The following is a 57671-nucleotide window of genomic DNA, read 5'->3' on the forward strand; positions in this document are numbered from 1 at the left end:
TCTTGTCCGGCAGCTCGACGACCAGCGCCTGCTTCCGCTTGGTGTTGTACTCGGCGACACCCAGCTTGTGCCAGCTCTTCGTCCCGGCCTTCGCCGTGTCGTAGTCGAGCCAGCCCAGCTGGAGCTTGTCCCAGGCGGTCATGTCGCCGGGCATGTCACCGATGCTGTCCTTGCCGGTGCCGAGCCAGGAGCCGGAGGACATCAGGGTCCAGAAGCCGGTGGAGTTGTCACCGCCGCCGGAGGTGTCGTAGTGGTCCGGCAGACCGAGGTCGTGGCCGTACTCGTGGGCGAAGACGCCGAGTCCGCCGTTCTCCGGCTGGATGGTGTAGTCGCCGACCCAGATGCCGGTGTCGCCGATCTGGGTGCCGCCGAGCCGGTTGCCCTCGGGGCCGGTGGCGCCGGCGTCGGTGCCGAAGGCGTACCAGCGGTGGGCCCAGATCGCGTCCTCGCCCTGGGCGCCGCCGCCCGCGGACTCGTCCTCGCCGGCGTGCACGATCTGGAAGTGGTCGATGTACCCGTCGGACTCGTTGAAGTCGCCGTCGCCGTCGTGGTCGTAGCGGTCCCAGACGTCGTACTCGGCGAGCTTGGCCTTGATCTCCGCGTCGGTCTTACCAGCTGCCTTCTGCTGGTCGGCCCACGCGGTGACGCCGTCCTGCACGGCGTACCAGGCGCAGTTGTCGGGTTCGCACTTGTTGGAGCCGTAACGGGCCTCGTTGTAGGGGACCTTGACCCAGTCCTGGACCTCGCCCGCCACCGAGTAGCGGCCCGAGGACTGCTTCTCGTAGTAGGTCTTCACCGACGCGACGCCGTCGCCGAAGTACAGGTCCTGGTAGTGCTCGCGGTCGTAGTCCGCCTGCCAGGCCGTGCTGTTGTCCTGGGTGCGGTCCGGCTTCTCTATCTCGTTGTGCAGCGGGCCGGGGGTGCCGCCGTAGCGGCTGTCGATCTTGTCGCCGAACTCGACGAGGATCGTGAAGATCTTGTCGGTCTTCTCGCGGCCCAGCTCGACGTACTTGCTGTCGCCCTTCTTGCTCTTCAGCTTGACGACGGAGGAGCCGCCGCGCTTCTTCACCTTGGCTTCGCCGGATATGACCTGGTTCAGCGCCTCTTCGCGCTGCGCCTCCACGGTCTTGCTCAGCGGGCCTTCGAAGTTGTGCTCGCGCTCGTGCTCGTTGTGCTCCGGCGCCGGGTCGTGCCGGTCGATGGCGGGGCTCTTGGCCGTGTCGTCGGCCTGGGCCACGGTGAACGTCGAGAACGTGGCGGTGGCCGCCGCGAAGGCGACAGCGGTCGCGGCCGCTCTGAACGTCCAGGGTCTGCTGGTCACTTGAGATCCTCCCCCGCGTCCGGGCGCGCGGAAAGGGGGTCCTGGTCTTGGAAGGTCCGCGCGCGCGTGATCGACGCGTGTAGTCAAGTGACGCAATTTGACTAGAGGTTTGGAAGAAAAGACAGACCTTGACTTGAGCAGGTCAAGTGCACTATGCGGAGTCGAGTTCCGCTTTACGGACACCGGGAGCCCACTCGACGGGCGCGCGACCCCGTCCACTTGGTGGACGCCATGACTCCGTGCGCCCCCCGTGCACCGGTACTGTTGGTTAGGTCACGCTTACCGTTCGTTCCGCTCGGGCATGCACGCGATTAGAGTCGATTGGCGGAACGCCCGGACGTCGGCGGAATGCCAGGCCGACACCCCCGTGTACCCCCGATTCCGAGGACACGATTGACATGCCTCGTCCGACCGCCGCACAGCTCGCCTACGGTTCGTGCACCGTGATCTTCTCGACTCTCGCCATGCTGCTGCTGTCACAGACGAGTTCGGGTGCCGTCATCGCCGTCATCGCGGTCGCAGCGCTCGCCCTCGGCCTCCTGGTCTCGCTGGCCGTACCGAGGCCCAAGGCCCGGGTGATCGCCCTGCGCAGGCCCGCCCCCACGGCCACCACCGCCCCCTCGGCAGCACAGACGCCCGTGCCGGCCCCGGCCGCCGTGGTGGCGTCCGAGCCCGTGCACGAGCGCGCGGCTTCCTGATCCCGAATCCCGACGACCCGCTGCCGCGGGTCGTCGGCGCGGGTCTTCAGCGGGTGCTGACCACCACCGTCTTGGCGGCCTTGTCGTGCAGGCCCTGCTTGTAGGGCTTGTCGAAGAAGCTCCAGCCGCCCGAGATCGCCGTCCAGATGCAGGCGCAGCAGAACGCGAACGGCACCCACAGCACCAGTGAGCGCACCAGCGCGGTCTGGACGGAGGGCGTGGAGCCGTTGTCGAGGTTGGCCACACGCATGCCCAGCCACTTCTTGGCCAGCGTCTGCCCGGTCTTGGCGATCATGAAGGTGTCGTAGGCGATGTAGAGCACGGCGGCCATCGCCGACTGCCCCACGGACTTGCCGTAGTCGACGTCATCGGCGTTCATGTCGTACTCGCTGACGCCGAAGGCCCACGTGAGCAGCCAGACGACGACACCGACGAGGATCATGTCGATGATCCGGGCCAGGGTGCGTCTGCCGCTGTCGGCGAGCGGGGGCATGCCGGCGAGCGGGTCGGCGGGGTAGCCGCCGGCGCCGCCGCCGTAGGGATCACCGCCGTGGGGGCCGCCCTGGTAGGGCGGTGGCTGGCCGCCGTAAGGGCTGCCGCCCTGGTAGGGGGGCGGCTGGCTGCCGTACGGTCCGCCCGAGTCCCCGGGCGGGGGCTGCTTCCTGAACGGGTCGTCTTCCGGTGGCTGCTGACCGGAGCCGGGGGGCGGTTCACTGCTCATGGCCCGAGTCGACCGCGAACCCCCCGGCTCCGCATCCGGCGAGCGGCCGTCCGGGGTACGGAATTACCCGGTCACTTCGCCGTACGCCGTCATCCCGCAACGAACGTACGCGCGGCCTTGTCGTGCCAGCACTGGCGCCACGGCTTGTCGAACAGGCACCACAGCACACCGACGACACCGACGAGGAGCAGACCGGGCACGCTGTAGACGAGCCAGCGGCGCAGCGCCCCGCCGAAGGACGGCGGCTCGTGCGCCTCGATGTCCCGCACCTCGAGGCCGAACAGCTTCTTGCCCAGGGTGCGGCCCCACTTGGCGGTGGGCACCGCCTCGTAGAGCACGCCGAAGAGCAGCAGGACGGCCAGCACGATGCCGAGATACGTCGAGGTCGTGCCGTCCAGCAGCCAGACCGTGACGGTCTCGCCGGAGAGCTTCGCCTCGTCGATCTTCGCGGTGACGTGGTCGACCGCCCGGGTGCCGAGCGGTACGGCGGCCCCGGCGGTCACGCCCACGACGACGACCGTGTCCAGCAGCCGTGCCGCCAACCGCTTGCCGAGGCCCGCGGGACGGGCGTTGGCCTGACGCCGGGCGGCCGCCTGGAACACGTCCTCCACGGGCGGCTTCCACGGCGCCACGGGCTGATCCTCGCCCGCCCCGGCCAGCCGGTGCACCTGCTGCGCCCACGACGACTGCCCGCCACCGACGCCGGAACTCACGGGGGCGGCGGAACCGCCCTGCGGGCCGGCCTGCTGAGGCACGGCCGGGGCCGCCGGTGCAGGCGCCTGGGGACCCGACAGGGCCGTGGGTACGGCGGCCTGGGGACCGACCGGAGCGCCCGCCGAGGATACGGCGGCCTGGGCACCCTGCGCCTGCGCGGCGGAGGCACGCTCGGCGGCCGCCTTCCCGGCACGGAAACCGGGCCCCTGCGGGGCGCTGCCACCCGCGACGGCCCCGGCCGGCCCACCGAAGCCACCGGCGCCGGCAGGACCGGCCCCCTGCCCGGCGGCCGCACCCGCGGCGCCTGCACCGGACGAACCGAAGCCACCGGCCGCCGCACCCGCGGCACCGGCACCGGACGCCCCGCCGAAACCACCCGCACCCGAACCGCCTGCGGCAGCCCCGGCCCCCGCACCCGACGGCCCGCCGAGGCCACCAGCCCCCGCCGAACCCGTTGCCGTACCACCGGCCCCCGGAGCCCCCCGGCCGCCCGCCGACGGTGTCGTGCGCCCCGGTTGCGCCGCGGGCGCCCCGTCCTGCTGACCCGTGCGCGGGGACACGGCGCGGAATGTCATGGTGCCGTCGTCGGCGGCGGGGCCGGCGGCGTTGCCCGCGGCCGGTCCCGGGGTCGGGCGGCGGAAGAGGAACGTGTTGCCGGACGGGGCATCCTGCTCGTCCGGCTCCGCAGGCGGAATCGTGGCCGTACCGTCCGTGCGCGGAGCCGTGCCCTCGGCCGGAGCCGCCGTACGCGGGTCGCGGGGGTCGGTGCCCTGGGGGGCGCCCCAGGAGACGCGACGGTCCTGGTCGCCGCCGAAGCCGGACTGGCGGGAGCGGTCGGCGCCCCAGGCGGAGGCCGGCTCGGGGCGGCTGCCGTGCTGGGCCTGCGCCGGGCCGGGCCCGTCGACCGGGTCCTCGTCGAAGAAGTGCGGTCCGGTCTCCTCCACCGCCGCGGACGCGGCACCGCCGCCGGACGGCGCGGCGAGGGGCTCGCCGTCCGGCGGGGCCGGACGGCTGGTGCCCGGTACCCAGGCGGCACCGTTCCAGTACCGGACATATCCAGGAATGGACGGGTCCGGGTAATACCCTTCGCGGGGCCTGTCGTCGCCGGGGGCCGGGGTTGGGGCGCTCATGTCCGTCGTCCCGTATCTGCTCGGGGGTCATTTGGGGGGCTCCACATCTATCAGACGCGGGCATCCCCCACTGCCGGTCCCGCCGTACCCACTCCTTTCCGGGCAACCTCGTGCACCGCCTTCACAGCCCCGGAAGAAGAGCGGCGCGGGGTCCGGAAAAAAGTTCCGCGAACCCGCGTAATGCTGCGCGCCGCACGCCCTCTCCACTCGTACGGGCCCACCGCAGGGCCCGCGGACACGTCACGAGAGGACATCGACGCCATGTATTCCACCGTGGTCGAACGGGAGCTGGAGCTGAAGCTCGTCCTGTCTCCCGAGCGCAGCATCCCGGTCCCGGCCCGGCTCAGCTACCGCAGCGACGACCCCTACGCCGTCCACATCGCCTTCCACATCGGCTCCGACCACCCCGTCCACTGGACCTTCGCCCGCGAGCTGCTGGTGGAGGGGGTGTTCCGGCCGTGCGGGCACGGGGACGTGCGGGTGTGGCCGACGAAGGTGGACGGCCGCAGCGTCGTGCTGATGGCGCTGAGTTCACCCGACGGGGACGCCCTGCTGGAGGCCCCGGCCGCACAGGTGTCGGCCTGGCTGGAGCGCACCCTGCGGGCGGTCCCCCCGGGCTCTGAGGCCGAGCAGCTCGGCATCGACGACGGCCTGGCCGAGCTGCTCGCCCCGACCCCGGCCGACGACCTGTACCTGTGCGACCCGTGGCCGTCGGACGAGTCCAAGGACGGGGAGTGAGCCGTAGCGCGAGGGGGACAGCCGCGAGAGGGACAGGCGCGAGGAGGTCAGAACAGCTTGCCCGGGTTGAGGATGCCGAGCGGGTCGAAGGCCTGCTTGACCGCCCGTTGCATCTCCACGCCCACCGGGCCGATCTCGCGCGCCAGCCACTCCTTCTTCAGGACGCCGACGCCGTGCTCGCCGGTGATGGTGCCGCCGAGTTCCAGGCCGAGCGCCATGATCTCGTCGAAGGACTCGCGGGCGCGCGCGGACTCGTCGGGGTCCCGCGCGTCGAAGCAGACGGTGGGGTGCGTGTTGCCGTCGCCGGCGTGGGCGACCACGCCGATCGTCAACCGGTGCTTGTCGGCGATCCGCTCGACGCCCTCGATCAGGTCGCCGAGCCGGGACCGCGGCACGCACACGTCGTCGATCATCGTCACACCGCGGACCGCCTCCAGCGCGGTCAGCGAGAGCCGCCGGGCCTGGAGGAGGAGTTCGGACTCGGCCGGGTCCTCGGCCGGTACGACCGCGGTGGCGCCGGCGGCCTCGCACAGCGCGCCGACCGCGGCGAGGTCGGGGGCCGGGTCCGGGGTGTCGAAGGCGGCGAGCAGGAGCGCCTCGGTGGTCTGCGGCAGGCCCATGCGGGCCAGGTCGTTGACGGCCCGCACCGTCGTACGGTCCATCAGTTCGAGGAGGGAGGGCACGTGCCCGCCGGCCATGATCCGGCACACGGCGTCGCAGGCCTCGGCCGCGGAGGCGAACTCGGCGGCGAGCACGAGTTGCCGCGGCGGCTTCGGCCTGAGCCCCAGGACGGCCCGTACGACGATGCCGAGCGAGCCCTCGGAGCCGACGAACAGGCGGGTCAGGTCGTACCCGGCGACGCCCTTGGCGGTCCGCCGGCCGGTGCTCATCAGGCGGCCGTCGGCGAGGACCACGTCCAGGCCGAGGACGTACTCGGCCGTCACCCCGTACTTCACGCAGCACAGGCCGCCCGAGGCGGTGCCGATGTTGCCGCCGATGGTGCACATCTCCCAGCTGGAGGGGTCGGGCGGGTAGGAGAGGCCGTGTTCGCCGACCGCGCGGGAGAGGGCGGCGTTGACGACGCCCGGTTCGACGACGGCGACCCGGTCGACCGGGTTGATCTCGATGATCCGGTCCATCCGGGTCAGGGAGAGCACGATGCAGCCGTCGGTGGCGTTGGCCCCGCCGGACAGGCCCGTGCGGGCGCCCTGCGGGACGACCGGGACGCGCAGGGCGGTGGCGGTGCGCATGACGTGCTGCACCTGCTCGGCCGTACGCGGAAGGACGACCACGGCCGGGGCTCCGGCCGGGCAGAAGCTGGCCATGTCGTGGGCGTAGGAGGCCGTGACGTCGGGGTCGGTCAGGACGGCCTCGGCGGGCAGGCCGGTCAGCAGACGGTCGACGAGACCGCCGGTCGTCGCTTCGTCGCGCGGCGCTTCGGTACGGCTCATGATCACAGCCTCGCACCGGGGGCCATCGGTGTGAACCCCGTCTGCGCCGACCGTCGTAAGCCGGGGTGTGGTCGTCGTATTGACGCACAGTGAGCGCCATGGAGAACCAACGAGGGCTGCGGGTGGTGGCCGCCTCCGTGGCGGGGTGTGCCGTGCTCGGCGGGGTGCTGATGCTGCTGCCGTGGGAGCGTCCGGCGGGCGGGCCGCCCGCGCCGGCCCCGGGGGCGCAGGCGCTGGCCGCGGTCACCACCGGGGTGCCCGCGGCGCTGCCCGACCTGGCGGTGCTGATCGGTGAGCGGGAGGCTCATCTGCGGGCGCATCCGAAGGACGCGGAGTCCTGGGCGGTGCTCGGGGCCGCCTACGTGGAGCGGGGGCGGCGGACCGGGCAGGCGGCGGACTATCCGCGGGCCGAGCGGGCGCTGCGCACCTCGTTGAAGGTACGGCCCGAGGGCAACGCGGAGGCGCTGGGCGCGCTGGCCTCGCTGGCGAACGCGCGCCGCGACTTCCCTGCCGCGCGCACCTGGGGCGAGGCGGCGCTGAAGGCGGCCCCGAAGCGGTGGACGACGTATCCGCCGCTGATCGACGCGTACACGGGCGTCGGTGACCACAAGGCGGCCAAGAAGGCCCTCGACCGGTTGCTGGAGCTGCGCTCCGGTCCGGCCGTGATGGCGCGGGCGGCGGCCGTCTACCGCGACCGGGGCTGGCGCGAGGACGCGGCGGCCCAGCTGTCCGACGCCGCGGCGGCCGCCGGGACACCCGCCGAGCAGGCCGCGTACCTGGAGCAGGGCGGGCGGCTCGCCTTCGAGCGCGGGGACCGCGAGGCCGCCCTGCGGCACTTCCGGGCGGCGCTGCGGCTGGACCCCGACCAGGGGGCCGCGCTGGCCGGGCAGGGGCGGGCGCTGGCGGCGCTGGGCCGCACGTCGGAGGCGCTGAGCGCCTACCGGGCGGCCCTGGCCCAGCAGCCGCTCCCCCAGTACGCCCTGGAACTGGGCGAGTTGTACGAGTCGCTGGGCCGGGAGCAGGCGGCCGAGGTCCAGTACGACGTGCTGCGCGAGCGGGTGCGCGGCGCCGCCGCGGGCGGGGCCGACGAGAACCTGGTGCTGGGGCAGTTCGAGGCCGACCACGGTGATCCGCGGGCGGCGGTACGGCGGTTGCGGGCCGAGTGGAAGCGGCAGCCCGGCATCCCGGTGGCCGACGCGCTGGGCTGGGCCCTGCACCGGTCCGGACAGCACGAGGAGGCCCTGCGCTTCGCCGGGATCGCCACGGACGGCACCCGGGGCGGCGGGGTGCGCAGCGCCCTGTACGCCTACCACCGGGGCATGATCGAGCGGGAGCTGGGGCGGTCCGGCCCCGCGCGGCGGCATCTGCAGGAGGCGCTGCGGATCAACCCGTACTTCTCCGTCCGTCACGCGCGGGAGGCCCGCCTGGCCCTCCGGGAACTGGGCGAGCCCTCGCTCGAAGGGCCTCATTAGCTCGAAGGACCTCATTGGGCAGCCTGGTCAGGTCTGGGTCAGGCAGCCTGGTCAGGTCTGGCAAAGTGCGTAATAGTTCGCTTGATCGCTGGGCAATGTGTGCGGCGGTACGTCCGCCTCGGCGGGCCTCCTGTACAGGATGATCAGGCGCCGGGAGGGCATTTCGTGACGATCGACCAGCTGGACGGGCGGATCATCGTGCTGCTGGCGCGCGAGCCGCGGATCGGGGTGCTGGAGATGTCCCGGCGGCTGGGTGTGGCGCGCGGGACCGTGCAGGCGCGCCTGGACCGGCTTCAGTCGAACGGAGTCATCCGCGGATTCGGTCCGCAGGTCGACCCGGCGGCGCTCGGCTATCCGGTCACGGCCTTCGCCACGCTGCAGATCCGGCAGGGCCAAGGGGCCGACGTACGGGCGCACTTGGCGACCGTTCCGGAGGTGCTGGAGCTGCACACGACCACCGGCAGCGGGGACATGCTGTGCCGGCTCGTGGCCCGCTCGAACGCCGATCTCCAGCGTGTGATCGACCTGGTCGTCGGTTTCGATGGGATCGTCCGGGCCTCCACCGCGATCGTGATGGAGAACCCCGTTCCGCTGCGGATCATCCCGCTGGTGGAGCAGGCGGCGGAGGACCGGGCGCGACCGTAGCCGACCTGGGGTGAGCGCTGTGAACTTCTGGGAGTACCTGGGCACCCGCCACCAGCAGTTGTTCACGGACGCCTACCAACACGCGAGCGCCGTCTTCCAGTGCATGGTCGTGGCGACCGTGCTGGGCGTGCTGATCGGCGTGGCCACCTACCGCAGCGAATGGGCCGGCAATCTCGCCACCACGACCACCTCAACCGTCCTGACCATTCCCTCGCTGGCCATGATCGGCCTGCTCGTTCCGGTCGTGGGGCTCGGCGTGCCGCCCACGGTGATCGCGCTGACGCTCTACGGGCTGCTGCCGATCGTGCGCAACGCGATCGTCGGCCTGCGCGGGGTCGACCCCGCCCTGGTGGACGCGGCCAAGGGCATCGGGATGTCCCGGCCGATGCGTCTGGCCCGGGTCGAGCTGCCGCTGGCCTGGCCGCCGATCCTGACCGGGATCCGGGTCTCGACGCAGATGCTGATGGGCATCGCGGCGATCGCCGCCTACGCCTCCGGGCCCGGCCTCGGCAACGAGATCTTCCGCGGGATCGCCTCGCTCGGCAGCAAGAACGCGCTCAACCAGGTACTCGCGGGCACGCTCGGGATCATCGTCCTGGCGCTGCTGTTCGACGCCGCGTACGTCCTGATCGGACGGCTGACCATTCCCAGGGGGATCCGTGCCTGAGTCCAGTACGTCCGGCGCCTCGGGTGCCTCCATCGAGCTGGAGAACCTGACCAAGCGGTACCCCGGCAATCCGCAGCCGTCGGTGGACAACGTGAACATGGAGATCAGGGCGGGCGAGCTGGTCGTCTTCGTCGGCCCCTCCGGGTGCGGGAAGTCCACCACGCTCAAGATGATCAACCGGCTGATCGAGCCGACCGGCGGCCGGATCCGCATCAACGGCGAGGACGTCACCGACATGGACCCGGTGAAGCTGCGCCGCAAGGTCGGCTACGCGATCCAGTCGGCGGGGCTGTTCCCGCACATGACGGTCGCGCAGAACATCGCGCTCGTGCCGAGGATGGTCGGCTGGCCGAAGGCGCGGACCAGGGACCGGGTGGAGGAGCTGCTCGACCTCGTCGGCCTGGACCCCGGCGAGTTCCACGGCCGCTATCCGCGTCAGCTGTCGGGCGGGCAGCAGCAGCGGGTGGGCGTGGCGCGGGCGCTGGCCGCCGATCCCCCGGTGCTGCTGATGGACGAGCCGTTCGGCGCGGTCGACCCGATCACCCGGGACCATCTCCAGGACGAGCTGATCAGGTTGCAGCACGAGCTGCACAAGACGATCGTCTTCGTCACCCACGACTTCGACGAGGCGATCAAGCTCGGTGACCGCATCGCCGTGCTGCGCGAACGCTCGCACATCGCCCAGTTCGACACCCCCGAGGCGATCCTGACCAACCCGGCCGACGACTTCGTGTCGGGGTTCGTCGGGGCCGGGGCGGCGCTGAAGCGGCTGAACCTGACCCGCGTACGGGACGTGGAGATCACCGACTATCCGACGGTCACCGTCGACGACCCGCTCCAGGAGATCTTCAACAAGCTCCGCTCCAGCGGCACCAACGAGATCCTGCTGCTCGACAAGCGCCGCCGCCCCTACAAATGGCTCCGACGCGGCGACCTGATGCGGGCCAAGGGCTCACTGGCCCGCGCGGGCACGCTGGTGCACGACACGGTCACCCGGGACGCCACCCTGCGCGACGCCCTGGAGGCCGTCCTCACCGACAACGCGGGGCGGGTCGCGGTCACCGGGCGGCGCGGGGAGTACGACGGCGTCGTCGACATGGAGACGCTGATGAACTCCGTGCACGAACTGCTGGAGGCGGACCGGCTGGAGGCGATGGAGCACCAGCACGAGCTGGAGGCGGCCCGCGCCCCGCAGACGCATGCCGAGCAGGAGGGCGACGGAGGGGAGAAGAAGGCGTGACGGTTCCTTCGAGGCCCCCAGGACACCGGCGTCCGCACGGCGAGCACGAGGTCGAGGGCCTCGCCTTCCGGGACGAGGGCGAGGGCGAGAACTTCGCGCTCCGGGACGAGGGCGAGGGCGAGGCCGGGCGGGGGACGCCCCCGCCGTCTGCGGCCCCGCCGCGCCGGGTGACCTGGCAGAAGCTGACGTTCCTGCCCGCGCTGCTGGTGGCGGTGCTGCTGGCGACCTGGCTGTGGTTCCAGCAGGCCGACCTGGACTCGATCTCCGAGAACGCGCTGTCGAACGGCCAGGTGTCGAAGGCCCTGTGGCAGCACGTGGAACTGACGGTGATCTCCACCTTCTTCGTGCTGATCATCGCGATCCCGCTGGGCGTGCTGCTCACCCGCAAGGCGTTCCGCAAGGCCACCCCGGTGGCGATGGCGGTCGCCAACACGGGTCAGGCGACCCCGGCGATCGGCCTGCTCGCCCTGCTGGTGATCTGGCTCGGCACCGGCATGAAGGCGGCCCTGATCGGCATCGTCATCTACGCCGTCCTGCCGGTGCTCTCCAACACAATGGCGGGCCTGAAGGCCAACGACCCGACCCTGCTGGAGGCGGCCCGCGGCATCGGCATGTCCCCGCTCGGCGTGCTGACCCGGGTGGAACTCCCCCTGGCCGTCCCGCTGATCCTGGCGGGCGTGCGCACGGCCCTCGTCCTGAACGTCGGTACGGCGACCCTGGCGACCTTCGGCGGGAGCGGCGGCCTGGGCGTACTGATCACCACCGGCATCACCAACCAGCGGATGCCGGTGCTGATGCTGGGGTCGATCCTCACGGTGGCGCTGGCGCTGCTGGTGGACTGGCTGGCCTCACTGGCCGAACTGCTGCTCCGGCCGCGGGGGTTGGAGGTGACGGCGTGAGACGCGCGTGCCTGGTGCTCGCGGGAGCGCTGACCGTGGTCTCCGGCTGCGGACTGACCAGCGGCTCTCCCATGGTCGACAACGTCGTCCCCGGCTCGATCGGCCGGGGCGAACCGCTCAAGGGCGCCGACCTGACGGTGACGTCCAAGGAGTTCACCGAGCAGCTGATCCTCGGCGCGATCATGGGCATCGCCTTCGAGGCGGCGGGCGCGGACGTCCTCGACCGCACCGGCATCCAGGGCTCCATCGGGGCCCGGGAGGCGGTCAGGTCCGGTGACGCGGACGCCATGTACGAGTACACGGGCACCGCCTGGATCACGTACCAGGGCAACAGCGAGCCGATCGACGACCCGCGGGCGCAGTGGGAGGCGGTCCGGGACGCCGACTTCAAGAACGGGCTGACCTGGCTGGAGCCCTCCGCCCTGAACAACACCTACGCCCTGGCGACGAACCGGGCCAACGCCCGGAAGTACGGCACGAAGACGCTCTCGGACGTGGCGGAGCTGGCCGAGTCCGACCCCGGTGCGGTGACGCTGTGCGTGGAGGGCGAGTTCGCCAACCGCGCGGACGGGCTGCCGGGCATGCAGAAGGCGTACGGGATGAGCGTCCCGGCGAAGAACATCACGCAGATGGACACCGGGATCATCTACACCCAGGCCGCGAAGGGCAGTTGCGCCTACGGCGAGGTCTTCACCACCGACGGCCGCATCAAGTCGATGAACCTCGCGGTGATGGAGGACGACCGGAAGTTCTTCCCGAACTACAACGCGGCGCCCGAGATCAACTCCAGGACCCTGAAGGAATGGCCGGCCATCGCGGAGATCCTGGCCCCGGTGACGGCCAGGCTGAACAACGCCGTGGCGCGGGAGCTGAACGCCAAGGTGGATGTCGACGGGGAGGACCCGCACAAGGTGGCGCTGGACTGGATGAAGGCGGAGGGGTTCGTCAAGGAGGGGTGAGCGGCCGGGGTGAGCGGAGGAGGCAATTCCGCGCATCAGGGATTCCTCCTGGCACATCATGATGTATCGCTCTTTGAGGCCCCCGCCACTGGGACATCTTCGAACGCCCGAGTCTCAAGGCGGGCGCTCGCGGCAGCCTCGTCCCGCACGCCCGCCTCGCCGCCCTCGCCACAGGGCACGGCGCCGCCTTCTACACGGCCGACGCGGTTTCGCCCGCTTCCCCGGCCTCCGCTGGCAACACCCCCTCGAAGAGGCCTGACTCAGCAGTTGGGGACGGACCCCCCGCCCTTCTCCAGGGCGACCAGGGCGTCGACCGCGCCCTTGAGGGTGGTCACCGGGATCAGGCGCAGCCCCTCGGGCAGCTCGGCCTTGGCGTCGGAGCACTCGGCCTCGGGGACGAGGAAGACGGTCGCCCCGTCCCTCCGCGCGGCCTGCGTCTTCAGGGCGACGCCGCCGACCGGGCCGACGGTGCCGTGCGCGTCGATGGTCCCCGTACCGGCGATGCTGCGGCCGCCGGTGAGATCGCCGCCGCTGCCGTCGCCGTCCAGCTTGTCGATGATGCCGAGGGAGAACAGCAGACCGGCGCTGGGGCCGCCGACGTCGGCGAGTTCCAGGGTGACCTTGATGTCCTTGCCGTCGAGGCCGAGGTGGTTCAGCGCGGCCTCGGTCGCGGTGTCCTGGGACTCCCGCATCTGCTCGGTGTTGTACTCCTCGATCTCCTTGGTGCTCTGCCCGCTCGGGTAGACCGCGTCCCGCGGCATGACCGCCCGGTCCGTACGGAACCAGGAGTCGAGCACATCGCCGAGCTGGACGGTCGCGTCGGGGCCGGTCGCCTCGATCGTGGTCATCCGCAGTTCCCCGCTGGTCTTCCGGGTCGGCGCACCGGAGATCGTGATCACCGGCTCGCCCCGGTCCGCGCCCAGCACGTCCGCCGTCATCCCGGGCTGCGTCAGCGCGAACGGCAGCGGCGCGAACAGCGCGGCGGCGAGCAGCCCCACGACAGGAGCGGCGCAGACGGCGAGGGCTTGGGGACGCGAGAGACGAGAGAGCACGGGGTCAATCTAACGCGGGGCCGGTTCGGCGCCGTCAGCGCAGCGCCTCCGCGACCTCCCGGGCCGCGTCCATGACCCGCGGCCCCACCCGCTCCGGCACCGCGTCCGCCAGCATCACGACCCCGACGCTGCCCTCGACGCCCGTGACCCCGAGCAGCGGCGCCGCGGCCCCGCTGGCCCCGGCCTCCAGCTCCCCGTGCGTCAGGGTGTACCCGGGGTCCTCCGGCGGCTGCCGCCGCGCCGCGAGGATCGCCCGGCCGGCCGCGCCCCGCTCCAGCGGGTGCCGGAACCCGGCCCGGTAGGCCACGTGGTAGTCCGTCCACGTCGGCTCGACCACGGCGACGGCCAGCGCCTCCGCCCCGTCCACCAGTGTGAGATGTGCCGTCGCCCCGATGTCCTCGGCCAGCGACCGCAGCGCGGGCAGCGCGGCCTCCCGTACCAGCGGATGCACCTGTCGGCCCAGGCGCAGCACCCCGAGCCCCACGCGGGCGCGTCCGCCCAGGTCACGACGGACGAGGGCGTGCTGCTCCAGCGTGGCGAGCAGCCGGTACACAACGGTCCGGTTCACGCCGAGTTTGGTGGAAAGCTCGGTGACGGTCAGCCCGTGGTCGGTGTCGGCCAGCAGTTTGAGGACGCGCAGTCCCCGGTCGAGCGTCTGGGAGGTCTCCGCGGTCACGACGCCCACTCCTTAGTGGTGAGGTCGGCAGCCCCCTCGCGGCGGATGCGTCACCGAGTCCCGTCAGTGACGCGCTTCAGAGGCCGCCGATCGGCTGGCGGCCCGGCCTGTCCGGACCGCGTCGCTTCACGGCTGCGCTCCGCGGCGGCGCTGCCACGGGGCGTGTGCGTAGCGGGACATTAGCGAAGGCGGTTCGCTGAGCGGAAGGCTCCGTCCAGAATCCGGGCATGGACCGGTACGGCCTGCTTGCGTTTGTCCTGTTACGTACGTCACCCGCCCGTCGGGCCGGGTCACCGCATCCGCGTGGCCCACTCCTGCACCTTGGCGATGCGCTGCCGCAACTGCCCCGCGGTCGCCTCCGCGCTCGGCGGGCCGCCGCACACCCGGCGCAGCTCGGTGTGGATGACACCGTGCGGCTTGCCGCTCTGGTGGACGTAGGCACTGACCATCGTGTTGAGCTGCTTGCGCAGCTCCATCATCTCCTTGTGCGAGACGACGGGTCGCCGCTCGGCGGGCAGCTCCAGCAGGTCGGCCTCGGCATCCGGCTTCTTGCGGCTGTGCGCGATCTGCCGGGCCTGCCGCTTCTGGAGCAGCAGCTGCACCTGGTCGGGTTCGAGGAGCCCGGGGATGCCGAGGTAGTCCTGCTCCTCCTCGCTCCCGGGATGGGCCTGCATGCCGAACTCGGCGCCGTCGTAGAGGACGCGGTCGAAGACGGCCTCGGACTCCAGCGCCTCGAAGGAGAACTGCTCCTGCTCGCCGGTGTCCTCGTCCTGCTCCTTGTTCGCCTCCTCCATCTCCTTCTCGGACTCGGCGTACGGGTCCTCCTCACCCTCCTTCTTCGGCTTGTCGAGGGCGTGGTCCCGCTCCACCTCCATCTCGTTGGCGAAGGTGAGCAGGTCGGGCACGGTCGGCAGGAAGACGGAGGCGGTCTCGCCGCGCCGCCTGGACCGTACGAAACGGCCGACGGCCTGGGCGAAGAAGAGCGGGGTGGAGATGGTGGTGGCGTAGACGCCGACGGCGAGCCGGGGCACGTCGACGCCCTCGGACACCATCCGGACCGCGACCATCCAGCGGTCGGTGTTGTTGCTGAAGTCGTCGATCCGCTTGGACGCTCCGGCGTCGTCGGACAGGACGAGGGTCGCCTTGGTGCCGGTGATCTCGCGGATCAGCTTGGCGTAGGCGCGCGCGGAGTCCTGGTCGGAGGCGATGACGAGGGCACCGGCGTCCGGGATGGCCTTCCTGACCTCGGTCAGCCGCTGGTCGGCGGCGCGCAGCACACTCGGCATCCACTCGCCGCGCGGGTCCAGCGCCGTACGCCAGGCCTGGCTGATCGCGTCCTTGGTCATCGGCTCGCCGAGCCGGGCGGCGATCTCGTCGCCCGCCTTGGTACGCCAGCGCATATTGCCGCTGTAGGAGAGGAAGATGACCGGCCGGACGACGTGGTCGGCCAGCGCGTTGCCGTACCCGTAGGTGTAGTCGGCGGCCGAGCGGCGGATGCCGTCGTTGCCCTCCTCGTACGTGACGAAGGGGATGGGGTTGGTGTCGGACCGGAACGGCGTGCCGGTGAGCGCGAGCCGGCGGGTGGCGGGCTCGAACGCCTCCAGGCAGGCCTCGCCCCAGGACTTGGAGTCACCGGCGTGGTGGATCTCGTCGAGGATGACGAGGGTCTTGCGCTGCTCGACGCGGTTGCGGTGCAGCATGGGCCGCACGCCGACACCGGCGTATGTGACGGCGACGCCCTGGTAGTCCTTGCCGAGCGGTCCCGCGCTGTACTCGGGGTCGAGCTTGATCCCTATCCGCGCGGCCGCCTCGGCCCACTGCTTCTTCAGGTGCTCGGTCGGCGCGACGACGGTCACCTGCTGCACGACGTGGTGGTGCAGCAGCCAGGAGGCGAGGGTGAGGGCGAAGGTCGTCTTGCCCGCGCCCGGGGTCGCCACCGCGAGGAAGTCACGCGGCTGCTCCTGGATGTACTTGTCCATCGCCCCCTGCTGCCAGGCACGCAGCTTGCTGGCGGTACCCCACGGGGCACGGCCGGGGAAGGCGGGCGAGAGGTGGTGCGAGGTGGAGGCGGCGGTGGTAGTCACGGTCTCCGTAGGGGTTGGGCGGCTCGGCTACGTATGACAACCGGGCCACCCTACCGGCGACCTGCGACCGTCAACGCGCGAACGAGGGCGGGTCGCCCTGGGGTGGGACCGAGGTCACAGTCAGCGCGCGAAGCGCGGCAACTGCGCCGCGATCTTGGGTACGTCCAGGGCCCCCTGGCAGACGTCCAGGACAAACCGCTCGGCCTCGTCCGCGTCGAAGCCGGCGTCCAGGGGATGACCGTTTACGTGCAGGAAGACCCAGGTCGCGTACCAGGCGATGCGCTTGTTTCCGTCGACTAGGGCGTGGTTGCGGGCGAGGGACTCCATGAGCGCCGCGGCCTTCTGCCATACGTCCGGGTAGGCGTCCTGCCCGAAGACGCTCGACCGGGGACGTGCCAGAGCCGAGTCCAGCAGCCCGTAGTCGCGCACCTCGTCCGCCCCGAGCCGCTGCGCGAGATTCAGCAGCTCGGGGAGCGTGAGGTAGTACATCAGGCGAGCCTCCGGTTCAGCTCGGCGCTGGCCTTCAGTACGTGTTCGGCAGCCTCGTTGAACAGCCGGGAGTGTTCGTTTATGGCCGCGATCACCGCATCGTGCGCGAAAGCCTGCATGCTGCGCCCTTCCGCCGCCGCGCGCTCTCGCAGGGCGTCCAGCTCCTCTTCCGTAAACCGCAGATTCAGTCCAGCCATGCCTTCGACGGTACTACGTGGTACCACGTGGTGTCACCGGAACTCCGTCGCACGACCGACATGGGCATGCAGCAGACGTGGGGAGCTTTCGAAGCCGCCGCGGGCGTACGCCGGGATCGCCCGTGGTGAGGAGTGGACCGTGACCCGCTCCAGGCCGAGATCCCGGGCCGTGGAGAGGACGGCGTCGATCAGGCGGCCGCCGAGGCCCGCGTCCCGGGCCTCGGGGACGATATACACGCACTGGAGATCGCCCGACGCCCGGTCCGGGGCGTACGGGGTCGGTACGCGGCGTACGATCGCCAGCCACGCCATGCCGATGACGGCGGAGTCGCGCACCAGGACCGTGCAGCGGTGCGAGGAGGCGTGCTCAGCCGCCCAGGCGGTGAAGTGCCGGACGAAGTCCGCACGGTCGACGCTCGTCGGCTCTTCGCCGTTCTCGGTGATCCACTGCCAGCGCAGGCCGGCGACGGCCGTCAGCTCGTCGGGCCGCGCCGGGCGGACGGTGATGTTCTCCATCCGTACATGGTGAGCGGCCGGACGTCCTGGCGTGGCGGATCAGCCAGAGAGTGAAGACGACCGTGGAGACGTCGACGTGCGGCAGCGGGTGCGGGGTGGTGCCGGGGCCGCGCCAGTCCAGTACCGCGCCGGTCCCGCCGTCCAGCAGGAGGCTGGTGCCGCCGGTCAGCCGGCCGAGGCGGATCAGCCGCCCGGAGCGGGCCGGAACCTCCGGCATGCCTTCCTCAGCGCACAGTTCGGCGAGCGTGGGCAGTGGCACGTCCGCGTCCGGGTGGAACAGGACACCGTCCTCGGGCAGGCCCGTCTCGCGCAGGAAGCGGCGGGTCGGTTCGTGGGTGAGCGCCGCGGGGAAGTCGACGTCCTCGAAGCGCATCATCCGGCCCCGGCCGAACTCCTGGTCCAGCAGCCGGGCATGAAGGTCCAGGACGAGGCCTGATGCGGTGGCGGTCGTGCTCATCGTTCCCCCGGGATGCTCACTGTGCCCCGGGCGAAGGCCGGGCCGGGGCAGGTCGTGCACGTGCTCGTCACACTACGCCGCCCCACTGACAACACCCTCGCCCCGACCCAAGGCGCGTCCGCCTACTGCCCGGTGGCCACGACCACACACCGCCCGGTGACCACAGCCGCCCGCCGCCCACCAACCACAACCGCCCAACGCCCGGTGGCCACGACCGCCCACCGCCCGGCGACCACAACCGCCCACCGTCCAGCAACCGCAGCCGCCTACTGCCCGGTGACCACGGCCGCCTGCGGTCGGATCGGCAGGCGGTTCACCGGGCGGCCCGTCGCTGCCCGTACCGCGGAGGCGATCGCCGCCGGGGAGGCGACCACCGGTACCGCGCTGACCGCCTTCGCCCCGAAGGGGGCGACGACGTCCCGCTCCTCCACCAGCTTCACGATCTTGATGTCCGGCGCGTCGAGGGCCGTCGGGAGGGCGTAGCCGGTGAGGTCGGGGTGGCGGATCAGGCCGCGTGCGGTGCGCAGGTTCTCCGTCAGCGCGATGCCGACGCCCTGCGTGACGCCCGCCTCGATGCGCGCCGCGAGCTGCGCGGGGTTGAGCACCCGGCCGACGTCCTGGGCGAGCGCCAGCTCCACCACCCGTACCGAACCGAGTTCGATGTCGACGTCCACGACCGCGCGGATCGCGCAGAACGCCAGGCCCACGAACGCGTCGCCCTGGCCGGTCTCGTCCAGCGGCTCGGTGGGGTGCGGGCGGCACTGCGCGGTCGCCCACAGTTCCTTGCCGTCCATCGCCTCGGTGACCGTGGTCGACAGGACACCGTCGTAGGACGTGATCTTGCCGTCGGTGATCTGGAGCAGCTCGGTGGACATGCCGAACTTGTGCGCCAGGGGCTGGAGCAGCTGCGTGCGGACCATCTTCGCCGCGCGTTCCACCGCGCCGCCGGACACCCAGGTGTGGCGGCCCCGGCAGCCGGCGCCCGCGGGCGGCTGGTCGGTGTCGACGGGGGCGACGTGCACCTCGTCGATGCCGAGCGTCTCCTGGACGATCTGGCGGGCGAGGGTGGTGAAGCCCTGGCCGGTCTCGACGGCCGCGCACAGGACCGTCGCGACCCCGTCGTGGACCTTCACGGTCGCCGTGGACACCTCGTCGGCGCCCTCCGCGCCCAGCATGTGCACCATGCCGAGCCCGTAGCCCACGCCCCGGCGCACCGCGCCCGGTTCGCCCGCGCCCTCGGGGCCGCCGGGCAGCAGCCACTCGTCCTCGGGGGTGTCCTTGGGCAGCGGGGGCAGCGGGAAGTCCCGTACCGCCTGGAGGAGTTCGGCCACCGGCGCCGGGCAGGTCACGGTCTGGCCGGTGGGCAGGACGTCGCCGGTCGCCATGGCGTTGCGCAGGCGCAGCTCCGCCGGGTCGAGGCCGAGCTTCTTCGCCAGCTTGTCCATCTGCGCCTCGTAGGCGGCGGCGACCTGCATGGCGCCCTCGCCGCGTACGTGGCCGGAGGGCGGGTTGTTGGTGCGGACGGCCCAGCCCTCGATGAACGCGTGGGGGACGACGTAGGGACCGCAGGCGAAGGCCACCGCGGCGGCCAGCGCCTCCGAGGAGGTGTCCGCGTACGCGCCCGCGTCCAGCAGGATCTGCGCCTCGACCTTCACCAGCTTGCCCTGGGCGTCCGCGTGGTGGCGGTACCTGAGCAGTGTCGGGTGGCGGTGGGCGTGGCCGAGGAAGGACTCCTCGCGCGTGGCCGTCAGTTTCACCGGGCAGCCGGTTTTGAGCGCCAGCAGGCCGAGCGGCAGCTGGAAGCCCTGGTCCTCACGGTCGGCGGTGGCGCCGGGCACGCCGGTGACGACGACCTTCACCTGCTCCGGCACCAGCCCGTAGCAGGCGGCGGCGGTGTCGCGGTCGGTGTGCGGGTCGGTGGAGGCGAGGTACAGCTCGACGCCGCCGTCGGGGCGCGGCACGGCGAGGCCGGCCTCGGCGCCGATGGGGGCGGGGTCCTGGCGGCCGATGCGGTACAGGCCCTCCACGACGATCTCGCCGGCCGCGTCCGGGTCGCCGTGGCGCAGCGGGATGTGCCGGATCAGGTTCCCGTCGGGGTGCAGCGGCTCGGCCTCGAAGGCCTGCTCGGGGTCGGTGACCGGGTCGAGGACCTCGTACTCGACGATGACGGCGGCCGCGGCCATGCGCGCGGTGTCGGGGTGGTCGGCGGCGACGGCGGCGATGGGCTCGCCGTGGTGGCGCACGACCTCGGAGGCGAACACCGGGCGGTCGGCCTTGCCGCGGCCGTGCACCGGCGTGCCGGGGACGTCCTCGTGGGTGACGACGGCGCGGACGCCGGGCATCTCGCGCGCGTGGGTGGTGTCGATGGAGACGATGCGCGCGTGCGCGTGCGGGGAGCGCAGGACGGCCGCCCAGAGCAGGCCCTCGGCCCACAGGTCGGCCGCGTAGGGGAAGGTGCCCTCGGTCTTGGCGCGGGCGTCGGCGGCCGCCAGGGAGGCGCCGAGGCCGTGCGGGATCGGTTCGGGGGCGGGCGCTGCCGCCGCGGGGCTGGTCGCGGTGGCGGCTTCGTTGCTCACGCCTGGCCTCCGTCCTGTCCGTACGCCTGGTCATGCGGTGCCGCGGACGCCGGGTCCTCGAACGCCGAGGGGTTGACGCCGCCGGCTCCCGGGCCCGCCTGGTGCGGAATACGGGCCTCGTCCGGATCCGACTCACTGTCGGCCGTCCTGTGTGCCTCGCGCGCGGCGACGACCTCCTTGACGGCCTCGACGACGCCCCGGTAGCCGGAGCAGCGGCACAGGTTGCCGCACAGCGCCTGGCGGGTCTCCAGCTCGGTCGGGGCGGGGTTGCCCTCCAGCAGGTCGTGGACGGTCATCGCCATGCCGGGCACGCAGAAGCCGCACTGCACGGCGCCGCACCGGGCGAGCGCCCGCTGCACGTCGGAGGGCTGTCCGTCGACGGCGAGGCCCTCGACGGTACGGACCTCGCTGCCGGCGGCGGTCACGGCGGGGACCAGGCAGGAGGCGACGAGCCGGCCGTCGACCTGGACGTTGCAGGCCCCGCACTCGCCCTGCGAGCAGCCGTCCTTGGCGCCCGCGAGGCCGAGCCGCTCGCGCAGCACGTAGAGCAGCGATTCGCCGATCCAGGCGTCGGTGACGGGCCGGTCGACGCCGTTGACGCGCAGCACGTAGGAGGCGAGGGGGTGTTCCTCGCCGGGCAGGGCGGGCCGCTCACCGGACCCGTCGCTCGCGTCGGACGCCTCGGTCCCGGCGGCCTCGTCGGCGGCCTCCGTGGCGCCCTCGTCGGACTCCCGCGGCCCTTCCGGCCCCTCGGGCGCCGCACGCTCCTCAGCGGCCTCCTGCGCGTCCTCCGGGGTGCTCCCCGTGCCAGTGCCGACGGCCGCCGACTCGGGCTCCACGGGCTGATCGGGGACGGGCTCGGCGTCCACGGGCACGCGCGCGTGGGCATCGTCCCCGGGCACACGCGCGTGGACGTCGTCCCCGTCCCGCTCCCGCGCTACGGCCGCGGCGGCACCGTCACCCTCGGCAGTCACGCGCGTGTGGGCGTCGTCCCCGGGCACGCGCGCGTGCCCGTCCGCGTCCTGCTCCCGCACCACGGCCGCGGCGGCACCGTTGCCCTCGGCGGGCACACGCGCGTGGGCATCGTCCCCGGGCACACGCGCGTGGACGTCGTCCCCGGCCCGCTCCCGCGCTACGGCCGCGGCGGCACCGTCACCCTCGGCGGGCACGTGCGTGTGCGTGCCGTGGGGGGTGGGCTCGGTGTGCGGGTGGGTACCGGGCCCGCCGGTCTGCGGTCCCCACGGTTCGCCGATCGCCTGCGTCGCCCACGGCGCGGGCGCGCCGCCGGGCAGCGTGGGCGGCGGGGTGCCGCCCCACTGCTCGACCAGCGACGAGGTGGTGAACTCGCCCGATTCGTCCGGGAGGTCGCCGCCCGCGACGGGGATCGACCACTCGCCGGTCACATCGTGCCCGGGCCCGGGTGCGGGCGCGGGCGCCGCGTTCTCGAAGGTCCACTGGCCGGTGGCGCCCGGGTCGTAGGTGAACCGGTCGTCGCCGGTCTCCTGGGGCACCGCGTCCGGTTCGGGCCACTGGGCGCCGCCCGCGGGCATCGTCCAGGTGCCGGTGGCCGCCGGGTCGGTGCCCGCGGTGGTGGCGGGCGTGACCGTTATCGGCGGCGGGACGTAGCCGTGGCCGGGTGCGGCCAGCGGACTGTCGGAGGAGGCCAGCAGGGCGTCGATGCCGCCCTCGGGGAGCTGCACGAAGGCGGTGGCGCCGTCGTCGTACTCGCCCTGGGGCAGCGGGTCCCAGCGGCCCGCGCCCTGGGGCGTGCCCTCTCCGTGCCGGTCGTCGGTCACGACAGCGCCCTCCCCAGTGCTCGTCGGGCCAGCGCGGCGACGGTGCGCCGCAGGTGCAGTACGGCGGGCGGGAGCGGCGGCACGGAGCCGTCGCTCTCCGGGACCGGGTCGGGGATGCAGGCCGCGGCGACGTACTCGCCGAAGGCGGTCAGGGCCTCCGGGACGATGGCGCGGTTGTTGTCCCAGTCGATCAGCTGGGCGACCCACTGCTCGGCCTCCAGGGGCCGCAGCGGCATCGGCGCTATGGCGCCCACCGCGCACCGCACCCCGCGCCGGGCGGGGTCGAGGACGAGCGCGACGGAGGCCATCGCCCGCCCCGGTCCGGTCCGGCCGGTCGCCTTGAGGAAGACCTGGGGGGCGTGCAGCAGCGGCACCCGCACGAAGCCGATGAGTTCGCCGGCGCGCAGCATCTCCATGCCGGCCAGCAGGTGCGACACCGGGATCTCCCGGCGGACTCCGCCCGCGCCCGCGATGATCAGCGTCGCCTCCAGGGCGGCCAGCACGGGCAGCGCGTCGCCCGTGGGGGCCGCCGTGGCGATGTTGCCGCCCAGCGTGCCGGCATTGCGGATCTGCGGCGGCCCGGCGGCCCGCGCGGACGCGGCGAGCGCCGGGATGAGCGCGGCGAAGTCGGGGCGGCCCATGCGCGCGTGGGTGAGTCCGGCGCCGAGCAGCGCGTGACCGTCCTGGTACTGCCAGCCGCGGATCTCGCTGATCCGGCCGAGGCCGACCAGGGCGGTGGGCCTGAGCTGCCCGGAGTTGACGGAGGTCATCAGGTCGGTGCCGCCGGCCACGGGGACGGCGGCCGGCATGGCGGTGAGCGCCGCCACGGCCTCGTCCAGCGTCGTGGGCAGCGTGACGGACTGCGCCGCCTGCGGTGCGTGCGTGGTCAAACCGGCTGCCCCTTCCCGCTGCCCCCTGGTCCCACCTGTTGCTGCCGTACGGTACGTGCTGACAGGGCGGACGTGGCAACTCTGGCACATCTTCGCAGGGGCCGAACGCGGGGGTCCGCTAGGAGGCATTCGCCCACCTCATCGGGGAGATGGTCCGTTTTCGTACGGCATCACCCGTGCGCACCGATTGACACTCTTCAGTGATCCTTGCCGGGGTTTTTCCATTACCTGTTCGGTGGCGCCCCCTCGATGGGCCGTCCCAGCACGCCGAGCCGCTTCTGCCACGGCAGCGGGCCGGTGGGCGGCCGGTAGCCGACGCCCAGGGCGTCAAGTCGCCGGTAATGGGCGGCCATCCGCCGCTCGAAGTCGGCGAAGTCCCGTTCCGCGGGGGCGGGCAGCCGACTCCAGGCCACCTCGGCGAAGGCGGAGAGCCGCGGGAACGTCTGGTAGTCCACGCGCGCCTGATCCTCCGTCACCTCGGTCCATACGTTGGCCTGCGTGCCGAGGACGTGCGCGGCCTCGTCCTCCGTCAGTTCCGGCGGAACGGGCTCGAAGCGGTAGACGTCCTCCAGGGTGCGGACGTAGCCGATGGGGACCGGCTCGTCCGCGCCCGCGTGCTGGCGGTGGTCCAGATAGACCTGCTGCTCGGGGCACATGACGACGTCGTGCCCGGCCCGCGCGGCGGCGATCCCGCCCGCGTAGCCGCGCCACGACGACACGGCCGCGCCCTTGGCCAGCCCGCCCTCCAGGATCTCGTCCCAGCCGATGAGCCTGCGCCCGCGCGCGGAGAGCCAGTTGTCGAAGTGCCCGATGAACCAGGCCTGAAGTCCGTCCTCGTCGGCGACCCCGAGTTCCTGGATGCGCTTCTGCGCGACCGGCGACCGCCGCCACTGGTCCTTGAGGCATTCGTCGCCGCCCACATGAACGAACCGGGAGGGAAACAGCTCCAGGAGTTCCTCGAACACCCCCTCGTAGAAGCGCAGGGTGTTGTCAGTGGGGGCGAGTACGTTGGCGGAGATCCCCCAGTTGTCCCAGACGGTCAGGGAAGTGGTGTCGATGACGTCGGTGTTGCCGAGTTCCGGATACGCGGCGATGGCGGCCTGCGAGTGGCCGGGTACGTCGATTTCGGGGACGACGGTGATATGCCGCTCGGCGGCGTAGGCGACGATCTCCCGGATGTCGTCCTGGGTGTAGAAGCCCCCGTGCGGCTTCTCCTCCCACAGCGGTGAGGCGCGGTGACCGAATTTCGTCCGCGCGCGCCAGGAACCGACCTCGGTGAGCTTCGGGTACTTCCTGATCTCGACGCGCCAGCCCTGGTCGTCGGTCAAGTGGAAGTGGAGGACGTTGAGTTTGTGCGCGGCCATCAGGTCGAGGTAGCGCAGGACCCCGTCCTTGGGCATGAAGTGGCGGGCCACGTCGAGCATGAGACCGCGCCAGGCAAAGCGCGGCGAGTCCTCGATCACCGCCATGGGCACGAGCCACTCCCGGCGCGGACCGAGCGGCGCCCGCCGGAAGGCATCGGGCCCCAGGAGCTGCCTGAGCGTCTGCGCGCCCCAGAAGACGCCGGCCGCGCTGCCGCCGTCGATCCGTACGGCATGCCCGTCGACGGCGACGCGGTAGGCCTCCGGCTCCATGCCGGTGTCCACGCCCAGCTCAATGCCGTTGCGGCCGTCGGGGAACGGCAGTCCGGTGGCGGCGCCGAGGGTGGCGCGCAGCCAGGACGCGACCCGCTCGGTGCCGGGCCCCGCGTGCAGCGCGGTCTCCTCGTCGAGGGGAAACGCTCCCCGCCCCGGCGGCACCCACCAGGCCTTGCGGGGAGCCGGAATCAGTTCCTCGAAGCTCATGCCATCAGTCCTTTACCGCTCCGCCCGGCCCGGAGACCGGCCGTCGCTGTACGGGTACGAAGAACACCAGAAAAACACGCTCGTTCGGCCGTCGCCCCCCGCTGCATCCGAATTGGAAAGAGCCGCGAGAAAGAGCGGTGGGGCCTCGACGGGCGCCGTCCGGGCCATCTGCAACATGATCAGCAAGATGGTTCGGAAGTGAACAAAAATCGCGTCACGGCGGTCGCCGCGAGAAGGGCGATCAAGGGGTGGCGAGCACGTCGGAAACCGTCGGAAGGAATGCAGCAACGGCACCGTCGTCCGGGGCCGGCCGCGACCGCACAACGCAAGCCCCCTGGGGCGCGCCGTGGCGCGCCCCAGGGGGCTTGCGGAACCTCGGGCGGGCCGGCGGGCTACTTCTTGTCGCCGCCCTTGCCCTTGCCCTTGTCGTCCCCGCCGGAGCCCATGGACTCGTAGATCTCCTTGCACATGGGGCACACGGGGTACTTCTTCGGGTCGCGGCCGGGCACCCACACCTTGCCGCACAGCGCCACGACGGGGGTCCCGTCGAGGGCGCTCGCCATGATCTTGTCCTTCTGGACGTAGTGGGCGTAGCGCTCGTGGTCGCCGTCGCCGTGGGACACCTGTGGCGTCGGCTCTACGAGGGTCCCCGTACCAGTCCCGCGCTCGGGCTCAAGAGTGCTCATAACAGCCAGGGTACTGAAGGTCACACCCATCAGTTGAGCGAAGGGTCGTCCGGATACGTGGCCACCATCGCCAGCTCGTTGCGCTGGCGGCGCAGCACCTCGCGCCAGAGCCGCTCCGGCGAGGGGGAGGAGACGTCTCCCGGCTCGGACTCCACCACGTACCAGGCGCCGTCCACCAGCTCGTCCTCCAGCTGGCCCGGCCCCCAGCCGGCGTACCCGGCGAAGATCCGCAGGCTGCCGAGGGCGGAGGCGAGCAGCTCCGGCGGGGCCTCCAGGTCGACGAGGCCGATCGCGCCGTGCACCCGGCGCCAGCCCAGCGGGGTTCTCTCGCCGGACGCGCCGCCCGGGATGACGGCGACGCCGAGGGCGGAGTCGAGGGACACCGGGCCGCCCTGGAAGACCACACCGGGCTCGCCGGCGAGATCCCCCCAGCCCTCCAGGATGTCGCCCACGTCCACCGGGGTCGGACGGTTGAGGACGACACCGAGCGAGCCCTCCTCGTCGTGGTCGAGAAGGAGCACCACCGCGCGGTCGAAGTTCGGGTCCGCCAGGGCGGGTGTTGCCACGAGCAACCGCCCTGTGAGCGAGGACACCTCGGTCATGCCAGACATGATCCCGCATCTTCCCCCCGCGTGGGGAGGCAATCCGGGTAAGGGAGTGAACGCAGCTCAGCGACGGATCGAGCGCCCCCGGCGCACACCTGGCCCGGTGACCCGTCGTACCCGGGGGCCAACGCTTCGTGTTGTGACACAGCTATGACGTACCTGGACGGTACTTGGGCTTACAGAAGGGGGGTGGGCGGCGATTACCCTTTCCCTTCTGGCCCCTGCCCCACTCATCGGAACGCGAGATACATGACCGTCAACGGCTCTGACGACGTACTGCTTGTCCACGGCGGAACCCCGCTGGAGGGCGAGATCCGTGTGCGCGGCGCGAAGAACCTCGTGCCGAAGGCCATGGTCGCCGCACTGCTGGGCAGTGAGCCGAGCCGGCTGCGCAACGTTCCGGACATCCGTGACGTGCGAGTCGTACGCGGCCTGCTGCAGCTGCACGGTGTGACGGTCCGTCCGGGTGAGGAGCCCGGCGAGCTGGTGATGGACCCCTCGCACGTCGAGAGCGCGAACGTCGCTGACATCGATGCCCACGCGGGTTCGAGCCGTATCCCGATCCTGTTCTGCGGCCCCCTGCTGCACCGCCTCGGCCACGCCTTCATCCCCGGCCTCGGCGGCTGCGACATCGGCGGCCGGCCGATCGACTTCCACTTCGAGGTGCTGCGGCAGTTCGGCGCGCGCATCGAGAAGCGGGCGGACGGCCAGTACCTGGAGGCGCCGACGCGGCTGCGCGGCACGAAGATCCGGCTGCCGTACCCGTCCGTGGGCGCGACCGAGCAGGTGCTGCTGACGGCCGTCCTCGCCGAGGGCGTCACCGAGCTCTCGAACGCGGCCGTGGAGCCGGAGATCGAGGACCTGATCTGCGTTCTGCAGAAGATGGGCGCCATCATCGCGATGGACACCGACCGGACCATCCGAGTCACGGGTGTGGACCGGCTCGGCGGCTACAACCACCGTGCCCTGCCGGACCGTCTGGAGGCCGCCTCCTGGGCGTCCGCGGCGCTGGCGACCGAGGGCAACATCTACGTCCGCGGCGCCCAGCAGCGCTCGATGATGACGTTCCTGAACACCTACCGGAAGGTGGGCGGTGCCTTCGAGATCGACGACGAGGGCATCCGCTTCTGGCACCCCGGTGGCCAGTTGAAGTCGATCGCGCTGGAGACGGACGTCCACCCGGGTTTCCAGACGGACTGGCAGCAGCCGCTGGTGGTGGCCCTCACCCAGGCCACGGGCCTGTCCATCATCCACGAGACGGTCTACGAGTCCCGCCTCGGCTTCACCTCCGCGCTCAACCAGATGGGCGCCCACATCCAGCTCTACCGCGAGTGCCTGGGCGGCTCCGACTGCCGCTTCGGCCAGCGCAACTTCCTGCACTCGGCGGTCGTTTCCGGCCCGACCAAGCTCCAGGGCGCCGACCTCGTCATCCCCGACCTGCGCGGCGGCTTCTCCTACCTCATCGCCGCCCTCGCGGCCCAGGGCACCTCCCGGGTCCACGGCATCGACCTCATCAACCGCGGCTACGAGAACTTCATGGAAAAGCTCATGGAACTGGGCGCGAAGGTAGAACTCCCGGGCAAGGCGCTCGGCTGACACACACGCGTACGCCGAAGGGCGGCCACCCGGGTTGGGTGGCCGCCCTTCGGCGTTTGTGGGGCGCGCCCCGCAGGGGCGCAGCCCTAGGGGCGCGGGGAACTGCGCGACCAGCCACAACGGACCGTCAGACTGCGACGGCGCCCTGCGTCTACGGCGCTCAGTCCCCGGCGCTCGAAGCGGAGCGCTTACTTGCCCTTGGCGGCTTCCTTCAGCTTGCTGCCCGCGGAGACCTTCACGCTGTAGCCGGCCGGGATCTGGATCGGGTCGCCGGTCTGCGGGTTGCGCGCGGTGCGAGCGGCGCGGTGGGTGCGCTCGAAGGTCAGGAAGCCGGGGATGGTGACCTTCTCGTCGCCCTTGGAGACGATGTCGCCGACGACCTCGGCGAACGCGGCCAGCACGGCGTCGGCGTCCTTGCGGGTCACCTCGGCGCGGTCGGCCAGCGCGGCCACCAGCTCACTGCGGTTCATGTTGTTACTCCCGTGTTCTAACTTGCCGTTGAGGCGTGCCACGCGGCGGAGCCGCATGTTGGGCGCTGTGAAGCCCGATGCGCTCGCGCCCAGGGACGCATCCTGCCCCTACCTGCGGCGGGAAAGCCAATCCGGCACCCGTCGGAGTCGTGAGAACACCCTAGGGAGTCACACGAAAGGCCTGCGCGTGCCCGCCAACCTAACGGGCGGCCACAGGCCCGCGGTCCCGCGACGCGCCGGTGCCAGGGCCATGAGGCGATCCTCACAGCCCTGGCACAGTACGACATGGCTACGACATCACGCCGAAGCGCCCGCAACCGCGGCCTTGGCGGCCTCCCGCACCGCTCCCGCGACCGCGCCCGCGACCTTGTCGTTGAAGACGCTCGGGATGATGTAGTTCGGGTTCAGCTCGTCCTCGGTCACCACGTCCGCCAACGCCTTCGCGGCCGCGAGCATCATCTCGGTGTTGACCGTGCGGGACTGCGCGTCCAGCAGACCGCGGAAGACACCCGGGAAGACCAGCACGTTGTTGATCTGGTTCGGGAAGTCGGAGCGGCCGGTGGCCACGACCGCCGCCGTCTGGCGGGCGACCGCCGGGTCGACCTCGGGGTCCGGGTTCGCGAGCGCGAACACGATGGCGTCCTTGGCCATGCCGGCCACGTCGTTGCCGTCGATGACGTTCGGGGCGGAGACGCCGATGAAGACGTCGGCGTCGCGCACAGCCTCCTTCAACGTCCCCGTCAGGCCCTCGGGGTTGGTGTTGTCGGCGATCCAGCGCAGCGGCGAGTCCGCGGCGGCCTCCACCAGGTCCTCGCGGCCGGCGTGCACGACGCCGTGGATGTCGGCGACGACGGCGTTCTTCACCCCGGCGGCGAGCAGCAGCTTGAGGATGGCCGTACCGGCCGCGCCGGCACCGGACATGACGACCCGGATGTTCTCGATCGCCTTGCCTGCCACGCGAAGTGCGTTGGTGAGGGCGGCGAGTACGACGATCGCGGTGCCGTGCTGGTCGTCGTGGAAGACGGGGATGTCGAGGGCCTCGCGCAGCCGGGCCTCGATCTCGAAGCAGCGGGGGGCGGAGATGTCCTCCAGGTTGATGCCGGCGAAGCCGGGGGCGATGGCCTTGACGATCTCGACGATCGCGTCGGTGTCCTGGGTGTCGAGGCAGATCGGCCAGGCGTCGATGCCGGCGAACCGCTTGAAGAGGGCCGCCTTGCCCTCCATGACCGGCAGCGCGGCCTTGGGGCCGATGTTGCCGAGGCCGAGCACGGCGGAGCCGTCCGTCACAACCGCAACGGAGTTGCGCTTGATGGTGAGGCGGCGGGCGTCCTCGGGGTTCTCGGCGATCGCCATGCAGACGCGGGCCACGCCCGGCGTGTAGATCATGGAGAGGTCGTCACGGTTGCGGATGGGGTGCTTCGACGCCATCTCGATCTTGCCGCCGAGGTGCATCAGGAACGTACGGTCGGAGACCTTGCCCAGCGTGACGCCCTCGATGCCGCGCAGCTGCTCGACGATCTCGTCGGCGTGTGCCGTGGAGGTGGCGGCGATGGTGACGTCGATGCGGAGCTTCTCGTGCCCGGAGGCGGTGACGTCGAGGCCGGTGACCGAGCCTCCGTGGGACTCGACGGCCCCGGTGAGCTGGGAGACCGCGGTTCCGCTCGCGGGCACCTCCAGCCGGACCGTCATCGAGTAGGAGACGCTGGGCGCCGTTGCCATGGCCGACTTCCTCTGCTTTCACCGTGTGACACCAGGTATTGCCGTCCGATCGTCGCACCTACCACTGAGTACGTGGTAGCCGCCCAGGATTGCGCTCTTTTTGTTCATGGACGGGCATCGATTTCGGAAAACGACTTCCACCATACGAGAGGTGATCGATCGATGCACCCCAAGGCGGCCCAGAAGGCGGTCCAAAGAGAGAGGCCCACGTCACACTGGGTGACGTGGGCCTCTTCTGCAATGACGCCGTTCAATGACACCGACCCGCCATGCTCGCCTCGCGGCAAGTGGTCGCTCGTAGCGACGAAGGTTGGGCCCGGGGGCTTGGATCGGGCCGGTGCCACACCCAGGCTAACAAACCGATCCCCCAAGACCATTCCCGTCCCGGGAGTCAGTCCCTGAGCAGGTCCGGAACCCCGGTCGCGTCCGGCTCGTCCCGCTCCCCCGACACGACCGTGAGCTGCTGGGTCGCACGGGTGAGGGCGACGTAGAGCACGCGCAGGCCGGCCGGTGACTCGTCGGCGATCTCCGCGGGCGACACGACGATCGTCGCGTCGTACTCCAGGCCCTTGGCCTCCAGGCTGCCGAGGGCCACCACCCGGTCGCCGAGTCCGGCGAGCCAGCGGGCCGCCTCCGCGCGGCGCTGCATGGCGACGACCACGCCGACCGTGCCGTCGACCTGTTCCAGCAGCCGGGCCGCCTCCTCGCGGACCGTGTGGGCGAGCGAGTCCCGGACGACGGCGAACCGCGGCCGGACGCCCGTGGAGCGCACCGCGGAGGGCGCCTCGGAGCCGGGCATGGCCAGGGCCAGCACCTTCGCGGCCAGCTCGGCGATCTCGGCGGGGTTGCGGTAGTTCACGGTGAGCTCGAAGCGGCGGCGCGGGCGGGTGCCGAGGGCCTCGTCGCGGGCCTGGGCGGCCTCGTCCGGGTCGGACCAGGAGGACTGGGCCGGGTCGCCGACGACCGTCCAGGTGGCGTGCCGGCCGCGGCGGCCGACCATCCGCCACTGCATGGGCGTGAGGTCCTGGGCCTCGTCGACGATGACATGGGCGTACTCGACGCGCTCCTGGGCGAGGCGCTCGGCGCGCTCGCGCTGGGTCTCCTCGCGCACCGGCATCAGCTCCTCCAGGCCGGTGAGCTGGTCCAGCGGGTCCAGTTCGCGCCGCTTCTTCGGCCGGGCCGGGGCGCCGAGGATCGCCTGGAGCTCGTCGAGTACGGCGATGTCGTGCACCGAGTAGCCGTCGCGGCGCAGGGAGCGGGCGACGCGGCGGACCTCGCCGGGGTTGAGCACGCGCCGGGCCCAGCGGCCGAGCCGCTTCTCGTCGGCCATGGCCGACAGCACGGCCTTCGGGGTCAGCTCGGGCCACCAGGCGTCGAGGAACTCGGTGAAGGAGTCCTCGCCGGTCACGTCCTCGTCGAAGGAGGAGCGCAGCTCGGCGGCGAGCTCGGGGTCGGTGTGCCGGGCGGCGGCCCCGGACTGCTCCCACAGGGCGTCCAGGAGCAGCTTGCGGGCGCGCGGGCGCAGCAGGTTGACGGGGGCGGTACCGCCGAGGGCGGCCCGGCGGATACGTTCCAGCGCGTCCGCCTCCAGCTCGAGGCGGCGCCCGAAGGCGACGACGCGCAGCCGGGTCGGGGGCCCGGCGGGGGCCTGTGAGGGAGCCTCGTCAGCGTCCTCCCCGAAGGCGAGCTGCCCGGTGGCCGGTCCCGGCCGGCCCAGCTCCAGCGCTCCCCGCGCCGCCTTCCTGAGCACCTTGAGCATGCGGTAGGAGCCCTTGGCGCGGGCCGTGGCCGGGGAGTCGTAGAGCGTGGCCTCGACGCCGTCGACGAGTGAGCCGATGGCCCGGATGGCGACCTGGCCCTCCTCGCCGAGCGAGGGCAGCACGCCCTCGGTGTACGCCACCAGCAGCGGGGTCGGGGAGACGATCAGGATGCCGCCCGCGTACCGGCGCCGGTCCTGGTAGAGGAGGTAGGCCGCCCGGTGCAGGGCGACGGCCGTCTTGCCGGTGCCGGGGCCGCCCTCGACGTAGGTCACGGAGGCGGCGGGGGCGCGGATGACGAGGTCCTGCTCGGCCTGGATGGAGGCGACGATGTCCCGCATGGTGTGGGTGCGCGCCTGGCCGAGGGCGGCCATCAGGGCGCCGTCGCCGATGACGGGCAGTTCCCGGCCGTCGAGGAAGGCCTTGAGCTCGGGGCGCATCAGGTCGTCCTCGACGCCGAGGACCCGGCGCCCCTTGGAGCGGATGACCCGGCGCCGCACGACCCGGCCGGGGTCGACGGGGGTGGAGCGGTAGAAGGGGGCGGCGGCGGGCGCCCGCCAGTCGATGACCAGCGGCGCGTAGTCGTGGTCGAGGACACCGATCCGGCCGATGTGCAGGGTCTCGGCGATGTCGGCGGTGTTGTCGTCCCGTACCGCGCCCTCGGCCGGTTCCACGGCGGTGTAGGCGCCGTCGGGGCCCTTCTTGCCGTCCTTGCCGAGCAGGAGGTCGATCCGGCCGAAGAGGAAGTCCTCGTACTCGTTGTTCAGCCGGTTCAGGTGGACGCCCGCCCGGAAGACCTGCGCATCGCGCTCGGCCAGCGCGCCGGGCGTGCCGACCTGGCCGCGCTTGGCCGCGTCGTGCATGAGGAACTCCGCCTCGTGGATCTTCTCCTCAAGGCGTCGGTACACCCGGTCCAGGTGTTCCTGTTCGACGCTGATCTCACGGTCCCGGACCGAGTCCGGGACCGCGCCGACCGCGGTTTCCTGTTGAGCCTGAGCGGCCACCGGGCCCCCTTCTGACGTGCTGGGCAGCCGTCAACCGTACGCGAAGGGGGCCCGTGCGGGAAGCTACACGTCGACGTCGACGAGCCTCTTGCCGTCGAACGTCATGACCTCGAAGTGGTCGATCTCGTCGGGGGTGAAGGCGGCGCCGCCGTGCACGTACAGCGGCTGGCGGGCCTGCTCGGTCTTGGCGTTCGGGATGCCGTAGCCCCAGTTCGGCACGGACCAGGAGGTGATCGTCTCGCGCTCGCCGTTCTTCCCTACGGCGATCAGGGAGCACTTCTCGGGTCCGGTGACGTTCTTCAGCTCCAGCACGGCGTGGGTGCCCCAGGCCTTCGGCTCCATGGCGACGGTCGCGGAGACCTTGGTGCTGGCGTTCCGGCCGGAGACCCGCTGCGTCATGACGTCGAAGGCCGCCTTGGCGGGGCTGGTCTCGTGGGCCGCCTCGTTCGACGTACCGCCGCCGTCGCCGGTGGTCGCGATCGCGGCGACCGGGCCGCCGATGATCAGCGCGGCCGCCGCGGCCACCATGTAGAAGCTGCGGCGGCGGGTGAGCGCGCGGCGCTCGGCCACCTCGTCGACCAGCTTGGTCACCAGGCGCGGGCTCGGCTTCGCCGACAGCGACTCGCCGATGGCGGGCGTGCCGGATCCGGGCAGGTCCGCGAGGGCGGCCAGCATCGGCTCCATCCCGGCGAGTTCGTCGAGCTGCTGGGCGCACCACTCGCAGGTCGCGAGGTGCGCCTCGAAAGCGGTTGCCTCGGTGTCGTCGAGAATGCCGAGTGCGTAGGCGCCGACGGTCTCGTGCTCGCTCGCACCGGAGCCGCCCGAAGATCCCTGCATGGGGCCAGACATACCCGGACCCCCTGCTCCGTATCCCCCGTATGTGTTCATCACGCCGTCACCCCCCGCTCCTCCAGCGCCAGCTTCATCGACCGCAGGGCGTAGAACACCCGCGAGCGCACGGTGCCGCTGGGTATGCCCAGCGTCTCGGCCGCCTCATTGACGGTACGCCCCTTGAAGTACGTCTCGACGAGCACCTCCCGGTGGGCGGGGGTCAGGTCGTCGAGTGCGTCCGACAGCGTCATCAGCCACAGCGCCTTGTCGATCTCGTCCTCCGCGGGGATGACCTCCAGCGGCGACGGATCGACCTCCTGCGGCCGGGCCTGCCGGCTGCGGTGGCCGTCGATGACGATGCGGCGCGCGACCGTCACCAGCCAGGGGCGTACCGAACCGGTGGCTCGATTGAGCTGACCGGCGTTCTTCCAGGCACGGATGAGCGTCTCCTGCACGACATCCTCGGCGCGCTGCCGGTCACCGGCGACCAGCCGGAGGACGTACGCGAGCAGGGGTCCCGCGTGCTCTCTGTACAGGGCACGCATCAACTCCTCGTCAGGTTCCACCGAGGGCTGGGACATGCGATGTCGGGCCCTCGTTCCACGTTCCTTGGCCACGGCCGCATCCTTGCGCACGCCCACCTCCGGTGTCCGGGGGTTCCCCCAGTCGGTCGCTCAACAACCGGTACGGCGCGGGCCCGTTGAGTGTTCAAAGTGAGGTGACAGTTTTCTTCCGGGTGACATGACGAGGGGGACATGGGCACACATTCCCCCCTCTATGTCTTTACATTTCTGCCACAGAAGAGAGATCGAGTCGACGAACCCGGAGATGCGCAAGATAAACGCGGTGTAATCGAAATCACTTCAACAATCGTGTCGCAGAAGGCGCATAACGGACTCTCAGGTCCGGGAGAGGGCGGCGCGGCGGCGGTGCCGGGCGACTCTTTCGCGGTTTCCGCAGACCTCACTGGAGCACCAGCGCCTGCGGCGCCCGCGCGAGGTGTCCAGGTAGACGATCGGGCAGTTGTCGCCCTCGCACTGCCGCAGCCCGGCCCGCGCGACGGGATCGGTGAGCAGCTCCACGGCGTCCCGGGCGACCGCCCCGAGCAGCGCCGCCCGCTCCGGCGGCCGCGCCAACTCCCGCACCAGCAGACCGTCCTGGGCGCGGACCGCGCGCGGGGCGGGCGGCGCGGCACGAGCGGTGTCGTTCACACCGGCGAGGGCGCGGTCGTACGACCGCCGGGACCGTTCCTCGGCCTGCAGCGCGCCGCGCACCAACTGCCCGACCCTTCCCCGCAGTTCCCGGAAGCCCACCAGCCAGGAGGCGTCGGCGTGCGTGAGCACCGTCCCCGGCGGGACGAGGCCGGAGCCGGTGATCCAGGCGCACAGCACCTGCACGGAGTCCAGCCGTTCCACGGGGTGGGTGGTCGCGAGGAGGTCCAGACAGATCCGTCCGGCATCGAAGCGCAGCTCGTACGAGACCGTGGCCGTACCCAGTGCCATGTGCCTGTCACCGCCTAGGCTCCACCCCGGCCCGACCCACCCGAGCCGTCCCCTCCCACAGTGCCTGCCCACTCCCCCACCCGGAACCCCTCACCCCCCCACGAGGCCACGCCGGGCAGCGCCGCGCCACACCGTCCATCCTGCGGGCATGCGTGCCGCCTGGGGCGATGGGGGTCCCCCCGCGCGAGCGAAGCCGAGCGTGGGGGAGGGTGGGCGCAGGCGGCGCCCCGTCAGCGCCGGGCCGCGCGACCCACCCCCGGCCGGCGCAACCCGGGGTACCTGCTGGCGCCGGGGGGACGCAAACCCCCGCCTACGCGTCCGCGTACTTCGCGTCCGCCGCCGGATCCAACGCCAACCGGTACCCCCGCTTGACGACCGTCTGGATCAGCTTCGGCGTCCCCAGAGCCGTCCGCAGCCGCGCCATCGCCGTCTCCACGGCATGCTCGTCCCGCCCCGCCCCCGGCAACGCCCGCAACAGCTCGGCCCGGGCCACCACCCACCCCGGCCGCCGCGACAGCGCCCGCAGCAGGGACATCCCGGCCGGCGGAACCGGCCGCAGCGCCCCGTCCACCAGCACCGCGTGCCCCCGTATCTCCACCCGGTGTCCCGCGATCGGCAACGCCCGTGCCCGCGCGGGCAGTTCCTGGCACAGCAACTGCACCAGCGGCCCGAGCCGGAACCGCTCGGGCTGCACCGTGTCGACCCCCCGCGCCTGCAACGGCAACGCCGTCACCGGCCCGACACACGCCGGCAGCACATCATGGTTGAGCGCGTCGAGCAGCTCCGGCAGCAGCCCCCGCTCCTCCGCCCGCGACAACAGCGACGCCGCGGCCGGCGCGCTGGTGAAGGTGAGCGCGTCCAGACCGCGCGAGACCGTGGCGTCCAGCAGCCGGTCCACCGGCCCGATGTCCTCCGGCGGCATCCACCGGTAGACGGGCACCCCCACGACCTCCGCCCCACCCGCCCGCAGCGCCTCCACGAACCCGGGCAGCGGCTCCCCGTGCAACTGGACGGCGATACGGCGCCCGTCGACGCCCTCCTCCAGCAGCCGGTCGAGCACCTCCGCCATGGACTCGGACGACGGCGACCACTCCTCCGTCAGCCCGGCGGCCCGGATCGCCCCCTTGACCTTGGGTCCGCGCGCCAGCAGCTCGACGCCCCGCAGCCGGTCGAGCAGATGCTCGCCGAGCCCCCAGCCGTCGGCCGCCTCGACCCACCCCCGGAAACCGATCGCGGTCGTCGCGACCACCACGTCCGGCACCTGGTCGACGATCTCCTTGGTGGCGGCGAGCAGCTCACCGTCGTCGGCGAGCGGCACGATGCGCAGGGCGGGCGCGTGCAGGACGGCGGCACCGCGCCGCTGGAGCAGCGCCCCCAGTTCGTCGGCTCGGCGCGCGGCGGTCACGCCCACGGTGAAACCGGCTAGGCGGCCGTGCGCGTTCTCGGGTTTCTGCTGTTCGTCGTACATAACTCTCGTCCCGCACTTCGAGTCGTTTGCACCTGTATGGAGGTCGTGTGACCCGCATGCCGATCGAGCCTGTCAATGGTGCGTGACAGGCTCGGTTCGGCTTCATGTCGCCGGTGTTACGTCACACCGGCTCACACCTCGGCATAGCTGAGCTGCGGCTTCGCCTCGGCGGTCGCCTCGGCCGGGGTGTTCGCGACGGCCGGGCGGCGAAGGTATACGGCCCAGGTGACCGCGAAGCACACGCCGTAGAAGGCGAGGAAGGCGACGAAGGCGCCGGTGCCGGAGCCCACGGAGAGGAAGGACTGGCGGAAGGCGAGGTTGATGCCGAGTCCGCCGAGCGCGCCCACCGCGCCGATCAGGCCCATGGAGGCGCCGGAGAGCCGGCGGCCGTACGCCGCGGCCTCCTCACCGGCGAGCCCCTTGGCCAGCGCCTTGGCCTGGAAGATGCCCGGGATCATCTTGTACGTGGAGCCGTTGCCGAGGCCGGTCAGCACGAACAGGGCGATGAACGCGGTGGTGAACAGCGGCAGCGACTCCTGCATGGAGGCGACGACGATCACGGCGGTCGCGGCGGCCATGGCGACGAAGTTCCACAGCGTGATCTTCGCGCCGCCGTACTTGTCGGCGAGCCAGCCGCCGACGGGACGGATCAGGGAGCCGAGCAGCGGGCCGATGAAGGTGACGTACGCGGCCTGCAGCGGCGTACGGCCGAACTGCGTCTGGAGCACAAGGCCGAAGGCGAAGCTGTAGCCGATGAACGACCCGAACGTCCCGATGTAGAGGAAGGACATGATCCAGGTGTGCCCCTCCTTCACCGCGTCCCAGGCGGCGCCGGTGTCGTTCTTCACCGACGAGATGTTGTCCATGTACATCGCGGCGAGGACGGCGGCGACGACGATGAACGGGATGTAGATGCCGAGCAGCACGCGCGGCCCGGCGCTGGCGCCGATCACCGCGAGACCGACGAGCTGCACCACGGGTACGCCGATGTTGCCGCCGCCGGCGTTCAGACCGAGCGCCCACCCCTTCTTGCGGAGGGGGAAGAAGGCGTTGATGTTGGTCATGCTGGAGGCGAAGTTCCCGCCACCGACACCGGCGAGCATCGCGCACAGCAGGAACGTGGTGAAGGACGTCCCCGGTTCCATCACGGCGAAGGCGGCGACGGTCGGCAGCAGCAGCATGGCCGCCGAGATGATGGTCCAGTTCCGTCCGCCGAAGAGCGCCACGGCGAAGGTGTACGGCACCCGGACGAGGGCGCCGACCAGCGTCGCCATCGACACGATGGTGAACTTGTCCGCCGGGGTCAGCCCGTACTCCGGGCCCATGAACAGCACCATCACGGACCACAGGGTCCAGATCGAGAACCCGATGTGCTCGGAGAGGACCGAGAAGAACAGGTTCCGCTTGGCGATCTTCTCGCCCTTCTCGTTCCAGAAGGCCTCGTCCTCGGGATCCCAGTGATCGATCCAGCGGCCTCCCCTGCTCGCGGCGGGGGCTGTGCTAGGGGCTGTCATGACGCCTCCACGGTGCTCCGGGGCTCGGGTGGTTCGGTGAGCGGTATGAGTCCCGAAGGTAGGGAGAGCGCGTTTCCGGCCTGTGGCACTGGGTGACCGGAAAGGAACTTTGCTCTCACCTCGTGAGGAGGTGGGATGAGAGGTTCACGAGACGGAGGCGACCCACTCAGCGCTGCGGCGGCTGCCAGTGGGGGTTCTGCTGGGGGTAGGGCTGCTGCGGCGGGTACTGCTGGTACGGCTGCTGATACGAGGGCTGGGGAGCGCCGTACGGAGCCGGGTTGCCGTAGGGAGCAGGGCCCGGAGCCGGAGCCGGATTCCCGTACGGCCCCGCCGCGAACGGATTCCCCTGCCCCGGCACCTGCGCCCCCGGCGGCAGATACCGCAGCCGCCCGGACTCGTCCGTGACCGGATGGAACCCGGCGGCCTGGAGCCGCGCGGCGAACTTGGCGTTGCGCTTGCGCGTCACGACGAGCCCGATCGCGAGCAGCCCCATGAGCCCGGCCCAGCCGAGACCGCCGTAGAGGACCGCGTCGGCGTCCCCACCGGCCCGTGCGATGCCGATCACGAAGCCGAGGGTGATACCGCCCGCTCCCCACCACATCCTCTTCTCGGCCTGCTTGCCGGTGAGGTCGAAGTTGATGCGGGCCTTGAGCAGCTCGAAGGCGTCGGGGACGAGCGGCGGTACGGACACCCCGTCGCCGGCGTTCGGGTACTGCGCCCAGTTCTGCGCGGCCCGGGTGCGTGCCTGGGGGCTGGGGTCGGGTGCGATCAGCATGACGAGCGCGTTGTTGCGGCCGCCGCTCTGCCGTACGTCCATGTACTCGTACCCGAACTGCTGGGCGATGAAGGCGAGCCGGGCGAGCTTCTTCACGGAGGCCATGGGACTGGTGAGCTGCACCGGCTCCCCGCTCGCCATCAGCCCCAGCATCTTCCGCACCTGCCGCTTGCTCATCAGCACCCACTCCCCACCCGGGCCACCCCGTTCACTTGCGCAACGCGGGCCAGTGTTCCATGGGGACATGACAGAGGAAACCTCGGTGGGCGGGAAGCGGCACCCCGTACCGGAACACCAGGTGGCCCGTTCCGTCATCGCCCCGTCGTGGTCTCCAACGCTCGGGGCCCGCCTCCTGGAGAGGCGGGCCCCGAGTTGCGTCAGGCGCGGCGTCTGCGGTTGCCGCCCGTGCCGTTCGGCCACAGGCGGGGCGAGCGCTTGGCCGCGAGGTCCTCGATCCAGCCCACCGCCAGGACGGTCAGGCCGATGAGGGGCCAGACCAGGAAGAACATCCAGATGAGGTAGGTGGAGTCGAGGGCGGCGACGGCGCGTTCGCCCTGCATGAACGGTATTTGGTAGAGGTGGTCGAGGATGGGGACCGTGGCCATGATCAGCATGTTGTGCCACAGGTAGATCGTGACCGCGCGGTTGTTGGAGAGCGTGACGAGCTTGTCCCACTTGGCCAGGCGGCCCGGCAGCTCCTGCCAGGACGGCGAGTAGATCAGCAGGATGACGACGAAACCGAAGGACCAGGTCGCCTGGGCCAGCGGGATGTCGTTCAGGTCCCAGCCGTCCGCGCCCAGGTGGCCGGAGGCCCACCACAGGCCGAAGGCCATCACCAGCGCCGAGCCGGACACGGCGGCATAGCGCGGGATCTTCGCCAGCAGTCCCTCGTGGTGGGCGAAGCCCAGGACCCAGCAGCCGCCGTAGACCGCGAAGTCGGTGACCGCGTTGCCGGTCTCGCCGGGGATCTTGACGATGCCCGTGCCCACCACCGCCGTCAGGGCCAGCGGGGCCAGCAGCGTCGGCCAGGGTGCCCTGCGGAACGCCCACAGGAGCAGCGGGGAGGCGATCACGAACCACAGGTAGGCGCGCAGGTACCAGAGCGGGCCCGCCGCCTGGACCGCCCAGGTGTCCTCCAGCAGGCCCGACTGGGAGCCGATGTGCCAGGGGAACGGCGGGGCGCCGATCGGGATGATGTAGTTGACCAGTTCGAGGAGGGCCCAGGTCGGGCTGTCCTCCGTGTTCTTCGTCGGGTTCCAGCCACCCACGAACATCAGCGTCAGCACCACCGCGCTGAACGCCCACAGCGGGGGCAGCAGACGGCGGACCCGGCCCTTGATCACGCCCCACGCCGGGCGGTTCAGCGAGCGCGCCATCAGCGATCCGGCCAGCGCGAACATCACGCCCATGGACGGGAACAGGACCGTCAGCCACGCCCAGCCGAAGAGGTGGTAGACGACGACTCGGACCAGGGCGATGGAGCGGAGCAGGTCCAGGTAGCGGTCGCGGCCCGGCTTCTTCGCCGGAGCAGGAGGATCGGCAGGCGCGGGAGCGGGCGCGGGCGCCGGTTCCGTCGTGCGCTGCTCCGGGACGCCGTAGGGCTCGTACGGCTCGTACGGCGCCCCGTACGGCTGGGGCTCCGGGCCGGTACCGGCCGTCCCCGTCGGGTATCCGTGCGTCATCCCACCGGCCTCCGATCGTTGCCGCTGTCCACCCGCTGGCGCGGTACCGGGCCTCCCGGCGCCTCGACCACGCCGGTGCGCCGCAGCTTCTGCCAGCGCAGCCGGCCGCCGGTGAGCGCCGTGATCCAGGACTGGAGCAGCACGACGTACATGAGCTGGCGGTAGAGAATCTGTTGCAGCGGGAGCGAGATGAGGTGGGTCATGCGTTCCCGGTCGAGACGGAAGGCGTACGCGGCGCAGACGGCCTGGATGGCCAGGACGCCCAGCCACGCCAGGATCGTCTTCTGTGTGGGGCCGAAGATGAGGCCGTAGAGCAGGAAGACGTCGATGAGCGGGGCCAGGAGCGGGGCCAGCACCATGAAGAGCGACACGAGCGGCAGGCCGACCCGGCCGAAGCGGCCCGACGGGCCGCTCTCCACCAGCGCCCTGCGGTGCTTCCAGATCGCCTGCATGGTGCCGTACGACCAGCGGTAGCGCTGGGACCACAGCTGCTGGACCGTCTCCGGTGCCTCGGTCCAGGCGCGGGCCTTCTCGGCGTAGACGACGCGCCAGCCGTCGCGGTGCATCGCCATCGTGATGTCGGTGTCCTCGGCGAGCGTGTCGTCGCTCATGCCGCCGACCCGCTCCAGCGCCGTGCGGCGGAAGGCGCCCACCGCGCCGGGAATCGTCGGCATGCAGCGCAGCACGTCGTACATGCGGCGGTCCAGGTTGAAGCCCATCACGTACTCGATGTGCTGCCAGGCGCCGATGAGGGAGTCGCGGTTGCCGACCTTGGCGTTGCCGGCGACGGCGCCGACGCGCGGGTCGCCGAAGGGCTGGACGAGTTCACGGACGGTGGACGGCTCGAAGACCGTGTCGCCGTCCATCATCACGATGATGTCGTAGCGGGCGTTGGCCAGACCCCGGTTGAGCGCCGCCGGCTTGCCCGCGTTGAGCTGGCGGACCACCCGCACGTTCGGCAGGCCCATGGCCTCCACGATCCGCGCGGTGCCGTCGGTCGAGCCGTCGTCGATGACGAGGATCTCGATCGGGTGCTCGCTCGCCATCAGGGACCGGACGGTGTTCTCGATGCACTTGGCCTCGTTGTACGCAGGCACCAGCACCGACACCGGCTCGGTGACCGGCGGTCCCCAGCGGAAGCCGCGTCGGCGCACCCGGCGGGCGTGCACGGCGGACAGCACGAGCATCAGCACGAAGCGGCTGATGACCAGGAAGCCGATGATCGCGAGCCCGACCACCAGGACGGCGGTGATGTTGTCGGAGGCCTGGACCAGGAAGACCCACGCCTTGCCCTTCCAGTGGTCGATGCCGGTGACCTGGCTGTGCGCGCTGGGCGCGCCGAGGGCCTCGGTGAGGTTGTCGAACTCGTAGCCCTGGGACTTCATCTGCGGCAGGAACCGGTCGAGCGCCTCGACGGTCTGGTGGCGGTCACCGCCGGAGTCGTGCATCAGGACGATCGCGCCCTTGCCGCCCTTGGGGGTGGCCTTGCGGATGATCTCCTCGACGCCGGGCTTGCGCCAGTCCTCGCTGTCGGTGTTGTTGACGACCGTGATGTAGCCGCGGGTGCCGATGTACTCGGTCACCGGCCAGGACTTGTTGTCCATGGCGGCGGCGAAGGAGGAGTACGGCGGCCGGAAGAGGGAGGTACGGATGCCGGCCGCGCCGCTGATCGCCAGCTGGTTCTGCGACAGCTCCCAGTCGATCCGCTTCTTCGTCTGGTAGGAGAGGTCGGGGTGGTTGAAGGTGTGCAGGCCGATCTCGTGGCCCTCGTCGACCATGCGCTTCACGAGGTCCGGGTGGCGCGAGGTCATGGTGCCGGTGACGAAGAAGACGGCGTGCGCGTCGTGCTTCTTCAGCACGTCCAGGACCTTGGGCGTCCACTCGGGGTCGGGGCCGTCGTCGAAGGTGAGGACGAGCCGACGGTCCGGCATGTCCAGACTCTCGGTGCGGCCGCTGCGGGTGTCGATGACCGGCCCGCCCTTGAGGATCTCCTCCGGGACCTTGTCGGAGGCGGCGGCCGGCTGGACCCGGTGGTCGGCGAGGATCTCGCTGTGCACGTACCCCCGCAGCATCAGCATCGCCATCAGTGCGGCGAGGACGAGCAGGGGCAGCAGCAGGCGCATGGGCAGGCGGCGGCGCCGGGGGCCGCCGGCGGCCTGGTGTGCGGCGCGGCGACGGCGGGTGCGGGATGCCATCAGAGGGTGTGCTCCGGGGACGGGTCGTGCGGGCTTGCGATGAGTCCCGGTTCTTCGGCGGGGCCCTCGGTGGTGATCGGCGCAGGGGTGGGCGGGCCGGCGGCGACGTTGTCGGCTCCGGTGCCGCCCGGACCGTCCTCGCCCTCCGTCTCGGTCGGACCGGGCGTCGTGGGCTCGTCCGTCGGGTCGGGGTCGGCCGTGGGCGTGGTCGGCTTCGTCGCCGTCGGCTCGGGGTCCGTCGTCGGCTCCGTGCCGGGGTCCGTCGTCGGCTTGGTCGCCGTCGGCTCGGGGGCTGTGGTCGCGCCCGGTTCCTCGGCGGTGGCGGAGGCGTCCGGGGCGACGGCGGTGGAGCCGGGCGAGGAGGTGACTCCGTCGCTCACCGAGGGGCTGGTACCGAGGCCGGACTCGTCGGTCGCGGTCGGTGCCACCGACTCCTCGGGCAGCGCGGGCGTGTCGACCTGGCCGGCCGGCTGCTCGTCCTTCGGGCTCTGGACGGGGAGCCAGGGCGCGTTGGAGTTGCCGGACAGCAGGGTGGCGACGATGACGACGGCGTAGACCGCGCAGGCGATGCCGACGGCCATGCCCAGTCGGCGGAAGCGGCGGCTGCGCCGGCCCGATTCGTCCACGAAGACCGGCCCGTCGGAGCTCTCGGCTCCGCCGGCCGGTCCGCCCTTGGCCGCGCGGATCATGCCGTCGAGCTGGAGACCGATGCCGTCGAGCTGGACGGTGACCTCGTGCGGGTCGTGGGTGGCGCCGGAATCACCCGGCTGCGGCTCCGGCTCCGATTCCTGCCAGGGGTCGCGGACGGAGGCGGGGGCCGCCGCCGGGAACGCCTCGGGCCGGCCGGGGCTCCGGGGCACCTCGGCACCGCCGCCCCGCCCTCCGCCGGCCGTCGGCAGCACCGCCGTCTCGTCGGTCCCCGGTCCGGTACGGCCGTGGGTCTGCGGCAGCACCTCGGTGTTGTCGAATCTGTCGAAGGCCGAGAGGAGGCCGTTCAGGCCCGGCTGTCCGGGGACCCGGCCGGCCTGTCCGAGCACCTCGGTCGGCTCCGATCCGCCCGGCTGCGGCACCGCCGTCCCGCCGGTCGCCGGAAACTCCTGGGTACCGCCGGACGCCGGGGTGCCACCCTTCGCAGCCGGAGTCGGCTGCGTCCCGGACGCCACTTCAGGCCACTCCGGTTGGGCGTCTTCTCGCCAGTTCTTCACGCGCACACATCCCCCCAAGGGACCGTTCCGGGTGCGCGTACGACACTGAGCACCCGTCGATCGCACCGAGCCCCCACTCGGTCCGAGCGCCCCCTTTATCACACCGTGCTCAGGCCACGAATGTAGCGTACGAGTGAGATGTGTGTGTGCCGCGTGTCAGTTGTGGGGCCGCATCGTGACATTGTCGTTGGCCGGAATCCATCCATCGACGGGCAGCCGGAGCCAGCCCTCCGCCGCCGCCAGCTCGGCCGCGGCTCGCCGCAGGGCGTCAAATGCAGGGTGCACCAGTCCCTTTCGCCACACCAGCGATACGGGTGCCAGCGGGACGGGATCGATCAGGGGCCGCAGCACCGAGGCAGGCATGGCCGGAAAGTCCACCACGGCCAGGACCGGTGTCCTCGTTTTCGCCATGATCCGCTGGAACTCCTCGTCCCCGACGGCGAGCGGAGCGGGCGCCGCGACCTCGATGCCCCGCCCCTCGAACAGCCGGTGCGCGAGGTCGGTCCACTCCGGAGTGCGCGGGTTCCCGGCGCCCGCGTAGACGGTCGTACCGGCCAGCGCGTCGAGCGGCACCGCCGCCATTCCGGCCAGCGGATGGTCCTCGGGCAGGATCACGGCCATCGGCTCGTAGCGCACGGGCTGGTGGTCCAGGCCGGCCCGCAGCGCCGGGTCCAGTCCGGCGAAACGCCCGAACGACGCGTCCAGGCGGCCCGCGAGCAGTTCGGCCGCCGCTCCGGTCAGGCCGCTCTCGTAACGGGCCATCAGCTCGTGGTCGGGGGCGAGTTCGCGGGCCCGGTGCAGGACGCGGCGCGGGGTGGCCAGGCCCGGGGAGTTCAGGTCGACCAGCAGCGGGCGGGCCTGCCCGAGGGCGGCGAGCAGGTCGTCGTGGGCGGCCAGCACACGGCGTGCGTGGGGCACCAGCCGCTCGCCGTCCGGTGTCAGGGTCACCTGCCGGGTGGTGCGTACGAACAGTTCGGCGCCCAGCTCCCGCTCCAGCCGCCGTACGTCGCGGCTGAGCGCCTGCTGGGCGACGTAGAGGCGGGCCGCGGCACGGGTGAAGTGCAGTTCCTCGGCGACGGCGAGGAAGGCGCGCAGGAGGCGGGGGTCGGGCATGCCGGGAACTTACAACACAGGTGCGTGAATCGGCGTCGAACAGGTGTTGGACCCCTGGCTCGGCGGCGGGCGAGGGTTGCCGGCATGCCCCACTTGGTCTCCCGGTACCGCTCCCTGTTCGCCCTGCCCGGCACCCGTGCGTTCACCGCCGGAAACCTCATGGCCCGGCTGCCGATGGGCATGTTCGGCGTGAGCGCGGTGGTGATGATCGCCGAGACGCGCGGGTCGTACGCCCTCGCCGGGTCCGTCGTCGCGGTCGGGCTGGCCGCGACCGCCGTGGTCGCGCCCTGGACCGCGCGGCTCGTCGACCGGTACGGGCAGGCGCGCGTCGCCGTGCCCGCCACCCTCCTGGCCGCCCTCGGTGACCTCGCCCTGGTGCTCTGCACGCGCTACGACGCCCCCGACTGGACCCTGTTCGCCTCCCACGCCGCCACCGCCACCACCCCCAACATCGGCGGCATGGCCCGGGCCAGGTGGGCCCACCTGCTGAAGGGCGACGCGGCGGCGCTGCACACCGCGAACTCCCTGGAGCAGTCGGCGGACGAGCTCTGCTTCATGCTGGGCCCGGTCCTCGCGGCCGTCCTGTGCGGCTCGCTCTTCCCCGAGGCGGGCACGCTGGTCGGCGTCGTGCTCCTCGTCACCGGCATGCTGCTGTTCACCGCACAGCGTTCGACCGAGCCGCCGGTGCAGCGGCGGCGGGCGTCCGCCGTGCCCCCGTACCGCTCCCCCGGCATGCCCCCGCTGCTCGCCGTCTGCCTGGCCATGGGCGCGGTCTTCGGCTCGATGGAGGTCGTCACGATCGCGTTCGCGGACGCGCAGGGGCACCGTACGGCGGCCGGTGCGATCCTCGGCCTCCAGGCCGCCGGCTCCTGCGCGGCCGGACTCCTGTACGGCACGCTGAAGCCGGCCGGCCCCGCCGAGCGCCGCTACGCCCGGTGCATCGCGGCGATGACCGCGCTGCTGACGCTGCCCCTGCTCGCGGCGTCCGCCACCGGCTCCCTCGTCCTGCTGGCGGGCGCGCTGCTGCTGGCCGGCATGGCCACCGCCCCGACGATGATCACCAACATGGCCCTGGTCCAGCAGCGCACCCCCGAGGGCCGCCTCAACGAAGGCATGACCCTGGCCGTGACCGGCCTGCTCGGCGGCATCGCCCTCGGCAGCGCGGCGGGCGGCTGGATGGCGGAGCACACGTCGGCGTCGGCCGGCTACGCGGTACCGGTCGCGTCGGCGGCCACGGCCCTCGCCATCACCCTCACGACGACAGCCACGCGCCGGGGGCGGAACAAGGCCCCGCTCGTCACCACCGTGGCACCCGAGGCATGACCACCGCACGGCACGACTCCGCCCCCGCCGCCCTCACCGCCACACGCGGCACGGCCCGTCCCCCGCCTCCCCGAGCGGGCGCCTCGAAGCAGCCGTGCGCGCAAGCCCGTACCGGGCAACCGTCCCGGCCGCCCCAGCGCACCGACCGGCCGTCGGAGGCCGCGGGGGCGCGCCGCGCACCGACCTCCCCTCACCCCCGCGGCATGACCGCCACGGGACACGACTCCGCCCCGCCGCCCTCACCCCCGCCGCACGATCCGAACCCTCGCCGGCCCCTTGGCCACCAGTGTGATCCCCGCGCCGAGGGGCACCTCGCCCGACCGGGCGTCCTCGAACTCGTACTCGCGCAGCAGGACGGCCAGGCCGAGGACCGACTCCAGCATCGACAGGCGTTGGCCGATGCAGGCGCGGGGGCCGCCGCCGAAGGGGAACCAGGCGTAGCGCGGGCGGGCCGCTTCCGCCTCCGGGGTGAAGCGGGTGGGGTCGAAGCGGTCGGGGTCGGGCCAGTAGTCGGGGTGGCGGTGGGTGACCCACGGACTGACGATGACGTCGGCCCCGGCGGGGATGCGTACGCCGCCGACGGAGGTGTCCTGGACGGCGCGCCGGCCGACCGCGGGCGCCGAGGGGTACAGCCGCATGGCCTCCTTGAGGACCATCGTCAGACAGGGCAGCGCATCCATGTCGGCGGCGGTGGGCGCCCGTCCACCGGGGCCGCCGAGCACGCCGTCGACCTCCTCGCGGACCCGCTGCTGCGTCTCGGGGTGCCGGGCGAGCAGGAGCAGGGCGAAGGCGAGCGCGGTGGCGGTGGTCTCGTGGCCGGCCAGCAGGAAGATCAGGACCTGCTCGCGCAGTTCGGTGGCGTCGAGGCTGCCGTCTTCGGCGTTCTCGGCGTGCACGAGGAGGGTGACCAGGTCGTCCCGGTCGGTCAGTCCGCGCCGGTCGGCGATGATCTCGTCGCACATCGCGTACAGCTCCGCCTGGAGGCCTGCGACACGGCGGTTGGCGGGCGTGGGCCAGTGGCGCGGCGCCTTGAGCGGGGAGAAGCCGCGCTTCAGGGAGTACTCCTGGAGCGCGGGCATGGTCCGCCCGATCACCTCGGACACCTTCTCCACGTCCGTCCCGAACAGGATCCGGCACACCACGCGCAGCGCGAACCGCTGCATCTCCCCGATCAGTTCGACGTTCCCGTCCGAGGCCGCGCCCCACGTCTCGGTCAGCTCGGCGGCCTCGTCGGCGACCTGCTGGGCGTAGCCGTTCACCCGGCGGGGCGTGAACAGCGGCTGCACGAGCCGGCGCTGGCGCAGGTAGGTGTCGTCCTGGCTGGTGAGCAGGCCGTTGCCGACGGACTGGCGGAGCTCCTCGTAGAAGACGTTGTCCTTGCGGAAGTTGGCGGCCTCGGTCGCCAGTACCTGCTGGACGCCCTCGGCGGAGAAGACCGCGTAGACCTCCGACCGCAGACCGGGAGGTCCGGCCAGGAAGCGCACCACGTCGCCGTGGTCGCGCCGGGCCCGGAGGTAGGTGCCGAGCGGGTCGCGCAGCAGGTCGCACATCGAGCCGAGTACCGGGCTCCCCGTCGCGACCGGCGCCTGCACTGCCGGGGTCGTCACCGCCATGGCTCCGCCGCCTCCCGTGGACGTAGACCTGGATGATCGACAACCAGCCTACGCACAACACGGGTTGAGAGCGACGGGCTCATCTCGACAATCCCGCGCGGCGGGCGTCGCCGACCGCGAACCCCGTCAAATCCATTGACGCGCCCGCGCGGCGCACATACCTTCCTGCGTCGAAGCGCTTCGACGTCACCCATCGAATCGATTCGATGAACGCAGTGTGACGTGGCCAGTACGTCCCGAAATCCGTCCGACTCCCCCTGGAGGCACTGGATGTTGACGGCACGAAGGCGTGGGGCGGCCACCGCCGTGGTCCTCGCGGGATCACTGCTCCTGGCTGCCTGCGGGGGCTCGGACGAAGGCGGCTCCGGCGACGGCAAGACCCTGCGGCTCTGGCACTACGAGGGCCCCAACAGCGCCATGGGCGTGGCCTGGAACGCGGCGATCGAGGAGTTCGAGAAGACCCATCCGGGCGTGAAGGTGGAGTACGAGGAGAAGGGCTTCGAACAGATCCAGAAGACGGCGCCGATGGTGCTGAACTCCTCGGACGCGCCCGACCTCATGGAGTACAACAAGGGCAACGCGACGGCCGGACAGCTCTCCGAGCAGGGCCTGCTCACCGACCTGACCGGCGAGGCCACCAAGCGCGGCTGGGACAAGAAGCTCAGCGCCGGTGTGCGCACGACCAGCCTGTACGACACCAACGGGGTGATGGGCACCGGCAAGTGGTACGGCGTGCCCAACTACGCCGAGTACACGATGGTCTTCTACAACAAGGACCTGTTCGCCGAGCACAACATCGCCGAGCCGAAGACGTTCGACGAACTCACCGCCGCCATGGACAAGTTCGTCGAGGCGGGCGTCACCCCGCTGGCCAACGCGGGCGCCGAGTACATGGCCCAGCAGTACCTGTACCAGCTCGCCCTGACCAAGGCCGACCGCTCCTGGGTCGACGCGTACGAGCTGTACAAGGGCAAGGCCGACCTGCACGACGAGGCCTGGACGTACGGCGCGACCACGTTCGCCGACTGGGTGAAGAAGGGCTACATCAGCAAGACCTCCACCAGCACCAAGGCCGAGGACGCGGGCGTCTCCTTCATCCAGGGCAAGGCGCCGATCCTGTTCTCCGGCAGCTGGTGGTTCGGCCGCTTCCAGGAGGAGGCGAAGTTCGACTGGGACAGCATGCTGTGGCCGGACACGAACCTGACCCTGGGCTCCGGCGGCAACCTGTGGGTGGTCCCGAAGAACGCCAAGAACAAGGAACTGGCCTACGACTTCATCGACATCACCATGTCGGAGAAGATCCAGAACCTGCTCGGCAACAACGGCGGCGTCCCGGTCGCGGCCGACGCGGACGCCATCACCGACCCGAAGTCCAAGACGCTCATCGAGAACTTCAACGCCCTCTCCGACCGGGACGGCCTGGCCTTCTACCCCGACTGGCCGGTCACCGGCTTCTACGACGTCCTCGTCTCCGAGACCCAGAAGCTGATCACGGGCAGCGCGGACCCGGACGCCTATCTGGACGCCTTGCAGGAGGCCTACGACAAGGGCGTACCGGAGCGGTGACGGTCACCGTCGAACGGCGTGGCCGGGCGGCCGGCAAGCTCCCCCTTGCCGGCCGCCCGCGCCGCCCCCGCGACTCCTACGCGCTGTTCCTGCTGCCCGGGGTGCTCGCCTTCCTCGCGATCGTCGTCCTGCCGTTCGCCATGAACACCTACGTCAGCTTCACCGACTGGGAGGGCGTGGGCAGCCCGGAGTGGTCGGGGCTCGCCAACTACCGGGAGCTGATGGACGACTCGGAGTTCTGGGCGTCGTTCCGGCACAGCATGTTCATGGTCGTCGCCATGGCCGTCGTACCGACCGCGCTGGGGCTGGTGCTGGCCGCGGCCCTGTTCGACTACGTGGGCCGGCACTTCGGCAGCAAGGTCGTGGCCGTGCTGCGGGCCTGCTTCTATCTCCCGCAGGTGCTGCCGATCGCGGTCGCGGGCATCGTCTGGAGCTGGATCCTCGCCCCCGACAACGGCTCCCTCAACGAACTGCTCGGGGCCGTGGGCCTGTCGAGCTGGCAGCAGGACTGGCTGGGCGATCCCGATCTCGCGCTCTACAGCGTGATGGGCGTGATGGTGTGGGTGCAGCTCGGCTTCCCGCTGGTGGTCTTCATGGCCGGACTCCAGCGCGTGGACCCGCAGTTGCACGAGGCGGCCGAGCTGGACGGGGCGGGCTGGTGGCGTCGCTTCTGGCACATCACGCTGCCGCAGATCCGGCCGGAGACGTATGTCGTGCTGACCTGGTGCTCGATCGCCGCGCTCAAGGTGTTCGGCGCGGTGTACGTGCTGACCAAGGGCGGTCCGGGCGGTGCGACCAACGTCCCCTCGTACTTCTCCTTCACCACGTTCTTCGAGAAGACGCAGGTGGGCTACGGCGCCGCGATCTCCACCGTGCTGACCGTGATCATCCTGGCGCTGTCCCTGCTCGGGCTGAAGCTCCAGACGCGCGCCGAGGAGGCCTCGTGAGCACCGCGCTCCGCCGCTACCCCGTGCTGGTCGCCCTGTGCGTGGCCGCCCTGTTCATGGTCGTGCCGTTCCTGATCGTGACCATGAACGCGGTCAAGTCGCCCACCGAGTACTCCCAGAACGGCCCGCTCGGCCTCCCCGAGGGCCTCTACCTGGACGGTCTGAAGGACTTCTGGGAGCGCGTCGACTACACCCAGAAGCTGGTCAACTCCGTGCTGATCAGCGGCGCGGTGGCGATCGGCGCGGTCGTGCTGTCGGTGCTGAACGCGTACGCGATCGGCATCGGGCGGGTCAAGGGCCGCACCTGGGTGCTCGCCTTCTTCGTCCTCGCCAACATGCTGCCGCAGGAGGCGCTGGTCTACCCCGTCTACTACCTGAGCAAGGAAGTCGGCCTGTACGACACCAGGTTGAGCGTGATCATCGTCTTCACGGTGATCCAGGCGGCGTTCGGCACGTATCTGCTCTCCTCCGTGCTCGGCCAGTTCCCCCGCGAGATCATCGAGGCGGCCCGGATCGACGGGGCCAACAAGTGGCAGGTGCTGTGGCGGATCGTCGTCCCGGTCAGCCGGCCCACCCTCGGCGTCCTCATGGTCTTCTTCTTCATCTGGACCTGGAACGAGTTCCTGCTCCCCCTGGTCATGCTGATCTCCAACGACAACCAGACGGTGTCGGTGGCCCTCGGCGTCCTCCAGGGCCAGCGTCTGATGGACGCCACGATGACCAACGCGGCCGCCCTGCTCGGCGTCCTCCCGGCCATCGTCTTCTTCCTCCTCTTCCAGCGGACCCTCACCCGCGGCATCGCCGTGGGCGCCGTCAAGTAAGGACCCCCCACGTGAAGTTCACCAACGGCTACTGGCTGCTGCGCGAGGGCGTCACCGCGGCCCACCCGGTCGAAGTGCTCGACGTCACGGAGCAGGACGGCGCGCTGGAGATCCACGCGCCGACCCGCCCGATCCGCTCGCGCGGCGATCTGATGACGGGACCGGTCATGACGATCAAGGCACACAGCCCCATGCCCGACGTCATCGGGCTGACTCTGACGCATCTGACCGGCGACGTGCGGCGCGGGCCCGAGTTCGAGCTCGCCGAGTCGACGGCCGCGGCCCAGGTGGCCTACGACGACGGGCATGTGACGCTGATCTCCGGCGAGTTGTCGCTGCGGGCCGCCCGCACCGGCTCCTGGCACGTGGAGTTCCTGGCCGGCGGCCGGGTGCTGACCTCCAGCGGCCACAAGGGCATGGGCATCATGCGGGAGGCGGACGGCGCGCACTACCTGCGCGAGCAGCTCAACCTCGGGGTGGGGACGAGCGTCTACGGCCTCGGCGAGCGGTTCGGGCCGCTGGTGAAGAACGGCCAGGTCGTCGACATCTGGCAGGCCGACGGCGGCACGTGCAGCGAGCAGGCGTACAAGAACGTGCCCTTCTATCTGACGGACGCGGGCTACGGCGTCTTCGTCGACCATCCGGGCAAGGTGTCCTTCGAGGTGGCCTCGGAGGTCGTCTCCCGGGTGCAGTTCAGCGCGGAGACGCAGGAGCTGACGTACTACGTCGTCTACGGGCCGACCCCGAAGGAGATCCTGCGCAAGTACACGGCGCTCACCGGCCGTCCGGCGCTGCCGCCCGTCTGGTCGTTCGGGCTGTGGCTGTCGACGTCCTTCACGACCTCGTACGACGAGGAGACCGTCACCTCCTTCGTGGACGGCATGCGGGAGCGCGAACTGCCCCTGTCGGTCTTCCACTTCGACTGCTTCTGGATGCGCGAGTTCCACTGGTGCGACTTCCAGTGGGACCCGCGGGTCTTCCCGGACCCCGAGGGCATGCTCTCCCGGCTGAAGGCGCGCGGGCTCCGGGTGAGCGTGTGGATCAACCCGTACATCGCCCAGCGCTCGCCGCTGTTCGCGGAGGGCAAGGCGCTCGGGCATCTGCTGAAACGGCCCGACGGCAGCGTCTGGCAGTGGGACCTGTGGCAGCCGGGCATGGCCCTGGTCGACTTCACCAGCCCCGAGGCCCGCGACTGGTACGCGGCCAAGCTGGAGGCGCTGCTCGCGCAGGGCGTGGACTGCTTCAAGACCGACTTCGGCGAGCGGGTGCCGCTCGACGTGCAGTGGTCCGACGGCTCCGACCCGGAGCGCATGCACAACTACTACACGTACCTGTACAACCGCACGGTCTTCGACGTGCTGCGCAAGCACCGGGGCGAGGAGGAGGCGGTCGTCTTCGCCCGGTCAGCGACGGCGGGCAGCCAGCAGTTCCCGGTGCACTGGGGCGGCGACTGCGAGGCCACGTACGAGTCGATGGCGGAGTCGCTCAGGGGCGGTCTCTCGCTGGGCCTGTCCGGCTTCGGGTTCTGGAGCCATGACATCGGCGGCTTCGAGGGGACCCCGTCGCCCGCCCTGTTCAAGCGGTGGCTGGCCTTCGGGCTGCTCTCCTCGCACAGCCGTCTGCACGGCTCCTCCTCCTACCGCGTGCCGTGGCTGTTCGACGAGGAGGCCGTCGACGTGGCCCGGCACTTCACCCGGCTGAAGCTGCGCCTGATGCCCTATCTGTACGAGGCCGCGCGCACCGCCCACACCGAGGGCGTGCCGATCATGCGGGCGATGGTGCTGGAGTTCCCGGACGACCCCGGGTGCGCGCATCTGGAGCGGCAGTACATGCTCGGCCCGGACCTGCTGGTCGCACCGGTGTTCAGCGATTCCGGCGAGGTCACCTACTACGTGCCCGAGGGCACCTGGACCCACTTCGTGACCGGGGAGACGGTGACCGGGCCGCGCTGGGTGCGCGAGAAGCACGACTTCGCGAGCGTGCCGCTGCTGGTGCGGCCGGGCGCGGTGATCCCGGTGGGCGCGGTGGACGACCGGCCCGACTACGACCACGCCGACGGGGTCACCCTGCGGGCGTTCGGGCTCGCGCGGGGCGCGCAGGTGTCGGTGCGGGTCGGGGACGTGGCCTTCACCGTCGTACGGGAGGGGGACACGCTGCGGGCGTCGTGCGCCGACCCGTCGAAGCCGTGGGGGCTCGCGGCCGGGGGGCGTCAGGCGCGGGCGCGGGTCGGGACCGGGTTCCTCACGGTGGAGCTGGACTGATGGTGAAGATCACCGATGTGGCGCGGCACGCCGGGGTCTCCCCCAGCACCGTGTCGTACGCGCTCAGCGGCAAGCGCCCGATCTCCGAGGAGACCCGGCAGCGTGTGGAGGCGGCCATCCGCGAGCTGGGCTACCGCCCGCACGCGGGTGCCCGCGCCCTGGCCAGCAGCCGGTCCAACGTGCTGGCCCTGGTCGTACCGCTGCGCACCGGGATCCATGTGCCGGTGGTGATGCAGTTCGCGGTGTCGGTGGTGACGACGGCACGGCGCCACGACCACGATGTGCTGCTGCTGACGCAGGAGGAGGGCGAGGAGGGGCTGCGCCGGGTCGCGGACACCGCGCTCGTCGACGCGCTGATCGTCATGGACGTCCAACTGCACGACCGGCGGCTGCCGTTGCTACGGGCCCTGGACCGCCCTTCCGTGCTGATCGGTTTCCCCTCCTCCCCCGCCGGACTGACCTGCATCGACCTGGACTTCAAGGCGGCCGGCGAGGCCTGTGTGGAGCATCTGGCGCGGCTCGGGCACCGGGTGGTGGCGCTGGTCGGATCGCCGCCGGAGGTGTACGTACGGCAGACCGCGTTCGCCCAGCGGGTGGTCGAGGGGTTCACGGCCGCCGCCGACCGCGGCGGGCTGGCCTCCTCCGTCCACCCGTGCGAGGGCCGGCCCGGCGCGGCCCGCGCGGTCGCCGAGCGCCTGTTGCGCGAACAGCCCGCCCTGACCGGCGTCGTCGTCCACAACGAGCCGCTCCTGGAACCGCTCGTCGACGCCTTCGAACAGCTCGGTCTGCGCATCCCCGGCGATCTGTCGGTCACCGCGATCTGCCCCGACGAGACCGCGGCCGCCGTCCGCGTGCCCATCACCTCCGTGGCCCTGCCGACCGCCGAGGTGGGCGAGCGGGCGGTGGAGCTGCTGATGGGCAAGCTCGGCGGCAAGCCGGTGCCGCAGGCCACGCTGCTGCCGCCCCGGATCACGGAGCGCGCCAGCACCGCACCACGTCACGCGCCCTGAACACCCGTCTGCAAGGCCCTACTCGAAGGAGCCGTGGAACATGAAAGGTCCCAGACACAGAGCCACCCTCGTCGTCGCCCTCGCGCTGATCGCGGGCACCGTCGCCGCCGTCCCCGCGGCGGCCGAGCCCGAACCCGCCTTCCGTGACCCGTCCCTGCCCGTCTCCGAACGCGTCGAGGACCTCCTCGACCGGCTCACCCTCGACGAGAAGATCTCCCTGCTCCACCAGTGGCAGCCCGCGATCCCGCGCCTGGGCATCCAGTCCTTCCGCACCGGCACCGAGGCCCTGCACGGCGTCGCCTGGCTGGGCGAGGCCACCGTGTTCCCGCAGGCCGTCGGCCTCGCCTCGACCTGGGACACCGGCCTGATGGAACGGGTCGGCTCGGCGATCGGCGACGAGGTCCGCGGCTTCCAGCAGGAACGCCCCACGGGCTGGGGCCTGAACGTGTGGGCACCCGTGACCAACCCGCTGCGCGACCCGCGCTGGGGCCGCAACGAGGAGGGCTACAGCGAGGACCCGCAGCTGACCGGCGCCCTGGCCACGGCGTTCGGCGAGGGCCTCACCGGCGGCGACCCCGACCATCTGAAGACGGCCCCGACGCTGAAGCACTACGTGGCCAACAACAACGAGGTGAACCGCACGACCACCTCCGCCGACCTGCGCCCGCGGGTGCTGAAGGAGTACGACCAGGCGGCCTTCCGCCCGGCCATCGAGGCGAACGCGGCGACGGGCGTGATGACCGCGTACAACCTGGTCAACGGCCGCCCGGCGACGGTCAGTCCGGACCTGGACGAGGTCGTGCGGAAGTGGACCTCGTACGACCTCATGAACGTCACCGACGCCTTCGCGCCCGGCAACCTCTCCGGCGAGCAGAAGTACTACCCGACCCTCGCCGAGGGCGACGCGGCCGCCCTGAAGGCCGGCATCGACAGCTTCACGGACAACGACGCGAACTCCGACATCACGATCAACGCCATCAACTCCGCCTTGAACCAGGGGCTGTTGGAGGAGTCCGACATCGACGAGGCGGCCGGGCACATCCTCTCCGTCCGCGTCCGCCTCGGCGAGTTCGACCCGGGCGGCGGCAAGTACGGCGCGATCGACAAGTCCGTGATCAACAACCCCGCCCACCGGAAGCTGGCGCGCGAGGCGGCGGCCGAGGGCGCGGTGCTGCTGAAGAACCAGGGCCGGACGCTGCCCCTGAAGAAGTCCGGGAAGGACGTCGCCGTGGTCGGCCCGCTCGCCGACACCCTGTACACCGACTGGTACTCGGGCACCCTGCCGTACGAGGTCACCCCGGCCAGGGGCATCGCGGACAAGCTCGGCGTGCCGGAGGTGGCGAGCAGCGAGGGCGTGGACCGCATCGCGCTGCGCAACACCGAGACCGGCGCGTACGTGACGGCGGGCACGGACGCCGACGGCGAGCCGCTGAGGGAGGCCACGGGCTCGGGCACGGCCACGCAGTTCGACATCTTCGACTGGGGCGCGGGCATCGTCACGCTCCGCTCCGCCGCCAACGGCAAGTACGTCGGATACAACTGGTCGAACTTCGTCAACGACCAGGAACAGCCCGGCGGTTGGTTCGTCCAGCAGCAGTTCGCGCCGGAGCTGCAGGACGACGGCAGCTACCTGCTGCGGTACGCCAGCTACGAGACCCGCGAGTCCTGGTGGTCCAACCCGGTCTACCTGGGGCCGACCGGCGCCGACGGCACGCTCGGTCTGGTGGCGAAGGCGCGGGCCTCGTCGTACGCCAAGGAGATCGTGCGCAGTGGCGTCGAGGAGGCGGTCGCCGCGGTGAAGGGCAAGGACGCGGCCGTGGTGGTGGTCGGTTCGATGCCCGCGATCAACGGCCGCGAGAACGACGACCGTGAGGACATGGGCCTGGCCCCGGCACAAGAGGCGCTGGCCCAGGCGGTGCGGAAGGCCAACCCGAACACCGTCGTGGTCGTCGAGAACAGCTACCCCACCACGCTCGGCGCCCTGCAGAAGAGCGTCCCGGCCCTGCTGTGGACCTCCCACGCGGGCCAGGAGACCGGCAACGCCCTCGCCGACGTGCTGTTCGGCGACGTGAACCCGGCGGGCCGCCTGACCCAGACCTGGTACCGCTCGGAGTCCGACCTCCCCTCGATCCTCGACTACGACATCATCAAGTCCGACCGCACCTACCAGTACTTCCGGGGCACCCCGCTCTACCCCTTCGGCCACGGCCTGTCGTACACGACGTTCCGCTACGGCCCGTTGAAGAAGGTCGACGGCGGCTACGAGGTGAAGGTCACCAACACCGGCGGCCGGGCCGGCGACGAGGTCGTCCAGCTCTACACCCACCAGCGCGTCTCCCGCGACAAGCAGCCGCTGAAGCAGCTCAAGGCGTTCGAGCGGGTGTCGCTGAAGCCGGGCCGGACGAAGACGGTCAGGCTGAACCTCAGTCGGCAGGATCTGGCCCACTGGGACGTCACCCGCTCCCAGTGGGTGGTGGAGAGCGGCACCTACGACATCATGGTCGGCGCCTCCTCCACGGACCTCCGCGCGCGGACGACCTGGCAGGTCAAGGGCGAGACCATCCCCGCCCGCGACCTGTCCCGCACCACCCGCGCCGAGAACTTCGACGACTACGACTCCGTCCGCCTGGTCGACGAGTCCAAGGCCCGCGGTACGGCGGTGTCGGCGGCGAAGGACGGCGCCTGGCTGAAGTTCGCGGACGCCCGACTCGGTTCCGGCGCCGACACGTTCACCGCCCGCCTGGCCGGTGCGGCGGGCCCGGTGGAGATCCGGCTC

Annotated in this window: 47 protein-coding genes (2 of these 47 cut by a window edge); 16 read left to right on the top strand and 31 right to left on the bottom strand. The window is 71.6% G+C overall.

The features are described 5' to 3' along the window. On the bottom strand, positions 1 to 1321 hold the 5' portion of the coding sequence (locus tag ICC28_RS24895) for an immune inhibitor A domain-containing protein (protein WP_188290922.1). It extends 1031 nt beyond the left edge of the window; only the first 1321 of its 2352 coding nucleotides appear in the window; its start codon is at positions 1319 to 1321; its stop codon lies beyond the left edge, outside the window. A gap of 398 nt (positions 1322 to 1719) precedes the next feature. Here ICC28_RS24895 and ICC28_RS24900 point away from each other — a divergent pair, with 398 nt between their 5' ends. Then, entirely contained in the window at positions 1720 to 2019 is a 300-nt protein-coding gene (locus ICC28_RS24900) for a hypothetical protein (RefSeq protein WP_188290923.1), read from the top strand. A gap of 46 nt (positions 2020 to 2065) precedes the next feature. On the opposite strand, the gene ICC28_RS24905 is transcribed toward ICC28_RS24900, so the two are convergent. Next, positions 2066 to 2740, bottom strand: coding sequence for an RDD family protein (locus ICC28_RS24905; RefSeq protein WP_188290924.1), 675 nt, complete (start codon positions 2738 to 2740; stop codon positions 2066 to 2068). An 89-nt stretch (positions 2741 to 2829) separates the two neighbouring features. Beyond that, on the bottom strand, positions 2830 to 4584 hold the full coding sequence (locus ICC28_RS24910; protein ID WP_188290925.1) for an RDD family protein: 1755 nt from the start codon (positions 4582 to 4584) through the stop codon (positions 2830 to 2832). Between the two features lie 261 nt (positions 4585 to 4845). Between ICC28_RS24910 and ICC28_RS24915 the strand changes: the two genes are divergently transcribed. Continuing rightward, positions 4846 to 5322 (top strand): SsgA family sporulation/cell division regulator, encoded by a 477-nt coding sequence (locus ICC28_RS24915; RefSeq protein WP_188290926.1) that lies wholly within the window; start codon positions 4846 to 4848, stop codon positions 5320 to 5322. Between the two features lie 47 nt (positions 5323 to 5369). On the opposite strand, the gene ICC28_RS24920 is transcribed toward ICC28_RS24915, so the two are convergent. After that, complete coding sequence (locus ICC28_RS24920) at positions 5370 to 6779, bottom strand: FAD-binding oxidoreductase (RefSeq protein WP_188290927.1); 1410 nt, start codon at positions 6777 to 6779, stop codon at positions 5370 to 5372. 92 nt (positions 6780 to 6871) lie between these two features. Between ICC28_RS24920 and ICC28_RS24925 the strand changes: the two genes are divergently transcribed. From ICC28_RS24925 to ICC28_RS24950, 6 genes are all read left to right on the top strand, one after another. Beyond that, positions 6872 to 8245 carry a tetratricopeptide repeat protein gene (locus tag ICC28_RS24925; RefSeq protein WP_188290928.1) on the top strand — a complete coding sequence of 458 codons (1374 nt, stop codon included), beginning with the start codon at positions 6872 to 6874 and terminating at the stop codon, positions 8243 to 8245. 165 nt (positions 8246 to 8410) lie between these two features. Then, positions 8411 to 8890 (top strand): Lrp/AsnC family transcriptional regulator, encoded by a 480-nt coding sequence (locus ICC28_RS24930; RefSeq protein WP_188290929.1) that lies wholly within the window; start codon positions 8411 to 8413, stop codon positions 8888 to 8890. Between the two features lie 19 nt (positions 8891 to 8909). After that, positions 8910 to 9557, top strand: a complete 648-nt coding sequence (locus ICC28_RS24935; RefSeq protein WP_188291007.1) for an ABC transporter permease — start codon at positions 8910 to 8912, stop codon at positions 9555 to 9557. Continuing rightward, positions 9550 to 10797 carry a betaine/proline/choline family ABC transporter ATP-binding protein gene (locus ICC28_RS24940; protein WP_188290930.1) on the top strand — a complete coding sequence of 416 codons (1248 nt, stop codon included), beginning with the start codon at positions 9550 to 9552 and terminating at the stop codon, positions 10795 to 10797. Before ICC28_RS24935 ends, ICC28_RS24940 begins: the two co-directional genes overlap by 8 nt. Continuing rightward, positions 10794 to 11696 carry an ABC transporter permease gene (locus tag ICC28_RS24945; protein ID WP_188290931.1) on the top strand — a complete coding sequence of 301 codons (903 nt, stop codon included), beginning with the start codon at positions 10794 to 10796 and terminating at the stop codon, positions 11694 to 11696. Before ICC28_RS24940 ends, ICC28_RS24945 begins: the two co-directional genes overlap by 4 nt. Next, positions 11693 to 12655 (top strand): glycine betaine ABC transporter substrate-binding protein, encoded by a 963-nt coding sequence (locus tag ICC28_RS24950; RefSeq protein ID WP_188290932.1) that lies wholly within the window; start codon positions 11693 to 11695, stop codon positions 12653 to 12655. The genes ICC28_RS24945 and ICC28_RS24950 overlap by 4 nt, the downstream gene beginning before the upstream one ends. Positions 12656 to 12915: 260 nt before the next feature. On the opposite strand, the gene ICC28_RS24955 is transcribed toward ICC28_RS24950, so the two are convergent. From ICC28_RS24955 to ICC28_RS25015, 13 genes are all read right to left on the bottom strand, one after another. Beyond that, on the bottom strand, positions 12916 to 13707 hold the full coding sequence (locus ICC28_RS24955) for a S16 family serine protease (protein WP_188290933.1): 792 nt from the start codon (positions 13705 to 13707) through the stop codon (positions 12916 to 12918). Positions 13708 to 13741: 34 nt separating this feature from the next. Beyond that, a complete protein-coding gene (locus ICC28_RS24960; RefSeq protein WP_188290934.1) occupies positions 13742 to 14383 on the bottom strand; it encodes an IclR family transcriptional regulator in 642 nt (213 codons plus the stop codon). 290 nt (positions 14384 to 14673) lie between these two features. Continuing rightward, positions 14674 to 16467, bottom strand: a complete 1794-nt coding sequence (locus ICC28_RS24965) for a DEAD/DEAH box helicase (RefSeq protein WP_188290935.1) — start codon at positions 16465 to 16467, stop codon at positions 14674 to 14676. A gap of 120 nt (positions 16468 to 16587) precedes the next feature. Next, positions 16588 to 16956, bottom strand: coding sequence for a type II toxin-antitoxin system death-on-curing family toxin (locus ICC28_RS24970; RefSeq protein WP_188290936.1), 369 nt, complete (start codon positions 16954 to 16956; stop codon positions 16588 to 16590). Beyond that, complete coding sequence (locus ICC28_RS24975) at positions 16956 to 17153, bottom strand: hypothetical protein (RefSeq protein ID WP_188290937.1); 198 nt, start codon at positions 17151 to 17153, stop codon at positions 16956 to 16958. Before ICC28_RS24975 ends, ICC28_RS24970 begins: the two co-directional genes overlap by 1 nt. 33 nt (positions 17154 to 17186) lie before the next feature. Continuing rightward, positions 17187 to 17630, bottom strand: coding sequence for a GNAT family N-acetyltransferase (locus ICC28_RS24980; RefSeq protein WP_317454098.1), 444 nt, complete (start codon positions 17628 to 17630; stop codon positions 17187 to 17189). Further along, a complete protein-coding gene (locus tag ICC28_RS24985) occupies positions 17521 to 18126 on the bottom strand; it encodes an SUKH-4 family immunity protein (RefSeq protein WP_317454097.1) in 606 nt (201 codons plus the stop codon). The genes ICC28_RS24980 and ICC28_RS24985 overlap by 110 nt, the downstream gene beginning before the upstream one ends. A gap of 266 nt (positions 18127 to 18392) precedes the next feature. Further along, a complete protein-coding gene (locus tag ICC28_RS24990) occupies positions 18393 to 20702 on the bottom strand; it encodes a xanthine dehydrogenase family protein molybdopterin-binding subunit (protein WP_188290939.1) in 2310 nt (769 codons plus the stop codon). Next, entirely contained in the window at positions 20699 to 22498 is a 1800-nt protein-coding gene (locus ICC28_RS24995; protein ID WP_188290940.1) for a 2Fe-2S iron-sulfur cluster-binding protein, read from the bottom strand. Before ICC28_RS24995 ends, ICC28_RS24990 begins: the two co-directional genes overlap by 4 nt. Then, a complete protein-coding gene (locus ICC28_RS25000) occupies positions 22495 to 23388 on the bottom strand; it encodes an FAD binding domain-containing protein (protein WP_188290941.1) in 894 nt (297 codons plus the stop codon). The genes ICC28_RS24995 and ICC28_RS25000 overlap by 4 nt, the downstream gene beginning before the upstream one ends. A gap of 224 nt (positions 23389 to 23612) precedes the next feature. After that, a complete protein-coding gene (locus tag ICC28_RS25005) occupies positions 23613 to 25232 on the bottom strand; it encodes a beta-N-acetylhexosaminidase (RefSeq protein ID WP_188290942.1) in 1620 nt (539 codons plus the stop codon). Between the two features lie 392 nt (positions 25233 to 25624). Next, on the bottom strand, positions 25625 to 25918 hold the full coding sequence (locus tag ICC28_RS25010) for a DUF3039 domain-containing protein (protein ID WP_188290943.1): 294 nt from the start codon (positions 25916 to 25918) through the stop codon (positions 25625 to 25627). A 29-nt stretch (positions 25919 to 25947) separates the two neighbouring features. After that, positions 25948 to 26520 (bottom strand): YqgE/AlgH family protein, encoded by a 573-nt coding sequence (locus tag ICC28_RS25015; protein WP_188290944.1) that lies wholly within the window; start codon positions 26518 to 26520, stop codon positions 25948 to 25950. Between the two features lie 252 nt (positions 26521 to 26772). Between ICC28_RS25015 and murA the strand changes: the two genes are divergently transcribed. After that, the gene (murA, locus tag ICC28_RS25020; protein ID WP_188290945.1) at positions 26773 to 28119 is read left to right on the top strand and encodes a UDP-N-acetylglucosamine 1-carboxyvinyltransferase; all 1347 of its coding nucleotides are present in this window, start codon (positions 26773 to 26775) and stop codon (positions 28117 to 28119) included. 188 nt (positions 28120 to 28307) lie between these two features. Here murA and ICC28_RS25025 read toward each other — a convergent pair whose 3' ends face one another. From ICC28_RS25025 to ICC28_RS25085, 13 genes are all read right to left on the bottom strand, one after another. Continuing rightward, positions 28308 to 28589, bottom strand: a complete 282-nt coding sequence (locus ICC28_RS25025) for an HU family DNA-binding protein (RefSeq protein ID WP_004000874.1) — start codon at positions 28587 to 28589, stop codon at positions 28308 to 28310. Positions 28590 to 28886: 297 nt separating this feature from the next. Further along, positions 28887 to 30308, bottom strand: a complete 1422-nt coding sequence (locus tag ICC28_RS25030; RefSeq protein ID WP_188290946.1) for an NAD-dependent malic enzyme — start codon at positions 30306 to 30308, stop codon at positions 28887 to 28889. A gap of 391 nt (positions 30309 to 30699) precedes the next feature. Next, positions 30700 to 33069 (bottom strand): HelD family protein, encoded by a 2370-nt coding sequence (locus ICC28_RS25035; protein ID WP_188290947.1) that lies wholly within the window; start codon positions 33067 to 33069, stop codon positions 30700 to 30702. 63 nt (positions 33070 to 33132) lie between these two features. After that, complete coding sequence (locus tag ICC28_RS25040; RefSeq protein ID WP_223189385.1) at positions 33133 to 33906, bottom strand: anti-sigma factor family protein; 774 nt, start codon at positions 33904 to 33906, stop codon at positions 33133 to 33135. Between the two features lie 50 nt (positions 33907 to 33956). Further along, positions 33957 to 34541, bottom strand: coding sequence for a sigma-70 family RNA polymerase sigma factor (locus ICC28_RS25045; protein WP_188290949.1), 585 nt, complete (start codon positions 34539 to 34541; stop codon positions 33957 to 33959). Between the two features lie 258 nt (positions 34542 to 34799). Further along, positions 34800 to 35402 (bottom strand): CGNR zinc finger domain-containing protein, encoded by a 603-nt coding sequence (locus ICC28_RS25050; RefSeq protein ID WP_188290950.1) that lies wholly within the window; start codon positions 35400 to 35402, stop codon positions 34800 to 34802. Positions 35403 to 35712: 310 nt separating this feature from the next. Next, a complete protein-coding gene (locus ICC28_RS25055; protein ID WP_188290951.1) occupies positions 35713 to 36870 on the bottom strand; it encodes a uroporphyrinogen-III synthase in 1158 nt (385 codons plus the stop codon). 131 nt (positions 36871 to 37001) lie between these two features. After that, positions 37002 to 38384: a nitrate/nitrite transporter gene (locus tag ICC28_RS25060; RefSeq protein ID WP_188290952.1), complete on the bottom strand. Its 1383-nt coding sequence runs from the start codon at positions 38382 to 38384 to the stop codon at positions 37002 to 37004. A 166-nt stretch (positions 38385 to 38550) separates the two neighbouring features. Further along, positions 38551 to 39336, bottom strand: coding sequence for a hypothetical protein (locus ICC28_RS25065; RefSeq protein ID WP_188290953.1), 786 nt, complete (start codon positions 39334 to 39336; stop codon positions 38551 to 38553). 200 nt (positions 39337 to 39536) lie between these two features. Beyond that, on the bottom strand, positions 39537 to 40841 hold the full coding sequence (locus ICC28_RS25070; protein WP_188290954.1) for an acyltransferase family protein: 1305 nt from the start codon (positions 40839 to 40841) through the stop codon (positions 39537 to 39539). Continuing rightward, positions 40838 to 43036 (bottom strand): glycosyltransferase, encoded by a 2199-nt coding sequence (locus tag ICC28_RS25075; RefSeq protein ID WP_188290955.1) that lies wholly within the window; start codon positions 43034 to 43036, stop codon positions 40838 to 40840. The genes ICC28_RS25070 and ICC28_RS25075 overlap by 4 nt, the downstream gene beginning before the upstream one ends. After that, the gene (locus ICC28_RS25080) at positions 43036 to 44241 is read right to left on the bottom strand and encodes a hypothetical protein (RefSeq protein WP_223189387.1); all 1206 of its coding nucleotides are present in this window, start codon (positions 44239 to 44241) and stop codon (positions 43036 to 43038) included. Before ICC28_RS25080 ends, ICC28_RS25075 begins: the two co-directional genes overlap by 1 nt. 156 nt (positions 44242 to 44397) lie before the next feature. Further along, the gene (locus tag ICC28_RS25085; protein WP_188290956.1) at positions 44398 to 45354 is read right to left on the bottom strand and encodes a LysR family transcriptional regulator; all 957 of its coding nucleotides are present in this window, start codon (positions 45352 to 45354) and stop codon (positions 44398 to 44400) included. A gap of 84 nt (positions 45355 to 45438) precedes the next feature. On the opposite strand from ICC28_RS25085, the gene ICC28_RS25090 reads away from it, so the two are divergent. Further along, the gene (locus ICC28_RS25090) at positions 45439 to 46677 is read left to right on the top strand and encodes an MFS transporter (protein ID WP_188290957.1); all 1239 of its coding nucleotides are present in this window, start codon (positions 45439 to 45441) and stop codon (positions 46675 to 46677) included. A 239-nt stretch (positions 46678 to 46916) separates the two neighbouring features. Here ICC28_RS25090 and ICC28_RS25095 read toward each other — a convergent pair whose 3' ends face one another. Next, on the bottom strand, positions 46917 to 48290 hold the full coding sequence (locus ICC28_RS25095; protein ID WP_188290958.1) for a cytochrome P450: 1374 nt from the start codon (positions 48288 to 48290) through the stop codon (positions 46917 to 46919). 270 nt (positions 48291 to 48560) lie between these two features. Between ICC28_RS25095 and ICC28_RS25100 the strand changes: the two genes are divergently transcribed. The 6 genes in view from ICC28_RS25100 to ICC28_RS25125 are tightly spaced (at most 40 nt apart) and all read left to right on the top strand, a layout consistent with a single transcriptional unit that may run on beyond the window. Then, positions 48561 to 49856: an ABC transporter substrate-binding protein gene (locus ICC28_RS25100; RefSeq protein ID WP_188290959.1), complete on the top strand. Its 1296-nt coding sequence runs from the start codon at positions 48561 to 48563 to the stop codon at positions 49854 to 49856. Next, positions 49853 to 50803, top strand: coding sequence for a carbohydrate ABC transporter permease (locus ICC28_RS25105; protein ID WP_188290960.1), 951 nt, complete (start codon positions 49853 to 49855; stop codon positions 50801 to 50803). Before ICC28_RS25100 ends, ICC28_RS25105 begins: the two co-directional genes overlap by 4 nt. After that, positions 50800 to 51624, top strand: coding sequence for a carbohydrate ABC transporter permease (locus ICC28_RS25110; RefSeq protein WP_188290961.1), 825 nt, complete (start codon positions 50800 to 50802; stop codon positions 51622 to 51624). Before ICC28_RS25105 ends, ICC28_RS25110 begins: the two co-directional genes overlap by 4 nt. Before the next feature lie 11 nt (positions 51625 to 51635). Then, positions 51636 to 53885 (top strand): alpha-xylosidase, encoded by a 2250-nt coding sequence (gene yicI, locus ICC28_RS25115; RefSeq protein WP_188290962.1) that lies wholly within the window; start codon positions 51636 to 51638, stop codon positions 53883 to 53885. Next, positions 53885 to 54895: a LacI family DNA-binding transcriptional regulator gene (locus ICC28_RS25120; protein ID WP_188290963.1), complete on the top strand. Its 1011-nt coding sequence runs from the start codon at positions 53885 to 53887 to the stop codon at positions 54893 to 54895. Before yicI ends, ICC28_RS25120 begins: the two co-directional genes overlap by 1 nt. Before the next feature lie 40 nt (positions 54896 to 54935). Then, positions 54936 to 57671, top strand: the 5' portion of a protein-coding gene (locus ICC28_RS25125) for a glycoside hydrolase family 3 protein (RefSeq protein ID WP_188290964.1). The gene runs 168 nt beyond the window's last position; 2736 of the gene's 2904 nt are visible here — the first part of the coding sequence; the start codon lies at positions 54936 to 54938; its stop codon lies off the right edge, out of view.

Origin of the sequence: Streptomyces sp. TRM68416, assembly GCF_014596915.1 — a bacterium.
Lineage (GTDB): Bacteria > Actinomycetota > Actinomycetes > Streptomycetales > Streptomycetaceae > Streptomyces.

What these genes read in the sequence shown, in the direction of transcription:
- ICC28_RS25010 (WP_188290943.1), bottom strand. Translation starts at nt 25,918, where the DNA reads ATGAGCACTCTTGAGCCCGAGCGCGGGACTGGTACGGGGACCCTCGTA.
- ICC28_RS24900 (WP_188290923.1), top strand. Translation starts at nt 1,720, where the DNA reads ATGCCTCGTCCGACCGCCGCACAGCTCGCCTACGGTTCGTGCACCGTG.
- ICC28_RS25015 (WP_188290944.1), bottom strand. Translation starts at nt 26,520, where the DNA reads ATGACCGAGGTGTCCTCGCTCACAGGGCGGTTGCTCGTGGCAACACCC.
- ICC28_RS25120 (WP_188290963.1), top strand. Translation starts at nt 53,885, where the DNA reads ATGGTGAAGATCACCGATGTGGCGCGGCACGCCGGGGTCTCCCCCAGC.
- ICC28_RS24970 (WP_188290936.1), bottom strand. Translation starts at nt 16,956, where the DNA reads ATGTACTACCTCACGCTCCCCGAGCTGCTGAATCTCGCGCAGCGGCTC.
- ICC28_RS24905 (WP_188290924.1), bottom strand. Translation starts at nt 2,740, where the DNA reads ATGAGCAGTGAACCGCCCCCCGGCTCCGGTCAGCAGCCACCGGAAGAC.
- ICC28_RS24975 (WP_188290937.1), bottom strand. Translation starts at nt 17,153, where the DNA reads ATGGCTGGACTGAATCTGCGGTTTACGGAAGAGGAGCTGGACGCCCTG.
- ICC28_RS25090 (WP_188290957.1), top strand. Translation starts at nt 45,439, where the DNA reads ATGCCCCACTTGGTCTCCCGGTACCGCTCCCTGTTCGCCCTGCCCGGC.
- ICC28_RS24910 (WP_188290925.1), bottom strand. Translation starts at nt 4,584, where the DNA reads ATGAGCGCCCCAACCCCGGCCCCCGGCGACGACAGGCCCCGCGAAGGG.
- ICC28_RS25030 (WP_188290946.1), bottom strand. Translation starts at nt 30,308, where the DNA reads ATGGCAACGGCGCCCAGCGTCTCCTACTCGATGACGGTCCGGCTGGAG.
- ICC28_RS24925 (WP_188290928.1), top strand. Translation starts at nt 6,872, where the DNA reads ATGGAGAACCAACGAGGGCTGCGGGTGGTGGCCGCCTCCGTGGCGGGG.
- ICC28_RS25075 (WP_188290955.1), bottom strand. Translation starts at nt 43,036, where the DNA reads ATGGCATCCCGCACCCGCCGTCGCCGCGCCGCACACCAGGCCGCCGGC.
- ICC28_RS25025 (WP_004000874.1), bottom strand. Translation starts at nt 28,589, where the DNA reads ATGAACCGCAGTGAGCTGGTGGCCGCGCTGGCCGACCGCGCCGAGGTG.
- murA (WP_188290945.1), top strand. Translation starts at nt 26,773, where the DNA reads ATGACCGTCAACGGCTCTGACGACGTACTGCTTGTCCACGGCGGAACC.
- ICC28_RS25055 (WP_188290951.1), bottom strand. Translation starts at nt 36,870, where the DNA reads ATGTACGACGAACAGCAGAAACCCGAGAACGCGCACGGCCGCCTAGCC.
- ICC28_RS25040 (WP_223189385.1), bottom strand. Translation starts at nt 33,906, where the DNA reads ATGCAGGGATCTTCGGGCGGCTCCGGTGCGAGCGAGCACGAGACCGTC.
- ICC28_RS25060 (WP_188290952.1), bottom strand. Translation starts at nt 38,384, where the DNA reads ATGACAGCCCCTAGCACAGCCCCCGCCGCGAGCAGGGGAGGCCGCTGG.
- ICC28_RS25095 (WP_188290958.1), bottom strand. Translation starts at nt 48,290, where the DNA reads ATGGCGGTGACGACCCCGGCAGTGCAGGCGCCGGTCGCGACGGGGAGC.
- ICC28_RS25070 (WP_188290954.1), bottom strand. Translation starts at nt 40,841, where the DNA reads ATGACGCACGGATACCCGACGGGGACGGCCGGTACCGGCCCGGAGCCC.
- ICC28_RS24915 (WP_188290926.1), top strand. Translation starts at nt 4,846, where the DNA reads ATGTATTCCACCGTGGTCGAACGGGAGCTGGAGCTGAAGCTCGTCCTG.
- ICC28_RS25005 (WP_188290942.1), bottom strand. Translation starts at nt 25,232, where the DNA reads ATGAGCTTCGAGGAACTGATTCCGGCTCCCCGCAAGGCCTGGTGGGTG.
- ICC28_RS25065 (WP_188290953.1), bottom strand. Translation starts at nt 39,336, where the DNA reads ATGAGCAAGCGGCAGGTGCGGAAGATGCTGGGGCTGATGGCGAGCGGG.
- ICC28_RS25085 (WP_188290956.1), bottom strand. Translation starts at nt 45,354, where the DNA reads ATGCCCGACCCCCGCCTCCTGCGCGCCTTCCTCGCCGTCGCCGAGGAA.
- ICC28_RS25100 (WP_188290959.1), top strand. Translation starts at nt 48,561, where the DNA reads ATGTTGACGGCACGAAGGCGTGGGGCGGCCACCGCCGTGGTCCTCGCG.
- ICC28_RS25050 (WP_188290950.1), bottom strand. Translation starts at nt 35,402, where the DNA reads ATGGCACTGGGTACGGCCACGGTCTCGTACGAGCTGCGCTTCGATGCC.
- ICC28_RS24985 (WP_317454097.1), bottom strand. Translation starts at nt 18,126, where the DNA reads ATGAGCACGACCGCCACCGCATCAGGCCTCGTCCTGGACCTTCATGCC.